The sequence below is a fragment of the Paenibacillus rubinfantis genome (assembly GCF_001486505.1).
In the GTDB taxonomy this organism is placed as follows: Bacteria; Bacillota; Bacilli; order Paenibacillales; family Paenibacillaceae; genus Fontibacillus; species Fontibacillus rubinfantis.
In genome coordinates, this window is the sequence record NZ_LN909066.1 from 247,895 (window position 1) to 304,392 (window position 56,498).

62 protein-coding genes and 1 tRNA gene (2 of these 63 running past the window's edge) are annotated in these 56,498 nt (G+C 52.3%); 4 read left to right on the top strand and 59 right to left on the bottom strand.

The features are described 5' to 3' along the window. The 31 genes from flhA to sucC form a co-directional block, all read right to left on the bottom strand. Window positions 1-488, bottom strand: partial view of a flagellar biosynthesis protein FlhA gene (gene flhA, locus BN3277_RS18670; protein WP_082691524.1) — the 5' portion only. Its footprint begins 1,549 nt before the window's first position; the window shows 488 of its 2,037 coding nt (coding positions 1-488); it begins with the start codon at window positions 486-488; its stop codon lies off the left edge, out of view. A 21-nt stretch (window positions 489-509) separates the two neighbouring features. Further along, window positions 510-1,601: a flagellar biosynthesis protein FlhB gene (flhB, locus tag BN3277_RS18675; RefSeq protein ID WP_059045327.1), complete on the bottom strand. Its 1,092-nt coding sequence runs from the start codon at window positions 1,599-1,601 to the stop codon at window positions 510-512. 14 nt (window positions 1,602-1,615) lie between these two features. Then, the gene (gene fliR, locus BN3277_RS18680) at window positions 1,616-2,404 is read right to left on the bottom strand and encodes a flagellar biosynthetic protein FliR (RefSeq protein ID WP_059045329.1); all 789 of its coding nucleotides are present in this window, start codon (window positions 2,402-2,404) and stop codon (window positions 1,616-1,618) included. A 12-nt stretch (window positions 2,405-2,416) separates the two neighbouring features. Further along, on the bottom strand, window positions 2,417-2,686 hold the full coding sequence (fliQ, locus tag BN3277_RS18685; RefSeq protein WP_059045330.1) for a flagellar biosynthesis protein FliQ: 270 nt from the start codon (window positions 2,684-2,686) through the stop codon (window positions 2,417-2,419). Window positions 2,687-2,730: 44 nt separating this feature from the next. After that, window positions 2,731-3,498 (bottom strand): flagellar type III secretion system pore protein FliP, encoded by a 768-nt coding sequence (gene fliP, locus BN3277_RS18690; RefSeq protein WP_059045332.1) that lies wholly within the window; start codon window positions 3,496-3,498, stop codon window positions 2,731-2,733. After that, the gene (locus BN3277_RS18695; protein WP_059045333.1) at window positions 3,495-4,034 is read right to left on the bottom strand and encodes a flagellar biosynthetic protein FliO; all 540 of its coding nucleotides are present in this window, start codon (window positions 4,032-4,034) and stop codon (window positions 3,495-3,497) included. Before BN3277_RS18695 ends, fliP begins: the two co-directional genes overlap by 4 nt. An 8-nt stretch (window positions 4,035-4,042) precedes the next feature. After that, window positions 4,043-4,408, bottom strand: a complete 366-nt coding sequence (locus BN3277_RS18700; protein WP_059045335.1) for a response regulator — start codon at window positions 4,406-4,408, stop codon at window positions 4,043-4,045. Between the two features lie 27 nt (window positions 4,409-4,435). Continuing rightward, complete coding sequence (gene fliY / locus BN3277_RS18705; protein ID WP_059045337.1) at window positions 4,436-5,674, bottom strand: flagellar motor switch phosphatase FliY; 1,239 nt, start codon at window positions 5,672-5,674, stop codon at window positions 4,436-4,438. Beyond that, window positions 5,661-6,662, bottom strand: a complete 1,002-nt coding sequence (gene fliM / locus BN3277_RS18710) for a flagellar motor switch protein FliM (protein ID WP_059045338.1) — start codon at window positions 6,660-6,662, stop codon at window positions 5,661-5,663. Before fliM ends, fliY begins: the two co-directional genes overlap by 14 nt. A gap of 45 nt (window positions 6,663-6,707) precedes the next feature. Continuing rightward, window positions 6,708-7,181: a flagellar basal body-associated FliL family protein gene (locus tag BN3277_RS18715; protein ID WP_059045340.1), complete on the bottom strand. Its 474-nt coding sequence runs from the start codon at window positions 7,179-7,181 to the stop codon at window positions 6,708-6,710. Continuing rightward, window positions 7,178-7,402, bottom strand: coding sequence for a flagellar FlbD family protein (locus BN3277_RS18720; RefSeq protein WP_059045342.1), 225 nt, complete (start codon window positions 7,400-7,402; stop codon window positions 7,178-7,180). The genes BN3277_RS18715 and BN3277_RS18720 overlap by 4 nt, the downstream gene beginning before the upstream one ends. A gap of 77 nt (window positions 7,403-7,479) precedes the next feature. Next, window positions 7,480-8,310 carry a flagellar basal body rod protein FlgG gene (gene flgG / locus BN3277_RS18725; protein ID WP_059045344.1) on the bottom strand — a complete coding sequence of 277 codons (831 nt, stop codon included), beginning with the start codon at window positions 8,308-8,310 and terminating at the stop codon, window positions 7,480-7,482. A 93-nt stretch (window positions 8,311-8,403) separates the two neighbouring features. Beyond that, window positions 8,404-8,787 carry a TIGR02530 family flagellar biosynthesis protein gene (locus tag BN3277_RS18730; RefSeq protein ID WP_059045346.1) on the bottom strand — a complete coding sequence of 128 codons (384 nt, stop codon included), beginning with the start codon at window positions 8,785-8,787 and terminating at the stop codon, window positions 8,404-8,406. Continuing rightward, window positions 8,784-9,284, bottom strand: coding sequence for a flagellar hook assembly protein FlgD (locus BN3277_RS18735; protein WP_059045348.1), 501 nt, complete (start codon window positions 9,282-9,284; stop codon window positions 8,784-8,786). Before BN3277_RS18735 ends, BN3277_RS18730 begins: the two co-directional genes overlap by 4 nt. Window positions 9,285-9,307: 23 nt before the next feature. After that, window positions 9,308-10,738 (bottom strand): flagellar hook-length control protein FliK, encoded by a 1,431-nt coding sequence (locus BN3277_RS18740; protein ID WP_059045350.1) that lies wholly within the window; start codon window positions 10,736-10,738, stop codon window positions 9,308-9,310. Between the two features lie 40 nt (window positions 10,739-10,778). After that, window positions 10,779-11,717 (bottom strand): MotE family protein, encoded by a 939-nt coding sequence (locus BN3277_RS18745; protein WP_059045352.1) that lies wholly within the window; start codon window positions 11,715-11,717, stop codon window positions 10,779-10,781. Window positions 11,718-11,759: 42 nt separating this feature from the next. Continuing rightward, window positions 11,760-12,203 (bottom strand): flagellar export protein FliJ, encoded by a 444-nt coding sequence (gene fliJ, locus BN3277_RS18750; protein WP_059045354.1) that lies wholly within the window; start codon window positions 12,201-12,203, stop codon window positions 11,760-11,762. A 10-nt stretch (window positions 12,204-12,213) separates the two neighbouring features. Then, window positions 12,214-13,533, bottom strand: a complete 1,320-nt coding sequence (fliI, locus tag BN3277_RS18755; RefSeq protein ID WP_059045355.1) for a flagellar protein export ATPase FliI — start codon at window positions 13,531-13,533, stop codon at window positions 12,214-12,216. Then, entirely contained in the window at window positions 13,514-14,368 is an 855-nt protein-coding gene (locus tag BN3277_RS18760) for a FliH/SctL family protein (RefSeq protein ID WP_059045357.1), read from the bottom strand. Before BN3277_RS18760 ends, fliI begins: the two co-directional genes overlap by 20 nt. Beyond that, the gene (fliG, locus tag BN3277_RS18765) at window positions 14,361-15,377 is read right to left on the bottom strand and encodes a flagellar motor switch protein FliG (RefSeq protein ID WP_059045358.1); all 1,017 of its coding nucleotides are present in this window, start codon (window positions 15,375-15,377) and stop codon (window positions 14,361-14,363) included. The genes BN3277_RS18760 and fliG overlap by 8 nt, the downstream gene beginning before the upstream one ends. 11 nt (window positions 15,378-15,388) lie before the next feature. Beyond that, window positions 15,389-16,972, bottom strand: coding sequence for a flagellar basal-body MS-ring/collar protein FliF (gene fliF / locus BN3277_RS18770; RefSeq protein WP_059045361.1), 1,584 nt, complete (start codon window positions 16,970-16,972; stop codon window positions 15,389-15,391). Window positions 16,973-17,002: 30 nt separating this feature from the next. Next, a complete protein-coding gene (gene fliE, locus BN3277_RS18775; RefSeq protein WP_059045363.1) occupies window positions 17,003-17,311 on the bottom strand; it encodes a flagellar hook-basal body complex protein FliE in 309 nt (102 codons plus the stop codon). 33 nt (window positions 17,312-17,344) lie between these two features. Beyond that, complete coding sequence (gene flgC / locus BN3277_RS18780) at window positions 17,345-17,794, bottom strand: flagellar basal body rod protein FlgC (RefSeq protein WP_059045365.1); 450 nt, start codon at window positions 17,792-17,794, stop codon at window positions 17,345-17,347. Between the two features lie 6 nt (window positions 17,795-17,800). Continuing rightward, entirely contained in the window at window positions 17,801-18,208 is a 408-nt protein-coding gene (gene flgB, locus BN3277_RS18785) for a flagellar basal body rod protein FlgB (RefSeq protein ID WP_059045367.1), read from the bottom strand. Window positions 18,209-18,634: 426 nt separating this feature from the next. Beyond that, window positions 18,635-20,038, bottom strand: coding sequence for an ATP-dependent protease ATPase subunit HslU (hslU, locus tag BN3277_RS18790; protein WP_059045368.1), 1,404 nt, complete (start codon window positions 20,036-20,038; stop codon window positions 18,635-18,637). Window positions 20,039-20,076: 38 nt separating this feature from the next. Next, window positions 20,077-20,619 (bottom strand): ATP-dependent protease subunit HslV, encoded by a 543-nt coding sequence (gene hslV, locus BN3277_RS18795; protein WP_059045370.1) that lies wholly within the window; start codon window positions 20,617-20,619, stop codon window positions 20,077-20,079. A 397-nt stretch (window positions 20,620-21,016) separates the two neighbouring features. After that, window positions 21,017-22,333 carry a methylenetetrahydrofolate--tRNA-(uracil(54)-C(5))-methyltransferase (FADH(2)-oxidizing) TrmFO gene (trmFO, locus tag BN3277_RS18800; protein ID WP_059045373.1) on the bottom strand — a complete coding sequence of 439 codons (1,317 nt, stop codon included), beginning with the start codon at window positions 22,331-22,333 and terminating at the stop codon, window positions 21,017-21,019. 71 nt (window positions 22,334-22,404) lie between these two features. Further along, complete coding sequence (gene topA / locus BN3277_RS18805) at window positions 22,405-24,507, bottom strand: type I DNA topoisomerase (RefSeq protein ID WP_059045375.1); 2,103 nt, start codon at window positions 24,505-24,507, stop codon at window positions 22,405-22,407. A gap of 165 nt (window positions 24,508-24,672) precedes the next feature. Further along, window positions 24,673-25,761, bottom strand: a complete 1,089-nt coding sequence (gene dprA / locus BN3277_RS18810) for a DNA-processing protein DprA (RefSeq protein ID WP_059045376.1) — start codon at window positions 25,759-25,761, stop codon at window positions 24,673-24,675. A gap of 97 nt (window positions 25,762-25,858) precedes the next feature. Then, complete coding sequence (sucD, locus tag BN3277_RS18815) at window positions 25,859-26,788, bottom strand: succinate--CoA ligase subunit alpha (RefSeq protein WP_059045379.1); 930 nt, start codon at window positions 26,786-26,788, stop codon at window positions 25,859-25,861. Window positions 26,789-26,836: 48 nt separating this feature from the next. After that, window positions 26,837-27,997, bottom strand: coding sequence for an ADP-forming succinate--CoA ligase subunit beta (gene sucC, locus BN3277_RS18820; protein ID WP_059045381.1), 1,161 nt, complete (start codon window positions 27,995-27,997; stop codon window positions 26,837-26,839). Window positions 27,998-28,575: 578 nt separating this feature from the next. Between sucC and BN3277_RS18825 the strand changes: the two genes are divergently transcribed. Next, complete coding sequence (locus BN3277_RS18825; RefSeq protein ID WP_059045382.1) at window positions 28,576-30,195, top strand: YifB family Mg chelatase-like AAA ATPase; 1,620 nt, start codon at window positions 28,576-28,578, stop codon at window positions 30,193-30,195. Window positions 30,196-30,213: 18 nt separating this feature from the next. On the opposite strand, the gene BN3277_RS18830 is transcribed toward BN3277_RS18825, so the two are convergent. The 12 genes from BN3277_RS18830 to BN3277_RS18880 all read right to left on the bottom strand — a co-directional run bounded on the left by BN3277_RS18830 (window position 30,214) and on the right by BN3277_RS18880 (window position 37,049). After that, on the bottom strand, window positions 30,214-30,606 hold the full coding sequence (locus BN3277_RS18830; protein WP_059045384.1) for a YraN family protein: 393 nt from the start codon (window positions 30,604-30,606) through the stop codon (window positions 30,214-30,216). Then, window positions 30,599-30,904 carry an EscU/YscU/HrcU family type III secretion system export apparatus switch protein gene (locus tag BN3277_RS18835; RefSeq protein WP_059045386.1) on the bottom strand — a complete coding sequence of 102 codons (306 nt, stop codon included), beginning with the start codon at window positions 30,902-30,904 and terminating at the stop codon, window positions 30,599-30,601. Before BN3277_RS18835 ends, BN3277_RS18830 begins: the two co-directional genes overlap by 8 nt. Beyond that, on the bottom strand, window positions 30,901-31,413 hold the full coding sequence (locus tag BN3277_RS26120; RefSeq protein ID WP_059045388.1) for a flagellar hook-length control protein FliK: 513 nt from the start codon (window positions 31,411-31,413) through the stop codon (window positions 30,901-30,903). The genes BN3277_RS18835 and BN3277_RS26120 overlap by 4 nt, the downstream gene beginning before the upstream one ends. 20 nt (window positions 31,414-31,433) lie before the next feature. Next, the gene (locus tag BN3277_RS18845) at window positions 31,434-32,426 is read right to left on the bottom strand and encodes a hypothetical protein (RefSeq protein ID WP_059045390.1); all 993 of its coding nucleotides are present in this window, start codon (window positions 32,424-32,426) and stop codon (window positions 31,434-31,436) included. Window positions 32,427-32,496: 70 nt separating this feature from the next. Further along, window positions 32,497-33,117, bottom strand: a complete 621-nt coding sequence (locus BN3277_RS18850) for a ribonuclease HII (protein WP_059045392.1) — start codon at window positions 33,115-33,117, stop codon at window positions 32,497-32,499. 230 nt (window positions 33,118-33,347) lie between these two features. Continuing rightward, window positions 33,348-34,211 (bottom strand): ribosome biogenesis GTPase YlqF, encoded by an 864-nt coding sequence (gene ylqF / locus BN3277_RS18855; RefSeq protein WP_059045394.1) that lies wholly within the window; start codon window positions 34,209-34,211, stop codon window positions 33,348-33,350. A gap of 70 nt (window positions 34,212-34,281) precedes the next feature. Further along, the gene (gene lepB / locus BN3277_RS18860; protein ID WP_059045396.1) at window positions 34,282-34,950 is read right to left on the bottom strand and encodes a signal peptidase I; all 669 of its coding nucleotides are present in this window, start codon (window positions 34,948-34,950) and stop codon (window positions 34,282-34,284) included. A gap of 90 nt (window positions 34,951-35,040) precedes the next feature. Continuing rightward, the gene (gene rplS / locus BN3277_RS18865; RefSeq protein ID WP_059045398.1) at window positions 35,041-35,385 is read right to left on the bottom strand and encodes a 50S ribosomal protein L19; all 345 of its coding nucleotides are present in this window, start codon (window positions 35,383-35,385) and stop codon (window positions 35,041-35,043) included. 240 nt (window positions 35,386-35,625) lie between these two features. Next, complete coding sequence (locus tag BN3277_RS18870) at window positions 35,626-35,880, bottom strand: hypothetical protein (protein WP_059045400.1); 255 nt, start codon at window positions 35,878-35,880, stop codon at window positions 35,626-35,628. A gap of 266 nt (window positions 35,881-36,146) precedes the next feature. Then, a complete protein-coding gene (locus BN3277_RS25590) occupies window positions 36,147-36,509 on the bottom strand; it encodes a hypothetical protein (protein WP_148501077.1) in 363 nt (120 codons plus the stop codon). Beyond that, complete coding sequence (locus BN3277_RS18875) at window positions 36,478-36,705, bottom strand: hypothetical protein (RefSeq protein WP_148501079.1); 228 nt, start codon at window positions 36,703-36,705, stop codon at window positions 36,478-36,480. The genes BN3277_RS25590 and BN3277_RS18875 overlap by 32 nt, the downstream gene beginning before the upstream one ends. Before the next feature lie 270 nt (window positions 36,706-36,975). Further along, window positions 36,976-37,049, bottom strand: a tRNA-Pro gene (locus tag BN3277_RS18880). 291 nt (window positions 37,050-37,340) lie between these two features. Here BN3277_RS18880 and BN3277_RS18885 point away from each other — a divergent pair. Both BN3277_RS18885 and BN3277_RS18890 read left to right on the top strand, forming a co-directional pair. After that, window positions 37,341-37,856 carry a stalk domain-containing protein gene (locus tag BN3277_RS18885; protein WP_059045404.1) on the top strand — a complete coding sequence of 172 codons (516 nt, stop codon included), beginning with the start codon at window positions 37,341-37,343 and terminating at the stop codon, window positions 37,854-37,856. 150 nt (window positions 37,857-38,006) lie between these two features. Next, entirely contained in the window at window positions 38,007-38,933 is a 927-nt protein-coding gene (locus BN3277_RS18890; protein WP_059045405.1) for a polysaccharide deacetylase family protein, read from the top strand. Here the strand turns inward: BN3277_RS18890 and trmD are convergent. The 9 genes from trmD to smc all read right to left on the bottom strand — a co-directional run bounded on the left by trmD (window position 38,914) and on the right by smc (window position 48,388). Beyond that, complete coding sequence (gene trmD / locus BN3277_RS18895; RefSeq protein ID WP_059045407.1) at window positions 38,914-39,732, bottom strand: tRNA (guanosine(37)-N1)-methyltransferase TrmD; 819 nt, start codon at window positions 39,730-39,732, stop codon at window positions 38,914-38,916. The two genes, BN3277_RS18890 and trmD, sit on opposite strands and share 20 nt — an antisense overlap. A 1-nt stretch (window position 39,733) precedes the next feature. Continuing rightward, window positions 39,734-40,252 (bottom strand): ribosome maturation factor RimM, encoded by a 519-nt coding sequence (gene rimM / locus BN3277_RS18900; protein ID WP_059045409.1) that lies wholly within the window; start codon window positions 40,250-40,252, stop codon window positions 39,734-39,736. 140 nt (window positions 40,253-40,392) lie between these two features. Further along, window positions 40,393-40,623 (bottom strand): KH domain-containing protein, encoded by a 231-nt coding sequence (locus BN3277_RS18905; RefSeq protein WP_059045410.1) that lies wholly within the window; start codon window positions 40,621-40,623, stop codon window positions 40,393-40,395. Window positions 40,624-40,645: 22 nt separating this feature from the next. After that, window positions 40,646-40,918, bottom strand: coding sequence for a 30S ribosomal protein S16 (gene rpsP, locus BN3277_RS18910; protein ID WP_059045412.1), 273 nt, complete (start codon window positions 40,916-40,918; stop codon window positions 40,646-40,648). A gap of 42 nt (window positions 40,919-40,960) precedes the next feature. Beyond that, a complete protein-coding gene (gene ffh, locus BN3277_RS18915; RefSeq protein WP_059045414.1) occupies window positions 40,961-42,337 on the bottom strand; it encodes a signal recognition particle protein in 1,377 nt (458 codons plus the stop codon). 51 nt (window positions 42,338-42,388) lie between these two features. Continuing rightward, on the bottom strand, window positions 42,389-42,742 hold the full coding sequence (locus BN3277_RS18920; protein ID WP_059045416.1) for a putative DNA-binding protein: 354 nt from the start codon (window positions 42,740-42,742) through the stop codon (window positions 42,389-42,391). Between the two features lie 185 nt (window positions 42,743-42,927). Beyond that, window positions 42,928-43,575: a PAQR family membrane homeostasis protein TrhA gene (gene trhA, locus BN3277_RS18925; RefSeq protein WP_059045418.1), complete on the bottom strand. Its 648-nt coding sequence runs from the start codon at window positions 43,573-43,575 to the stop codon at window positions 42,928-42,930. A gap of 103 nt (window positions 43,576-43,678) precedes the next feature. Next, window positions 43,679-44,674 carry a signal recognition particle-docking protein FtsY gene (ftsY, locus tag BN3277_RS18930; protein WP_059045419.1) on the bottom strand — a complete coding sequence of 332 codons (996 nt, stop codon included), beginning with the start codon at window positions 44,672-44,674 and terminating at the stop codon, window positions 43,679-43,681. 141 nt (window positions 44,675-44,815) lie between these two features. Then, window positions 44,816-48,388 carry a chromosome segregation protein SMC gene (gene smc / locus BN3277_RS18935; protein ID WP_059045421.1) on the bottom strand — a complete coding sequence of 1,191 codons (3,573 nt, stop codon included), beginning with the start codon at window positions 48,386-48,388 and terminating at the stop codon, window positions 44,816-44,818. Window positions 48,389-48,564: 176 nt separating this feature from the next. Between smc and BN3277_RS18940 the strand changes: the two genes are divergently transcribed. Further along, window positions 48,565-49,977 (top strand): serine hydrolase domain-containing protein, encoded by a 1,413-nt coding sequence (locus BN3277_RS18940; RefSeq protein WP_059045423.1) that lies wholly within the window; start codon window positions 48,565-48,567, stop codon window positions 49,975-49,977. Window positions 49,978-50,299: 322 nt separating this feature from the next. On the opposite strand, the gene rnc is transcribed toward BN3277_RS18940, so the two are convergent. From rnc to plsX, 7 genes are all read right to left on the bottom strand, one after another. Then, window positions 50,300-51,007: a ribonuclease III gene (gene rnc / locus BN3277_RS18945; protein WP_059045425.1), complete on the bottom strand. Its 708-nt coding sequence runs from the start codon at window positions 51,005-51,007 to the stop codon at window positions 50,300-50,302. 13 nt (window positions 51,008-51,020) lie between these two features. After that, window positions 51,021-52,259 carry a beta-ketoacyl-ACP synthase II gene (gene fabF, locus BN3277_RS18950; protein ID WP_082691525.1) on the bottom strand — a complete coding sequence of 413 codons (1,239 nt, stop codon included), beginning with the start codon at window positions 52,257-52,259 and terminating at the stop codon, window positions 51,021-51,023. A gap of 128 nt (window positions 52,260-52,387) precedes the next feature. Beyond that, on the bottom strand, window positions 52,388-52,621 hold the full coding sequence (gene acpP / locus BN3277_RS18955; protein WP_018750834.1) for an acyl carrier protein: 234 nt from the start codon (window positions 52,619-52,621) through the stop codon (window positions 52,388-52,390). Between the two features lie 69 nt (window positions 52,622-52,690). After that, entirely contained in the window at window positions 52,691-53,440 is a 750-nt protein-coding gene (gene fabG, locus BN3277_RS18960; protein WP_059045429.1) for a 3-oxoacyl-ACP reductase FabG, read from the bottom strand. 126 nt (window positions 53,441-53,566) lie between these two features. Next, window positions 53,567-54,502 (bottom strand): ACP S-malonyltransferase, encoded by a 936-nt coding sequence (gene fabD / locus BN3277_RS18965; RefSeq protein WP_059045431.1) that lies wholly within the window; start codon window positions 54,500-54,502, stop codon window positions 53,567-53,569. Window positions 54,503-54,552: 50 nt separating this feature from the next. Continuing rightward, entirely contained in the window at window positions 54,553-55,542 is a 990-nt protein-coding gene (locus BN3277_RS18970; protein ID WP_187380106.1) for a beta-ketoacyl-ACP synthase III, read from the bottom strand. Window positions 55,543-55,551: 9 nt separating this feature from the next. Further along, window positions 55,552-56,498: the 3' portion of a phosphate acyltransferase PlsX gene (gene plsX, locus BN3277_RS18975; RefSeq protein WP_059045434.1), read on the bottom strand. 40 nt of this gene lie beyond the right edge of the window; 947 of the gene's 987 nt are visible here — the last part of the coding sequence; its start codon lies off the right edge, out of view; it ends in the stop codon at window positions 55,552-55,554.

The following is a 56,498-nucleotide window of genomic DNA, read 5'->3' on the forward strand; positions in this document are numbered from 1 at the left end:
TCACGCGCTTGCTGCTCGTTAATCAACCCGGCATTGAGGTCCGCATCGATACTCATTTGTTTCCCCGGCATCGCATCGAGCGTAAACCGGGCAGCAACCTCAGCCACACGTTCCGATCCCTTGGTAATCACGATAAACTGAACGACTACGAGAATCAGGAAGACGACAAAACCGACAACGGGTTCCCCGTGAGAAACCCATGAACCGAAGGTGGCCACCACGTGGCCGGCTTTGGCCTGTCCCAGAATCAACTTGGTGGTCGACACGTTTAGCGCCAAACGGAATAGTGTCGTGATCAGCAGCATCGCTGGAAAGATGGAAAACTGCAACGCTTCTTTCGTGTTCATTGCAACGAGCAAAATGATTAACGCTAGCGAGATATTAATGATCAGCAAAACATCTAGCAGTCCAGTCGGGATCGGAACGATCATCAGCAAGACGATGCCAATTATGCCAACAAGAATAAATAAGTCCTTAAATTTCTTCACGTTTGTTCCCCTCCGATCCCATTAGGATTTGGCTCTGCCTTTGATTCGGTATACGTAAGCCAGCACTTCAGCAACCGCTTGGAACAAATCCGCGGGAATGGTATCCCCGATTTCGGTTCGTTGAAACAGCGCCCGTGCCAGCGGCTTATTTTCCATCGTAATTACGCCATGTTCTTTGGCAATTTCTTTAATGCGGAGGGCCACGTAGTCTTGCCCTTTGGCAATGACTTGCGGGGCATCCATCTCAGATCCGTCATACTTCAGAGCGACCGCGAAGTGGGTAGGGTTGGTAATGATGACGTCGGCTTTTGGCACTTCCTGCATCATCCGTTGCAGAGCCATCCGCCGTTGACGCTCCCGAATCTTCCCTTTGATAATCGGATCGCCTTCCATTTTCTTGTACTCGTCTTTGATGTCTTGTTTGGACATTTTCAAGCTCTTCTCATGTTCATATCGCTGATACATGTAATCCAGGACCGCGAGCACAATCAAGGCAGCTGCAATTTTGATCCCTAAATTCATCGTTAGCTGGGCTGTGAAATGAAAAGTATCATCCACAGGTAAATGACCCAGTGCAGAGAGACTTCCTCGATACCCCCAAATCGTCGAGTAAACGAGATAACCTATAATCAGCAACTTAAAGAGGGTCTTAAGAAACTGCACCAGCGACCGCATAGAAACAATGTTCTTAAATCCTTTGATCGGATCCAGCTTGCTTAACTTCATTTTGAGCGGTTCTCCGATGAACAGAAATCCGATTTGCATATAATTAGCAACGATAGCCACCACCACGACAACCAAGAAGATCGGAGCCAGCAGTAAAAGCACCTGAACTGCGTAATCTCCCATCATTGTCATCACGTTCGTTTGCGTGACATCCATCATTAACCGATGATAAAACACATCAACAAACAGGCTGACCAACCGCTCCTTGATATAACCGCCAAATGCGATCAGACATAAAAATCCAGCCATCAATAACAAGGCCCCGGTCAGTTCCTGACTCTTGGCCACTTGGCCTTTCTTACGGGCCTCCTGACGTTTCTTCGGAGTCGCTTTTTCCGTCTTTTCACCGGCGAACAGCTGCAGATCAAGCGAATACCGATATGACATAGCGATCCCCCATCCTACTTCGGCCTTTGCCCGATCGTACCAAGCAGGTCATGCAGCGCTCGGAACAACACCTCGAACAAAGCTTGAAACGCAACGATAAAGCCAGGCACAAGCACCAACAGTACAAGTAAACCCACGATGATCTTAACCGGAATCCCAATAACAAAAATATTAAATTGGGGAGCCGTACGAGCCAAAAAACCCAGCGCCACATCGGTGACGAATAAGGCCACCACAAGCGGGGCCGACATCTGGAACGCCAGTAAAAACGCTTGGCTGAAGGTCTGAACCAAAAACTCAGCCAAATCCCCGTTGTAGATTTGTTGGAATAAATCATTCGATAATGGGATCCAGTTATAGCTTCGAATCACAGCGTCCAGTAAATAATGATGACCGTTCATGCTGAGGAACATCAACGTCGCGATGATATACTTCAGGTTGCCTAATACCGGCGCCGCTGCCCCGGTCATGGGGTCGATCACATTCGCGATCCCAAAACCGATTTGAATGTCGATAAACGAGCCGGCCATCTGGATGACCGAAAAGATCAGATTGGCGACATAACCCATTAACAGACCAACCAATACTTCACGAATAATAAATATCACATATCCCAAATCGTTGGGTACCGCTTGATTGGGACCGATCGTCAGCAGAATGACAACCGCGACCATACCGGAGAAACCTACCTTAAACGTAGTCGGCACCGTTCGAGATGAAAATATTGGTGAAACTACAAAAAAGGCTGTCATTCGACAAAAAATAAGCATAAAAGTTGAAATTCCGTACAATAAAGTATCCATAATTTCGGCAACCTAACCGATATAACTAGATAGGTTATTTAGAATTCCATAGGTGAAGTCCACCAGCGTCGTCAAAATCCATGGACCAAACAACAGCAAGGCGACTAGCACCGCAACGATTTTGGGAACGAAGGCAAGCGTCTGCTCCTGAATTTGGGTTGTCGCTTGAAAAATACTCACCAAGAGCCCCACCACGAGACCGATCAACAGCATCGGAGCGCTGACCTTCAACACGGTATAAACGGCTTGTCCGGCCAAACCGATAATAAATTCCGAACTCATGAACCGCTTTCTCCTTCCCTGAACCTGAACCTATTCCTTGATTCCTAGGTATTAAAGCTGACTAACAGTGACTTGACGATTAAATACCATCCATCTACTAGCACGAACAGCAAGATTTTAAACGGCAGTGAAATCATGACCGGCGGCAGCATCATCATCCCCATCGCCATGAGTACACTAGAGACGACAATATCGATAATCAGAAACGGGATAAATATCATAAAGCCCATTTGAAACGCCGTCTTTAGCTCGCTGATGGCAAAAGCGGGAACCATGACCGAAAGCGGAATGTCCTCGTAACTCTTGGGCTTCTCCATTTTGGTATAGCCCATAAACAGCTGAAGATCCTTCGTTCTCGTATGCGAGTACATAAACTTCTTCATAGGAACCGACGCTTTATCCAATGCCTCCGTTTGGGTGATTTCCCCTTTGATGTAAGGCTGCACCGCTACCTCATTGATGGTGGTGAGCGTTGGGCTCATAACGAATAACGTTAAGAACAAAGCAAGTCCGATTAACACCTGGTTGGGGGGCATTTGCTGCGTTCCTAAGGAACTTCGGACAAACCCCAGCACTACAACGATTCGGGTAAAGCTTGTCATCAGCACCAAAATCGCCGGTGCGATACTAAGTACCGTGATCAATAAGATGATTGACAACGAACTGGTACCTGACGCCCCGCCTGAGTCCGAATTCCCAATTTGAATACCGATGTTTGGAATCGGATCAACAGGTTCAGCCGATGCTACGGAAACCGCGAGTATACTCGATATCGTCAGCAGCAAGCCGACAATTAACAATTTTCTCTTCATGAATCCCTCGACCGATCTGTAGATTGTTCTTCCGGATCCTGCAAAAGTTCCTCCATTTGCCGTTTCCGGTCCGGCATCTTCCGCAACTGCGACTGAAACACCTCATGAAAAGCGACTTCGTCCAGCTCTTCTTCCTCTCGGGGTGGTTCTTTGCGCAAGCGCGAGATCCAGCCGGACAAGGTTGACGACAATCCGGCAAGTTCCGTTCCTTCTTCTTCGAAAGCTTGCAACAGCAAGGCTACCTCATCCGGGCCGGTTATTTTGTCCACCAGGGAAATATCCTCACCGACTCCCACAAGATAGATGCTCCCCCCGAGTTCAATCACTTGAAGGGATTTGTTTGGTCCGAGGCCAAGGGCTCCCAAAGTACGAATCGCACGACTCTGGGATAAATACCGGTTCCTTTTGCCAAGAAATCGGATCAGCAAGACAATTAAAGCAAGAATCAGGCCAAGAACTACGATGACGGTAAACAAGTTCCCCCAAAGGTTGACATCCCCAGTATCAAACGGGGGAGACTCCTGCGGATTATTCATCGCTTAGCTTACACCCCAAGCGTTTTGTTGATCGCTTCGATTACCCGGTCGGATTGGAAAGGCTTCACGATAAAGTCCTTCGCTCCGGCTTGAATCGCATCGATAACCATCGCCTGTTGACCCATCGCAGAACACATAATCACTCTCGCGTTCGGGTCCAGCTTCTTAATCTCTTTTAATGCGGCGATACCGTCCATTTCCGGCATCGTAATATCCATCGTGATCAGATCCGGATGCAGCTCTTTGAATTTCTCGATGGCTTGCGCGCCGTCCTGCGCTTCACCCACGACTTCAAACCCGTTTTTCGTCAAAATATCACGGATCATCATTCTCATAAATGCTGCATCGTCTACGATAAGAATTCGGTTAGCCATTGATATAAAATCCTCCCTAAACTTCTACTATTGTAATTTTTGAATGCGGTCCCACTGACTGACGATATCCGTGACCCGTACGCCGAAGTTTTCGTCAATGACGACAACCTCGCCTTTCGCGATCAGTTTGTTGTTGACCAGAATATCCACGGGTTCACCGGCGAGCTTGTCCAACTCGATGATGGAGCCCTGGGACAGTTCCAGGATATCTTTAATTTGCCGTTGGGTCCTTCCTAATTCTACGGTGACTTTAAGGGGTATGTCCATCAATAAGTTTAAATTATTTTCATCCACCTGACCAAAGGATGGATTCCCCAGATTAGCGAACTGCACAGGCTGTACATTCAAGTTACGCCCTGGCATCGTTCCATAATGGTGTGGTTCACCGAAAGGCTGACCTTGAGGCGGATATCCGTAAGGAGCAGGCTGCCCGTATCCATATCCGTCTTGCATCGGCGGCTGCTGCATCGGTTGAGACGTTGCGGGAGGCTGCTGATAGACAGGAGCCTGTGGAGCAGGTGCTGCAGGCTGAGGCGCCGGTGGCGCGGCTGCTGCGGCGCTTTCCTTGGCCCCTGTATTCGGTTCTGCCGCAGAACCACTGATCAGGCTGTCCACCATTTCCTTCGCAAACTTCACCGTTAACAGCTGCATAATCGTGGAGTCGATCAAATCCCCAATCGTCAAACGGAAGGAAATCTTAATCAGCGGATCCGCTTCCGGCAAGCTGTTGAGACCATGCCCGTCAGACATATTTAGAATATCAATGCCAGGTGGCGAGATATTCACGAACCGGTTAAAAATCGTAGACATCGAAGTCGCCGATGAACCCATCATTTGGTTCATCGCTTCCTGAACGGCACTAATGTGAATCTCGTTCAACTCTTCTTCTGCTGGATTTCCTTCCCCGCCAAGCATGAGGTCTGCAATCACCTGAGCATCTCTCGTCTTAATGACCAAAGAGTTCATTCCTTCGAACCCGTCGACATACTCGACGTGGATGGCCACATGCGGTTTTGGAAACTCGGCTTCAAATTGGGACCGCGTAATAACGGAAACCTTTGGCGTCGTAATGTCTACCTTTTTATTAAGCAGCGTGGATAGCGCCGTAGCCGCACTGCCAAACGTAATGTTCCCGATTTCCCCCAGAGCGTCCTGCTCCAAAGGTGTCAGTACATCGTTAATGGTCGGCTCTTGAGCCGTATCCTGATTGGCTTGTTTCAACAGAGCGTCTATCTCTTCCTGGGACAAGTAATCATTGCTCGTCAAGTTCTTCAACTCCTTCGCTGACAATTTCATCGATTTGGACCGCGATTCGGTCCTTCACCGTTCCGGGACTACCGATATATTTCAACCTATCGCCGATTCGGATTTGCAGTCCATCCTGAACGGGTTTGTTTAATGAGATTACGTCACCGACGGACAATCCCAGGAATTCGCGGATGGTGATCTGCGATTCTCCCAACTCCGCAATAATCGGCAGCTTGGCTTTGTTCACCCGGTTGCGAAGCGCATCGACCTCTTCCGGCGCGCGCGATTTCTTCTGAGAGACAAACCAATGGTGAACCGAAAGCTTCGGCATGATCGGTTCGATAACGACATGCGGAATACATAAGTTAATCATTCCCGACGTATCTCCGATTTTCGTGCTTAGCGAGATCAGCGCGATCGTTTCGTTTGGCGATACGATTTGCATAAACTGGGGATTGGTTTCCAATCCCTCCATACGCGGATTAATATCCACAATGGTCTTCCAGGCTTCCTGCAAGCTTTCAAAGGCGCGGCTGAAAATCCGCTCCATGATAATCGTCTCGATCTCCGTTAGCGCTCCGATTTTCGAAGGTGCTGCTCCGAGGCCGCCCAATAGCCGGTCCAGCATGGCAAAAGCGACGTTGGGATGCACCTCCAGCACCATTCTTCCTTCCAGCGGTTCCGCCTCAAAAATGTTCAGAATCGTCATTTTCGGAATGGAGCGAATAAATTCGTCATACGGAAGCTGCTCGACCTGAACGACATTGATTTGCACGAACGTACGCAGCTGTGCTGAAAAGTAGGTGGTGAGATAACGGGCAAAGTTTTCATGAATCCGGGTCAAGCTCCGAATATGATCTTTGGAAAATCTCACGGCTCTTTTAAAATCATAAGCGCGGATTTTCTTCTGTGTCTCTTCCTTTTTCAGTTCCTCGGCGTCCATTTCGCCCGAAGACAATGCAGCAAGCAGCGCGTCGATCTCGTTCTGCGACAATACATCAACCAAACCTCTCACCCCCTTAGAAAAATCCGTATTCGATCGATATTGATCTTAGATTCTCTGCATGATGAAATCGGTAATATCGATTTGAATCAATTTCCCTTCCGGCAGTGATTTGTTGATCAGGTTGAGCAATTTGGAGCTTAGATTGTCTTTTCCCAATGCACCTGTCAATTCCTCCGGCTTGGTATCCGCCAACGTTTTGATGATAATTGGCTTGATTTTGTAGTCCTTGATCTTGTCGAAGGCTTCCTTGGAAGTTGCATTATCCAGTTGGAACGCAAAATCCATGACCACAACGTAATCCGGCTCGGACAAATTCGTCTTGATATCGTCGATCGTTGAAGTCACTTTAACGATTTCGTCCACGGACAGCCTTGCTGGCTGGGCTACGCTATTCACCGCAGCGTTCATCTCGGTGCCAGGCGCGGGCTTGTTCATTTGATTTACCAGCAGGAAGGCGGCCAATACGATCAAAGTAATGGCAAGCAATATCGTAATTAGCCAAGGCAGCATTTTTTTCATGACCATTCCTCCGTTTGTTGCACTTTAATAGTTGCTGCGTGGATGCCGATTTCCCGATAATACGCTTGGATCATCGATATAACATCGGCCGCCTTCTCCAGCACGATAATACGTTTCCCCGTAATTAGGGTGACGTAGGTATCCGGTGTTTCTTCTACGGTCTCAATCATAATGGCGTTCAGCCACATCGGAGAACCGTTCAAGCGTGTTACTGAAATCATGATTTCCCTCCTAAGCGATCAAGGAAGCGGAGGAAGCAGTCCGGGGACGGGGGACCCCGCCCCGGCTACCCCTTCGCTTAACGTTTCAGATTAACGACTTCTTGAAGCACTTCGTCAGAGGTGGTGATGATCCGCGAGTTGGCTTGGAAGCCACGCTGCGCAACGATCATCTCGGTGAATTCGCCCGTCAGATCGACGTTGGACATCTCCAACTGGCCGGATACGAGAGCGCCCGTCCCGGCTTCTGCATTGTTCGGATTCGTATAGAATGCTTCGATATCTCCATCTGGCACTGCGTTTAAAGACACTCTGTACAGGTTACCACCGATTTTCTCCAGGCCTTCAGGGTTTACGACTCTTGCTATACCGATCTGGTCGCCTGGTACCGTATCTCCTGCAGCCTGCTTGAGCATAATCGTACCATCAGCGGCAATAGTAAATGCCGTTACAGCCTCAAAATCGATCGCTTCCATTGGATCCCCACCGATGTTACAAACGAGCAAACCATCAGAGGTTACCAACTGACCTGCAGCATCCAAGTGAAAATCACCGGCACGTGTCAAGAAAGGCACCTCTTGATCCGCCGTCAGCTTCACGAGGAAAAATCCGTCACCATCAATCCTCAAATCGAGCGGATTGTTTGTCGTCATCGCACTGCCGCCGGTATGTAACGTGTCTATCGAGCCGATGGAAGTACCAAGTCCGATTTGTTTGGCATTAATCCCTCCAGATTCGCCGTCAGCCGGCGCAGTAACCCCGGATACCGTCTGACTCATGATGTCCTTAAACATCACGCGTCCGGATTTGAAGCCTACCGTATTTACGTTCGCAATGTTATTGCCGATGACGTCCAGTTTGGTTTGAAAACCGCGCATCCCGGAAACGCCAGAATACATTGATCTTAACATGTGTCCTCATTCCTTCCAGTGATAAAGTAACTTGCTTCGGCCGCTTCAGTCGATCCGCAGCCGCTTGGCTCCCGTTCCCGGTCCAGCCATTTTTTAAGAGATGATAACGGCGCTGTCGATTTGAGTGAACACGTTGTCCTTCATGCTGCTGCCGTCCATCGCAGTAACGACGGTACGATTATTTACGTTCACGATGAGGGCCATGTCTTTCAATAGAATCAACGAGTCCTTTGCCCCTTTCGCCGCAGCGCTGTCAATTGCGGACTCAATCTTGTTCAACTGCTCTGGCTTCAGTTCAATTCCACGTTGCTCCAATCGCTTCACCGCATGATTGCTGAAATGGACGAGTCGATCCTCCAGCAAATCCTTGAAATTGGACCCTGCGACATTCGTCGAGTTATTAAGTTTGCTCGGCGTCAGCGCACTTGGCCCGATTCTTCCCGTATACAGTTGCCCTACTCGGATCGGCTCGTTCATGACGGATCCGCTCCTTGACCGGCTCCTTCAGCTTCTTCGGCAGGCTCGGCTACTTGTTCGATATCGGAAATATTAATTTCCTTGTCCCCTACTTTAACGTAGTGAACGCCGTCGCGAATAACAATCGAATTAACGATCCCGCTTTCCTTCTCAACAATGACTTCGGATTGTCCTGTAGTCACATCGTAATTACCTGTTTTCGTGCTGCTGACCCAGGACACCTCTTTCCCGATTAGTCCCGAATCATTGCCTAATGAACGACCTAAAGCGGAAAGCTGTTCAGAGATATTAGTCAACTGCTCCACCGAAGAAAACTGGGCCATTTGAGCAACCATTTGCGTATTGTCCATCGGAGACAAGGGATCCTGATTTTGCATTTGGGCCATCATCAGCTTAAGGAAAGCATCTTTCCCAAGTTCGTTGCTTTTCGTGCTGGCCTTCTGGACATTGCTCTGTGAATAGTTCGGCCACATCACAGATGAATACGTATCAGCCACGGAGGTACCTCCTTTCTGCTAAATTAAGCCCGGGCGACAAAGGAACTACCGTAATTTTGCTCTTTAGCTCGAACCTCGGCGATCCACTCGTTCCATTCCTCATTAATGTCTTGAATGGCGAGCGTATCCTCCTCGATCAATGTACGGCGTTTTTCGCTTTGTTGCTGTCCTGCTCCTCCACCAGATTGCCGGCCGTCATGATACATATGGGACGACAATGACGTGTTTTGTGTCACTTCCAGTTTGTTCACCTGAAGCCCTTGGGATTGAAGCGCTGATCTCAGCTGTGCCATCTGCTGTTCCAGGGATTCCTTAGCAAATGCATGCTCCGTCATAAATTGGGCGGTCAATTGTCCATTTTGCATCGTAATTCGGACATCCACTTGACCCAGATGCTCCGGATAAAGCGAAATACTGGCCTCGGATACGCCTTTCAGGTTCACAATATCCAGCTTGTTAACCAGAAAACCGCTCATTTCTTTAGCAAAATGCTCCACCGGAACCGGTTTGGCTGCATGTTTTACGGTTATAACGCCGCTGTCACGGATCGCAAGTTGTCCTGCGGTCACGATTTGCCCCGTAGGAACAGAGTCCTCCAGATCTTTGGGTTCAACCGTTAAGCCGTCGTTGGCCGTTTCGGTTGCCTGTACCTGGCTACTGAAGCGAACTTCAACCGCATTGCTTCCCGTCTTGGTGTTGTGTTGAGCGTTCTGGGCCCCTCCACGATGTAACGTATCCCCGTTTTGGCTTGAGTTCCCCTGTGGGTTCGCTCCTGCTCCTTGATCCGCCACGGGTATTCGTGATTGCACGCCTCCAGCGGATTCGTTTCCTTTTCCGCCCATCATTTTCAGATCGGACGTCTCAGGGAGAGTATCCAGCATTCCTTGCAGCGTATCCAACAGGACCCCGGCTTGCCCATGCGAGCTCGTGGACAACTTCGCAGCATCGGTGTTTGATCCCGTAGCCGCCAACAATTGCATCAACGCGTCCTGAACGGCAAAGCGTAACGTTTCCGGTTGTTGTGCCAGTGCCGGAAGTACCGCGGCTTCCTCGGCAACCGTTCCCGCAGTTTGAGGCGTGTTCGTTTGCTGCAGTAAAGTTTGGACATTTTGCAACCAGCCTTGAAGAGCCGCCATCAATGAAGCGTCCGCTTGAAGGGCATCATCCAATTTGGGCAGCTGCTGCAGCAAGCCTTCGATCATGGCCGCTAATGCGCTGTCCATTTCATCAGAAGGTACGGCTTCAGCGTTCTTCTGCAATCCGGCCAACGTCAAAAGCTGGGAAGAGGCTTGTCCTTCCTGCGGCTGAGCATTACCGAGCAACATCGCTAGGAGTTTCTGGTCAAAAGACAAAGCTGCATTTTGCCCCGCTTCCGTCTTACCTGTCGATCCATACCATAACGAATTGGCGGATCCGGATTTACTAACATTCACTTGAGTTACGGTTTGACTCATCTTGTTCTCACCTCCTTTCAAGCTAAAATCCTACAGGAATTCACTTGCTTACGAGTTGATTTAAGATCTTCACCGAGGTCTTCTCGTCGGCCTTCGCCATTTCCGCCAAAATCTTCGAACGTGTGGTACCATTCACGGATTTCAGGATCTTAAGTCCCTTTTCCGGACTTAGCTTATACGTTTGAAGCACGAGCTTAGCGGCATCTTCCGCTGCCATCGACGAAAAGGTCTGACTGAGCTCGGTATCACTTAGCCCTGTCCCGGTAGTCGTTGTTGAACTATCTGCAGCGGCTTCCATTTTAAGTCTAGACTGGAGAGCAGCGATCGCCAGATCCTCGGATGTGTTTACATCCTTCAGCTTAATCGAAATATCCGCCGCTTTTTGCGGATTCATCTTTTCCAAAATCGCCACTTTACTCTCGTTGCTCATGACACTTAACATCTGCAGCGTCTCTTCCGTCGTCAACTTATCGAAAATTGCTGCAGCCTTACTGGGGCTCATTTCCGCATACAAATTTGCCAGCTTCTTAACTTCCTTCTGGTAAGCTTCCGCCTCCGCCGATTGCTGTTGAACGCTCGCTTCCTGTTGAACTGTGGCGAGCTGATCCTGCAGTTCTTTAACCTTCTCCTGCTGTTCTGCCGCTTGCTGGTTCGCCGTTTGGAGCTCGACCTGCTGCTGAGCCAATTGATCCTTGAGTTCCTTTACGGTAGCTTCGGTACTCTCTTTTTGCTTCTGCTCTTCCTCCGCTGCTTGCTCCACTTCATCCTCAGGAACTTTTGGATCCGGGACCAGGTTCTTCACAACAGGAATCCGGTTCCCCAAATCAATTAGCGTATTGCGAAAGTCGATATTAAATAATGTAAGTAGTACGCCCAACAATACGACCGTAAAAAGAATCGGGGTCATAAAGAACAAAAAACGAGAAAATCCGCCCCCAGACTCTTCTTCCAACTCTTCATCCAGCGCTGTTTTTGCCATCTCTTTCCCTCCTTCGAACAACCGTATGGGCGCCCGCCTTCTTTATCGGGCTCTCATGGCGAACCGGACCGTAGCCATTTCATCCAGCTCGTTTTGTTCCCGAAGAAGCATTTCGTGCTGAAATTTGTTCATGGCTTTCTCTTTCGCTTTAAGCCATACCTTTTCGTCCAGCATTTTCCCTTTTAAAATCGCCTTCTTGTGTTCCACATTCCGTTCGGCGGCGCGAATATCGGCTAACTTCCGTTCGATCGCCTGGTCGATAAAATCCATGTATCGTTGAAGTTCCTGCAGTTTGATCATGGAGGCGGTATTCTCCGCTTCAACCGCGATTGCCGCCGCGGTATTGGCCTTATCCTCCAATAGCTGCTCCAGCGAACGTTGTTCCGATTGCAGTTGACCAACGGCAGCGGACAACATCCACTCGGCCTGCGTCTTTTCGTTGGATTTCAAATCTACTACTTTTTGATAGACGTAACGGAACTTCATACTTTACGTTTCAACTCCTTGCGAATTCGGAAATGAGCCGTTCCTGAACTTCGGCGAGCGTAACTTTCTCATTCACCTTCTGCTTTGTAAAGCTCCATATCCCTTGGATCGCATCGATCGCTTCATCGATGTCCGCGTTGGAGCCCGGTTGATACGCGCCGATATTAATCAAATCCTCGGAATCTTTATAAACGGCCATCAGTCGCTTTAGATTCTCGGCCGCTTCGTTTTGCTCATCCGACACGATATCTTTCATTACCCGGCTGATGCTGGCCAAAATATCAATCGCCGGAAAATGTCCTTTGTTTGCAATTCCTCGGTTCAAAACGATATGCCCGTCCAAGATGCCTCGAACGGCGTCGGCGATCGGTTCATTCATATCATCGCCGTCCACCAGCACCGTGTAAAAAGCGGTGATCGAACCCGCAGGCCCGGTCCCTGCCCGCTCCATCAGCTTCGGTAAAGCAGCAAACACGGATGGGGTATACCCGCGCATGGCAGGCGGTTCACCAACGGCCAATCCAACCTCGCGAAGCGCCATCGCATAACGCGTAACGGAATCCATCATCAGCATGACGTTCAGGCCGCGGTCGCGGAAGTACTCGGCGATGGTTGTTGCAATTAAAGCCCCCTTCATCCGAATCAAAGCCGGTTGATCGGAGGTTGCTACTATAACTACAGAACGTTCCAAACCTTCAGGGCCGAGGTCCCGTTCAATAAAGTCGAGCACCTCACGCCCCCGTTCTCCAACGAGTGCAATCACGTTAACGTCCGCCGAGGTATTGCGAGCGATCATCCCCATCAAGGTACTCTTCCCGACCCCAGAGCCGGCGAAGATGCCTACCCGTTGCCCTTTGCCGATCGTCAGCAGTCCATCGATGGCCCTTACGCCAATGCCGATGGGTTCAGCAACTCTCGGACGGTTTAGCGGATTCATCGGCTTATTGTAAGTCGAGTAGTGACCCATCCGCGATGGAAGCAACGACCCGTCCAACGGTTGACCCAACCCATCCAGCACCTTGCCGAGCAGCTCAGATCCTACCTGAACGGTCAGCGGCTTGCCGGTTCCGACAACATCGCAGCCTGGCCCAATCGCTTGCAGCTCACCTAATGGCATCAGTAGCACCTTGTTATCGCGAAACCCCACAACTTCCGCTTGCAGCGGTTGAGCCGCTTTGCTGGGGTAGATATAACACAAATCACCAATGCTGGCGTCCGGGCCTTCGGATTCGACCATCAGGCCGATGACCTGGGTCACCTTCCCGTTGATTCGAACCGGATCAAGCTGCCTGAGATGATCGATATAACGTTCAGCCTTCAAAATCGTCATTCGCTTGACCCCGCTCCTCCGTTTGCAGAGAAACCCGCAACAATTCTTTCTTGATTTCCGATAACTGGGTATCAATTCTGGCGTCAACGCTGCCGAAGGAGGAGCGAATGACGCAGCCTCGATCCTTCACGCTTGGATCAGGTAAAATCTGAAGTTCGGCCTGGGAATCGATGGCTAGGCTAAGCTCTTCCCGCGCAGCCTGCACGAAAGCAAAATCTCTTGGCGAGACGCACAACGTCAGGATTCCTTGCTCGCGTTTACGAGCCAAGCTCTTCTTGATCAGATCCACAGCGTAGTCCGGCTCAAGCTCCAGCTGCTTGTCGATAACTTTCTCGGCAATCGCGCAGCTTAATTCGACCAGAAACGGTTCAGCTTCTTGAATGATGCGCTCTTTCTCAACATAAGCCAGCTGCAGGACTGAGCCAGCTTCATTCATCATCTCGTCGATTTGAGCGCGCATCGCGGCCTCGGCCTGAGCTTTTCCTTCCTCATAGCCCTGACTAAAGCCCTCGGCTTTAAGGGCCTCAATCATGTGCTCATCCTGCTCACGACGCTCTTGCCACCACGCTTCGATTCGCTCTTGTGCTTCGGTTAACAGGCGTTCGGCTTGCTCCGCCGCTTCTCTAACCTGACGTTCGGCGAACTCTTTGGCATCAGCCAGCATCTGTCGTCTGGTTTCTTCCGCCGCGAGATCTTCAGCCGACGGGCCTTGAACCACCGGATTCTCCGTCTGAGGGGAGGATAAGTCGTCGATAGACGTATGGACTTTGGCTAAATTCAGCTGTTTTAAGATTTCAACCGGTACGTATTGAGACACCTTGATCAAATTAGACAATGATGTCATCTCCTCCGCCGCGGGCGATAATAATCTCACCAGCTTCTTCCAGTCTGCGGATCGTCGCTACGATACGAGTTTGTGCCTCTTCCACATCACGCAGCCGAACCGGTCCCATGTATTCCATCTCTTCCTTGAAGGTCTCGGACATCCGCTTCGACATGTTGCGGAAGACGGCCTCGCGGACCTCTTCGCTGGCCACCTTGAGGGCAAGCTGCAAATCGGCATTCTCGATATCGCGGATAATCCGTTGAATGGAACGATTGTCGATATTGACGATATCCTCGAACACGAACATCCGCTTTTTGATTTCTTCGGCCAGCTCGGGATCCTGAATTTCCAGCGAGTCGAGAATCGTTCTTTCTGTCCCCCGGTCGACCCCATTCAGAATCTGTACGATGGACTCGATACCGCCCGCGCTGGTGTAATCCTGCGTAACCGTTGCGGAAAGCTTCTGCTCCAGCACGCGTTCGACTTGAGAGATAACCTCCGGCGAAGTGCTGTCCATAACCGCAATTCTTCTTGCAACCTCCGCTTGTTTCTCCTGCGGAAGCGAAGACAGGATTGCTGCCGCTTGCTCGAATTGCAAATAGGACAACACCAAAGCGATTGTTTGTGCGTTTTCGTTTTGAATAAAGTTGAGAATTTGATTTGGATCCGCTTTGCGGGCAAAATCGAAAGGCCGGACCTGCAAAGTTGCGGTCAAACGGTTGATAATATCCACAGCTTTCGATTGACCCAGCGCCTTCTCCAGAATTTCCTTGGCGTAATTAATGCCGCCCTGGGTGATATATTCCTGCGCCAGACAGATCTGGTGAAATTCCGCCATAATCATTTCTTTTTCCACGCTGTCGACTTTGCGTACGTTGGCGATCTCCAGGGTGAGCTGCTCGATTTCATCATCCCGCAAGTGCTTGAAGATTTGTGCAGACACTTCGGGTCCTAACGTAATCAACAATATGGCAGCCTTCTGTTTCCCGCTTAAAACCGGGCTCGATGTTTTTGTCAATGCGTTCACCCCTATTCATCAGCCAGCCAGGTGCGAAGCAAGTTAACGAATTCGTCAGGCTTCTTCTTGGCCAACGTTTCCAGTTGTTTGCGCACTTGGTTTTCATTCGTGACCGTATCCAAGTTAATGGACGGGAACTCCGGCGTAAGCGGCAAAGCGATTTCTTCATCCTCTTCTGTCGCTTGCTTGCGGCGGCGGAACAAAACGATTCCGAGGCCTGCCAATGCAAGCAGTGCCGCGCCTCCTACTCCCCATACCAACGGGCTTGACAAACTCAAACCACCAGTTTGGATCGCGTCCGAATGGAATGGCTGGGACAACACTGAAACTTTTCTCTGCAAATCTTCGTCTGTATAAGTAGTACCGGAATCAGCCAAGTAGGACCCGACGATATTTTTTAAAATATTTTCAATCGCAGACCGGGTATTCTCATCCAAAGTTTCCTGGCCTTCTGGTGGTTCAACGGCAACATTAATGGTTAAATCCTTAATGACGTAAGGACTAGCGATAATATCCTTCGTAATTCGGTTAACCTCGTAGTTGATCGTTGAAGAACTTTCTTCCGAGGACGATCCCCCGTCATTTTCCGCTGATGGATAATTCACGACATCTTCCTCACCGGTACCGGGAACTCCGCTAGAGGGACTCGCCGCGCCTGTATAGCTTTTCTGCACCTTTTGCGCGCTGATTTCGATGCCCTTCATATTTTCGGTATCGACTGGAGTAACGAGATTATCCTTCTGGCTGACTTGGTCGAAGTTGAGCTTAGAAGCTACTAACACTTCGATTTTGTCTGGGCCGGTCAATCGGGACAGAAATTGCTTCACGCTTTGGCGTACGTCGCTTTCGAACTTCTTTTGCAACGCCATGTTCTCTTGAACCGCCGAAGTCAACGAGCCCGTAGTACCACCTTGTCCGCTTGCAAGCAATATTGTGTCGTCACTCGATGAGAGCGAGATGTTTTCCACCGGCAAGTTCGGAACCGAAGTCTTTACGAGATTAAAATATCCGTCGATTGCTTCTTGACTTGGACGGTATCCCGGTTTAAACGAAAGGACGATCGATGCAGTTGCTTTCTCCTGTTCATCCGGGCTGGCGAACACGTTCTCCGCAGGTAGATTGATGAGCACTTTCGCGTCATTAATTCCCTGCATTCGCTTCAGCAACTGTTCAACTTCACCGTTTATGGCGCTTTTATACTTCACGTTAAATTCATTATCGGTCATCCCGATCAAGGAGGAACTTTCATTAAAGGCCTCTAAACCAATTGACCCGTTCTTCACGATACCTTGGGATCCAACATTCACCTTGACTCGTGCCGCTTCCTTGCTGGGAACCGAGATCGTTGTGCCGTCAGGTCCTAGCTTATATGAAATTCCGCTAGAATCCAGGTAATTGATTATTCCAGCTGCATCGGTTGAATCCAAACCTGTAAACGCTACGTCATATTCCGTCTTGGAAAATTGGATCGTCAGCAGGATGATCGCGAGCAGGATAAAAGCCACCGTTGAGATCAATAAAGTTTTCTGTTTTTTGCTAAATTGGTTCCAGTACCCTTGTAATCGGTCGCGGTACTGTGTAATTCTCTCATTCACAATGTCACCTCATCCGAGCATGTTCGATCCTTAAATTTGCGTACGCATAATCTCTTGATAAGCTTCGATCACTTTATTCCGGACTTGCGTAGTCAACTGCAAACTTAACAAAGCTTGCTCCGAGGCGATCATCATCTCGTCGGCATTTACTTTCCCTAACAGGAATTGATTGTTCACTTGTTGTGCGTTGGCTTCTTGTGCAGCGACTCCGTCCAGTGCATCGCTCAGAAATGAACTGAATTGCTTTATCGATTCCGCAGGCGTGAGATTCTGCGCATTGCTGGACGTCTGCATCCCTGTCAACGGCTTTAAGGATTCAAAACTCATTCTCTCGATCAACGTGCAACACTCCTAACTACATTTTTGTCTGGTCTATTTACCGATTTGCAAGGCTTTGGTAAACATCGCCTTACTGGCGTTAAGTGCCGTTACGTTAGCTTCATAAGAGCGGGTTGCCGAAATCATGTCTACCATTTCTTTTAAGATATCGATGTTCGGCATATAGACATACCCTTCACTGTCTGCATCGGGGTGTGTCGGATTGTAAACCGGTTTAAATGGCGAGGGGTCTTCTTGGATTTTCGTGATTTTCACACCTTGACTGCTTGCATCCTTCCCCATAGCCGAATTCAAAGCACTGTCGAAATCCATTTCTTTCGGTGCCATAACCACCGTTTTGCGCCGGTAAGGAACGGCCTTGCCGTCCTCAATCTTGGCCCGGGTCGTTTCGGCATTGGCGATATTCGAGGAAATCACGTCCATGCGCAGACGTTGTGCGGTTAATGCGGAAGAACTAATTCCAAAACTATCATTGATCTTCAATGCCGATTATCTCCCTTCCACAGCGGTGCGTTTCATTTTAATTAAATAGTTCATTTGTTCGATATAAGCGTTATATCTCAGTTGATTTTCGGCAAGTTTTGTCATTTCGCTATCAATATCGACGTTATTCTGATTGTTGTTCATTGCCGTGCTCTGATCCGTGTTGACAATCGGTTCAGGGACATCGTTCGTTGGTCCTATAACGAAATGCCTTGCGTCTGTTCTCTTTCCTTGAAGCGCCGGCATTCCATCGTTCATTTCAGCCTGCAGCATACTCTCGAAAGACACGCTGGATTTCTTAAAATAAGGGGTGTCTACGTTCGCAATATTATTGGAGATAACCCCCTGCCGAAGATTTGCGGCTTGGATTGCGGTATCCAGCCTCTCAAATCCCACCCCGTTCAACAACTGCACTTTAGTTCCCCCCTTAGGCTCATTCGATCTTAATCATTAATAATTCTACAAACAAAAGTTAAATCCTCTTTTTTCGACATTTTTTTGCTAATTATTGTCTTTCTTCTTGTCTTTCTTACGTCCTAGACAAAAAACATGTTTTATAATGTCATATATCCTAAGTTTCAAGGAGATTCGACATTATTACAATAAGAAAAAAGCCCTATCTTTCATTTCTTCGACATTAATTTTGGTTTATTATGTAAAAATTACAAAACATTCGTCAAAATCCAGCATAATCCAAAATACTTAAAATCAATTCCTTTTCTTGGAATTAAGAAAGGCCACCCGCCTGCACGGCGGAGTGGCCTGAATTTTTACATTATTGTGAAAATGGGATAAAGTCCTATCGAATGAGAGAACTATCCCGTTTTATCCTAGCGAATCCTACAAAATGAACTGACTAAGGTCACGATCTTGGGCAATATTTCCTAGTTTCTCCTTCACATATTCCGGAGTAATCACCATTTTCTCGAGCGTCAGTTCCGGAGCTTCAAAGGACAGATCCTCCAGCAGCTTCTCGAGAATGGTATGCAGGCGTCTGGCTCCGATGTTTTCGGTATTCGTGTTGACTGTAGCTGCGATACGGGCGATTTCGTGGATCGCCGCATCCGAAAACTCGATTTCCAGATTTTCCGTACGCAGCAGCTCAACATACTGTTTGGTCAGCGCATTTTCCGGCTCTGTTAAGATCGAAACAAAGTCCTCCAACGTTAAGCTGCTCAATTCGACCCGTATCGGAAAACGCCCTTGTAACTCGGGGATCAAATCGGACGGCTTGGCGATATGGAAGGCTCCCGCAGCGATAAACAAAATATAGTCGGTTTTGATCGGACCGTATTTGGTCATGACCGTCGAACCTTCCACGATCGGCAGAATGTCGCGTTGCACGCCTTCGCGGGAAACGTCGGGACCTGAACCCTGCCCTCGACTGGCGACTTTATCGATTTCGTCGATGAAGATAATCCCGGTTTGCTCCGCCCGCATGACGGCTTCCTGAATCAAATCATCCTGATCGATCAGCTTAGCCGCTTCCTCCTGCGTCAACACCTTGCGCGCTTCCTTTACGGTCAGCTTTCTCTTCTTCGTCCGTTTCGGCAGAAGGTTGCCGAACATTTCTTGCATGTTCATGCCAAGCTGGTCGTTGCCCTGACCGGCGAACATATCCATCATCGTTGGCGCATTGTCCTCTACTTCGACTTCCACGATATCGTTCTCCATTTGACCGGCCAGCAGTTTGAAGCGTACTTGGCGGCGGCGTTCCGTCAGTGTACCGTCTTCCTCCGGCTGCTCCTGGGCAGGGGTGCTGTTTCCGTTACCGCCACCGAATAACATCTCAAAGGGATTACGAACCCCTTTGGATTTGCTCTCCGAAGGGACCAGGATGTGAACTAAACGTTCATTGGCGAGCTCTTCCGCCTTGTCTTTCACCTTCTCGGTACGCTCCAGCTTCACCGTACGGATCGCCGTTTCAATCAGATCGCGAACCATCGACTCAACGTCCCTGCCTACATACCCGACCTCGGTAAATTTTGTGGCTTCCACTTTAATGAAGGGGGCACCCACAAGCTTGGCGAGTCGACGGGCAATTTCCGTTTTCCCTACCCCGGTTGGCCCGATCATCAGGATGTTCTTCGGCACGATCTCATCCTGCACCTCTTCCCGGAGAAGACTACGCCGGTACCGATTCCGCAATGCGACGGCAACCGACTTCTTTGCTTGCTTTTGCCCTACGATGTACTTATCCAGTTCGGCCACGATTTGTCTTGGCGTTAAATTTTTATCGGTCATGATTCGTCCCCCCTGAAAACGTTAGTTTCAACGGAACCTCAAAGCTCCTCAACGATAATGTTGTTGTTGGTATACACGCAAATTTCTGAGGCGATCTGGAGGGATTCACGGGCGATATCCTTCGCTTCCAGGCCCTGCCCATGGCGTTTGAGTGCCCGAGCAGCCGATAGAGCAAAATTACCGCCTGATCCAATAGCCAGTACATCGTCATCCGGCTCAATAATTTCGCCGCCGCCGGAAATAAGCAGCATGCCGGATTTATCCATGACGATCATCAAGGCCTCGAGCTTGCGAAGCACGCGGTCCTGCCGCCAATCCTTGGCGAGCTCAACAGCAGCTCGCTGCAGGTTGCCCTGGTGCTCCTCCAGTTTCCCTTCGAACTTCTCGAATAACGTGATAGCATCGGCAACCGAACCGGCAAAACCGGCCACAACTTGCCCTCGGTACAACCGGCGGACTTTCTTTGCCGTTTGCTTCATCACAACGTTTTGCCCAAACGTAACTTGCCCGTCTCCGGCAATGGCGCCTTTGCCGTTATGGCGTACGGCGCAAATCGTTGTCGCGTGAAAAGATAGATCCATGGGTATTCGCCCTTCCTTTCTTGAGTCTCAACCCTCCCCATCCCTCCCTTACCGTAAGGGAGGGCGCCCGAGGGCCTGCTGCCCTCTGGACTCCCGCAAGAGGAGGAACGTAGGATCGACTGAGGCGCTCCTGCCCGCTGTCCCCTTTGGGGATGCGCTCTACTTTGGTGCATGGAACGCTTTTCCCCCTTCGGGTACGTCTTACTTTGGCTGCTCCTGGGTTACCTGATGAAACACCTAGAAGAACGTGGGATCCACTGGAGGCGCTCCTGAGCCGCTGTCCCCTTCGGGGATGCGCTTTACTGCGAGTGTGAATCAACTAACTAATTCTATGTTTATGAGCTTCCTTGTTTTCAGCATAACTCGTTTGCCCCCTAGATTGCAAAAAAACGGTGGTTTAACCCAACCGTTCTTCTGCCATAAAGGTGCGTAAGCTATTTAGCGCGCGCTGAGCGAGCGCTTCGTTTTTCTCCGCCTTTTTGCGGTAGCGGGTGTCCAGTTTCGGGAACAGGCCAAAGTTGGCGTTCATCGGCTGGAAGTGTTCGAAATCCGCGGTGGTGATATACCGCGCCATACTGCCGAGCGTCGTGTCTTCGGGGAAGACGATCCCTTCCTGCTCGGCGGCGGCACGCGCCGCGTTGATCCCGGCGATCAGGCCGGAGGCAGCGGACTCGACGTAACCTTCAACACCGGTCATCTGGCCGGCGAAGAACAAAGTAGGCCGCGCTTTCAGTTGATATGTCGGCATCATCAGCTTCGGCGAGTTGATAAATGTGTTGCGGTGCATCACGCCATAACGCACGAATTCGGCGTTCTCTAGACCCGGGATCATGGAGAACACGCGCTTTTGCTCGCCCCATTTCAAATGGGTCTGGAAGCCTACCAGGTTGTACAACGTGCCGGCAGCGTTATCTTGACGCAGCTGTACGACAGCGTGAGGGAGCTTGCCGGTATGCGGGTTTACGAGGCCAACCGGCTTCATCGGTCCAAACAACGCGGTCTGCTTACCGCGGCGCATCATGATTTCGATCGGCATGCAGCCTTCGAAATACACTTCCTTCTCGAAGTCTTTCAGTTGCGCTACTTCCGCATGAATTAACGCGTCATAGAAGGCGTCGAATTCCTCTTCGGTCATCGGGCAATTCAGGTACGCTGCTTCGCCTTTGTCATACCTCGAGGCTAGGTACACTTTATTCATATCGATCGATTCCTTCTCCACAATCGGAGCGGCGGCATCGTAGAAGTAGAAATAATCCTCGCCGGTCAACTGCCGTATCTGCTCCGATAGGGCAGGAGACGTTAATGGACCCGTCGCAATCACGACGATCCCTTCCTGCGGAATCTCTTGGATTTCCTCATTGACGACTTCGATCAACGGGTGTTCCCGCAACGTGCGAGTGATCTCCCCGGAGAAGCCGTCCCGGTCCACCGCCAGCGCCCCGCCGGCCGGTACCGCGTTGCGGTCCGCCGCGCCAAGCACCAGCGAATTCAGCATCCGCATCTCTTCCTTCAGAACGCCAACCGCGTTCGTCAAACCGTTCGCCCGCAGCGAATTGCTGCAGACCAACTCCGCGAATTTATCGGTATGATGCGCCGGGGTTTTGACCACCGGACGCATCTCGTATAAGACCACGGGGATCCCTCGGCTCGCGATCTGCCAAGCCGCTTCACTGCCGGCCAGTCCCGCGCCAATGACCGTTACTTTGTTCGTCATGCTCTAATCCCCCTATTAATCCCTTGCTGTGTATCTATGTTGTGAATGGCCTGCAATATCCAGCAGCACCATTAATCATCCATCGCGTCGTCGTTCTCCTCGATCGCTTCCACGTAATCGCAAGCGGTACATTGCAGCTTCCCGCCTTGCTTGTTTCGTTTCTCCACAAGTAGAGAGCCACATTTCGGACAAGGCTTCGGTGACGGCTTATCCCACGATACGAAATCGCACTCCGGATAACGGTCGCAGCCATAGAAGACCCGTCCCTTTTTGCTTCGGCGTTCCACCACATGACCCTCTTTACATTTCGGGCAGGTGACGCCGATATCCTTGACGATCGGTTTCGTATTCCGGCAATCCGGGAATCCCGAGCAAGCCAGGAACTTCCCAAAGCGTCCCAATTTATAGACCATCGGTTTCCCGCATTTTTCGCAGATTTCATCGGAGACTTCGTCTTCGATTTCGACTTCCTTCATTTCTTCCTCAGCAACACGAAGCCGTTTCTCGAAGGATTCATAAAACTCGCCAAGCACTCGAACCCAATCCTCGGAGCCTTCCTCGACGTGGTCAAGGTCCTCCTCCATGTGCGCCGTAAACTCAACGTCCAGGATTTCCGGGAAAAACTGCTCCGTCTGTTCAATGAGGAGCTCGCCCAACTCGGTAGGTACAAACTTCTTCTCTTCAATGGCAACATACCCGCGTTTTTGAATCGTCTCCAACGTTGGCGCATACGTACTTGGGCGTCCAATCCCAAGCTCCTCCAACGTTTTGACCAAACGAGCCTCCGTATAACGAGGCGGCGGCTGAGTGAAATGCTGCTTCGGCTCGATTGACTCTTTCGCCAGCTCATCCCCTTTTTGCAGCGGCGGCAAGAACTTATCGTCCTCATTGGCGTTTCCGTCATCGTTGCCTTCCACGTACACCTTCATGAAGCCCGGAAAACGGATCTTCGAACCAACGGCACGGAACGTCGTTTCGCCGGCGGCAATGTCAACCGACATCGTGTCCAGCACGGCCGACGTCATCTGGCTGGCCATAAAGCGGTCCCAAATCAATTTATACAACCGATATTGGTCCCGACTGGTGAATTCCTTCACCGATTCCGGGTCGCGCATCGCGGATGTCGGGCGAATCGCTTCGTGGGCATCCTGCGCGCTGGCTGCTTTTTTGGAATATTGACGAGGTGTTTCGGGTGCAAATGCCTCTCCGAATTTCCCCAAGATATATTCCTTCGCTTCCTCTTGCGCCGAGGCGGCGATACGTGTCGAGTCCGTACGCATGTAGGTGATCAGACCCACGGTCCCCTCTTTGCCGAGGTCAACCCCCTCATACAGCTGCTGAGCGACCGACATCGTCTTCGCTGCACGGAAGTTCAGCTTGCGAGCCGCCTCCTGCTGCAGGGAGCTAGTCGTAAACGGAGCCGCCGGATGGCGAAGGCGTTCCTTTTCCTTCACTTCAGCTACGCTAAACTTGGCCTTCTCAATCGATTTCAAAATCTCTTGAACCTGCTGTTCGCTTTGCAGCTCCAGCTTCTGGCCTTGGAACTGATGAAACTTCGCTTCGAAAGCCGTATCTCCGGTTTTGAGCTTCGCCGTAATGCTCCAATATTCTTCCGGTACAAATTCGGAGATTTCATTCTCCCGGTCCAGAATAATTTTGACCGCTACCGATTGGACGCGACCAAACGACAAGCCTTTTTTGATCTTCTTCCAGAGCAGCGGGCTGACCTTGTAACCAACCAGTCGGTCCAGAATCCGTCTGGCCTGCTGCGCGTTCACCAGATCCATGTTGATGGGGCGCGGGTTTTTGAATGCATCCTTAACCGCTTGCTTTGTAATTTCATTGAAGACGACGCGGCAGGTTTCCGTTTCGTTCACGTCCAGGACGTGGGCCAAATGCCAAGCAATCGCTTCTCCTTCGCGATCGGGGTCAGCTGCCAGATAGATTTTTTTCACTTTTTTGCTGGCATCCTTTAATTCTTTTAATACGGAACCCTTCCCACGGATCGTAATATACTTCGGACTGAAGTCGTTCTCTACTTCAACCCCAATTTGGCTCTTGGGCAAATCGCGAACATGACCCATTGAGGCTTTCACGATGAATTTGCTGCCTAAGTATTTGCCAATCGTTTTCGCCTTGGCAGGCGATTCCACGATGACGAGTGAATCCGCCACAGGTTCGTCCTCCTCTCAAACAATACGAAACTTCATTTAATTTAAAATCGAGTTCAAAAAGTCAGCTTTTCAGCACCGAGTAGGTTGGATGAATCAAGGGACTGAGTAGCTTTGAACTCCCTCTCATATAGTCATATATTCGGGCCACTCTCGGTTAGGAATGGACTATATTAACTGGTACACGGAGCCGGGGAGTTGAACCGCCGTTTTTTTCATGATTAAAGATAACAGAACTGAATGTAAAAGTCCAAAATCCCACCCGGTCTGCACAAGCAGATCATCAAAACGCGTGATGCCCTGCTCCAACATATGGTATATGCGGCACTCCTCATCTGTCAACTTGTTTCCTGTTACCGCTTCCTTTTTGGATACATTCATGGCAGGTAAAATGGCCTCATACTCCTCCCAAATATCCTTGGCTTCGGTGACAATTTTGGCCCCCTGCTTGAGCAGTGACAACGTCCCCCGGCTTTTCGGCGAGGTAACCGGACCGGGGACGGCAAACAAGTCACGGTTGGCATCCAGCGCCCGATCCGCCGTAATCAGCGAACCGCTGCGGGCATCGGCTTCAACAACCACGGTGCCGCGGCTGATCCCCGCGATGATCCGGTTCCGCTGCGGGAACATCCCGGGATGGCCCGGCGTGCCCATCGGATATTCTGAAACGACGAGCCCCTGCTCGGCGATCCGGCGATACAGTGAGAGATGCTCTGGAGGATAGGCGATTTCGATGGCCGTGCCTAATACAGCCAAGGTGGGCCCTCCCGCCTGCAAAGCCGCTTCATGGCACACCCCGTCGATCCCGCGGGCCATCCCGCTAACGATGGTGATTCCACGAGAGGCAAGCTCCCCTGCCAAATCTGTAGCGACCTTCCGACCATAGGCGGTTGGCAGCCGCGTACCTACCATCGCAATGGAGAGGCTGTTCAGCAGTCGAACGTTCCCCAGGGCATACAGGACCCATGGCGGTTGAGCGGTCTCCTTCATTAAAGTAGGATACTCTGAATCCCATCTTGTAATCATATGGATGCCTTTATTGCAAAGTTGTTCCATGCGTGCTTCGATCCAGTCGGCGGTATAGCGTTCTGCTAATTGCAGCGCAAGCTCCGAATTCAATCCCCGTTTCATCCAATCAGCTGCGGAAAATTCCAAAGCGTGCTTCCAGTCCTTATCGTATTCAACGATCTGTTGCAACGTTTTCCACCCGATCCCGGGAAATTCATGTAATCCCGCCAAAACCCATTTTATCTCCACCCAAATCCCTCCCCTGAAAATAAAAAAAGCAACCTTCCTAGCCGCGATTGGCTTAAGAAGGTTGCTTACCTTTGCGAATGATTATATCAAAAAAAGATCAATGTGTCGTGCACAAATTCAAAATGCCGCGCTCCTCCAAAACACTCACCAGCGTAGCGCCCATCTCGGACGGCGTTGGCGCCACTTTGATGCCGCAGGATTCCAGCATGGCGATTTTTTCCTTGGCGGTGCCTTTTCCTCCGGAAATAATTGCGCCGGCATGCCCCATCCGTTTGCCCGGAGGCGCTGTCACGCCGCCGATAAACCCAACGACAGGTTTCGTCATGTTCTTCTGGATCCACTCCGCAGCTTCTTCTTCAGCCGTACCGCCGATTTCCCCGATCATAATCACGGCATGCGTGTTGTCGTCATCATTAAACCGGCGCAAAATATCGATGAACTCCGAGCCCTTCACCGGGTCCCCGCCGATCCCAACCGCAGACGATTGACCGATGCCGCGCGTGGTCAACTGATGCACCGCTTCATACGTCAACGTGCCGCTGCGAGATACGACGCCGACATGACCTGGCAAATGGATATACCCCGGCATAATGCCGATTTTACATTCGCCCGGCGTAATGACGCCCGGACAGTTTGGCCCGATCAAGACGGTTTTTTTTCCTTCCATATAACGTTTCACCTTCACCATGTCGAGAACCGGAATCCCCTCGGTGATACAGATGACCAGATCGAGCTCCGCTTCTACGGCTTCCAGGATCGAATCGGCGGCAAATGCCGGCGGGACATAAATAACGCTGGCAGTCGCCCCTGTTGCTTCCTTAGCTTCGAGAACCGTATTGAACACCGGAAGGCTTACGGTTTCGCCGCTTTCCAAAGTAATATCGACCTTTGTGCCGCCTTTGCCCGGTGACGTTCCCCCAACCATTTGCGTGCCGTAGTCGAGCGCCCCTTTGGCGTGGAACAACGCGGTTTTCCCGGTGATCCCCTGGGTGATGACCTTCGTATTCTTATCGACCAAAATACTCATATTTCGAGCCTCCCCTTATGGATAGGATTGCGTTTTGAGATGCAAATGTTAGGATACGAGCGCCACGATTTTCTGGGCTCCGTCCGCCATCGAGTCCGCGGATACGATCGCAAGGCCTGATTCGGCCAGAATTTGCTTGCCCAGATCAACATTCGTCCCTTCGAGACGCACCACGAGCGGGCGGTCCAATCCAACCTGCTTTGCAGCTTCCACGATCCCCGAAGCGATGACGTCGCATTTCATAATCCCGCCAAAAATATTGACGAAGATCCCCTTCACCTTGGCGTCCGACAAAATGATTTTAAACGCCTCCGTAACCTTCTCGGCCGTTGCGCCGCCCCCAACGTCCAGGAAGTTCGCCGGGTCGCCGCCGTAATATTTGATGATGTCCATCGTCGCCATAGCTAGACCTGCCCCGTTGACCATACAGCCGATGTTGCCATCCAGTGCAATGTAGCTAAGATCAAACTTCGAGGCTTCGATTTCCTTCTCGTCTTCTTCCTCCAAGTCGCGCAAAGCCAAAATATCCTTATGGCGGAACAGCGCATTGGAATCGAAGTTGAGCTTCGCGTCAAGCGCCAGCACATTGCCGTCTCCTGTGACAACCAACGGATTAATCTCCGCGATGGAGCAATCTTTGTCCACAAAAGCTTCATATAAAGCCAGCATAAACTGCGAGGCTTTACCTACCAATTCATTTGGGATGTTAATAGCGTAAGCCAACCGGCGCGCCTGGAACGGCGTCAAACCGACCGCTGGATCAATCGCCTCTTTAAAAATTTTCTCCGGAGTTGCGGCCGCAACCTCTTCGATTTCCGTACCGCCTTCCTCGGAAGCCATCATCGTTACGCGCCCGGTTCCCCGGTCCACAACAACGCCGACGTAATACTCCTTCTTGATGTCGCAGCCTTGCTCGATCAAGAGGCGTTTGACCTCTTTGCCTTCCGGTCCCGTTTGATGGGTGACCAGGACCTTGCCGAGGATTTCCTGGGCGTAGGATCTGACCTCATCCAAATTTTTCGCCACTTTGACGCCGCCGGCTTTACCGCGGCCTCCGGCATGAATTTGCGCCTTGACCACGACAACCGGGGTCCCAAGCGCTACCGCCGCTTCCACAGCTTCCTCGACCGTAAACGCCACTCGTCCTTCAGGAACGGCCACACCGTACTGCTTCAGGACTTCTTTTCCTTGATATTCATGGATATTCATGCGTAAAAATCCTCCTATCAACAGGCGGTATTTAGAGGGTCCAAAAACCAGCGGCTTGTGGTCCCCCTTCTCGAATTACATCAGCTGAAACCCAGAATATTGTACCACTAATTTGAAACGCTTTCCTTAAAAAGTTCATCATTTATACACAACTTTTTTATATCGTTTTCATCTCAAGTTGAGATGAATAATTGACGTAGTAAGGGAGGAAAGAGAGATTTGAGTGAACCGCTTTCAAAGTTTCAAAGATTTGAACGCACAAGGAACAACCACGTTTCATTGACTCGCCGTCAAAAAAACCTCCCACTCGCACGTATCTCGCCATGAGATGAATTCCGACGATATTCGGCAGTATTGGACATAATCCATGTTGTGAGTAATATGCTTGCCATTTTCCTTAGGGAAGTTAAAATTACCTCCCCCAGCCAGCTTCAGCTTAAAAGCTTGACAATCCTTAGGGTTCGTCCTAGAATACGTGTAGTTTCAAATGAATAGGGAAAATAAGGAAGCACCTTTTTCCAACTCGGGCCTTGCATACGCAATGGTTCGCATCAATGTGGAAAGAGGTGTTGTTTGTTATGTACGGAAAATTATACAGCGCTTGTTTGTACGGCATCGACGGCGTGATGATCGAGGTTGAAGTTGATCTCTCCAGCGGAATTCCGCAAACGAGCATTGTGGGCTTGCCGGATTCTGCGGTTCGCGAAGCGGTGGACCGGGTACGGGCCGCGATTAAGAATTGCGGCTATCGATTTCCGCTGCAGCGCGTAACGATCAATCTGGCGCCAGCCGACCTGCGCAAGGAGGGCTCCGCCTTCGACTTGGCCATCGCCCTCGCATTGCTGGCGGCCAGCGATCAAGTGAGGCTGCCGCCGGAGGAGCGCCTGCTTATCATCGGCGAGCTGTCACTCGATGGAACGCTGCGACCGGTTCCCGGCGTCTTATCTATGGTTGACCGGGCAAGGCGCGATGGGTTTACCGCCGTATTACTACCTCAGGGCAATGCCGAGGAAGCGTTATTGCTTGGCGGGATTCGGGTGTACGGGCTCAGTCATCTTAGGGAGCTGACTCCTCCTTCCCACGAAAACGGTCACCAAGTTGAACATGCTCTATTCCCGAAGCAATCACCGCGGGACCAAGCGGAGCCTGCTCCGCTGGTTCTAGAAACGCTGCATCACCTCGAGCAGAAGCCGGAAGCCGTTGCTGCAAACGCCGAGCTCCCTCCGTTGCTCGACTACAGCGATGTCCTGGGTCAACGGCAAATCAAACGGGCGCTCACGATCGCCGCCGCCGGTTTTCATAATATCGTGTTGATTGGTCCGCCAGGCACAGGCAAGACGATGCTGGTACAACGGCTTCCTTCAATTCTCCCGCCTTTGACGCCGGAAGAATCGCTGGAAGTCACGAAAATCTACAGCTCTGCCGGCAAGTTCAGCGATTCTGGGCAAGGGCTGATCCAGCGCCGTCCCTTCCGCTCGCCGCACCATACGATTTCCGCCGGCGGCCTGATCGGAGGCGGCGGCATCCCCAAGCCGGGTGAAGTCAGCCTGGCCCACCACGGCGTGTTATTTCTTGACGAGCTGCCGGAGTTCTCCAGAGGCGTGCTGGAGGTGCTGCGCCAGCCGTTGGAGGATCGCGTTGTCACCATCAGCCGCTCCCGGGCGTCGTTTACGTTTCCCGCTCATTTTTTGCTGGCGGGTTCTTTAAATCCGTGTCCGTGCGGCTACCTGGGGGCAGAGCCCCCGCTTCCGCAGTGTACCTGCACGCCTTGGCGTATTGCCCAGTACCGCGAAAAAATATCCGGTCCCTTGTTGGACCGGATCGATATGCAGGTGGAGGTGCCTCGCCCGCAGCGTTGGCAAGAGGATGCTCAGCCGCTGGACTCTGCGACGATGCGTACCCAGGTGATGGCGGCCGAGCGCATCCAGCAGGAGCGATACCGCGGCAGCCGGATTACCCGAAACAGCGAATTATACGGCAGCATCCTGCGCCGATTTGCTCCGCTGGAGCCCGATGCGGCCAAGCTGCTGCAGGCTTCCTTTACTACGCTGGGGCTCAGCATGCGGGCCTACGACCGGATCATTAAGCTGTCTCGAACGATTGCCGATCTGGACGGGGAACCGCACATTCGAGCCGAGCATGTGGCGGAAGCGATTCAATACCGGCAGTTGGACCGTCGGCAAGAGGCCACGGGATAATCAAGCTCAACCCCCATACTAAAAAGCGGCTGGAATATGCTCCAGCGTCAATTCTTCGCCTCTGCCAAACGTAACGGCCACCACGTCAAAACGAATGTTAGCGGCAAACTGGCCCGTTCGATGCAGATAAACGGCGGCCGTATCGCGAACCTGCTTGATTTTGCGGGGCGTAATCGATTCAGCCGGAGAACCGAAAGCCGCAGCTTGCTGGCTGCGGCTTCGTACTTCTACGATGATGAGCAAGTTCGCTTTGTTGGCAATGATGTCGATTTCCCCGGTACGGCAGCGCCAATTCCGTTCTACAATCGTAAATCCTTGCGACAGCAGGTGCTCGCAAGCGAGCTGTTCCGCTTTTCGGCCGAGGTCTTTGCGACCGTCCCCTCTTCGCCCATTTCCGCTAAGGTTACTCAAGGAACAACCCTCTTTCCGCCATTTTATCGGATCTATAAATAAAGGTCAGAATTTCGGCAACCAGGTCATATAATTCGGTTGGAATCTGCTGATCCAAATCCAGTTTGGACAACACCTCGACCAAGGCAGCATCCTCCTGGACGGGGATCCCATGCTCGATTGCCGCGTCCAGGATTTGATTGGCAATCAGTCCTTTGCCTTTGGCCACAACGACCGGAGCCTCTCCCTGACCCGGATCGTATTTGAGCGCGACCGCTTTTTTGAAAGCCAGGTCGGAGGCCGGCGGTTTCTCCTTCATACGCGGTAATCCACTCCTTTGTATACGCTGGGTGCGTAAGACATCGGCAGGCTAAAGTCCGCCTCGGCGCTATCCGTACCCTCAGGCGGGATCAAAAGCTCGGCCTTCAATGACAAAAGTCGATATCCCGCCTTCTCCAACGCCTCGCTCACTTCCTCCTGGCGAGATTCCAGAAACGCTCCGGTTGCTTCTTTTTCGCTGTAGATTTTGAGCAGCACCTTTTTGTCGGCAACCTGCACGTCGACCATGATCTGGCCCAGCGCCTTCATCTGCAGATCAAACCAAAGCCGGCAGTTGGCCGGATCCAGCTCCCCTTTGCGTCCGCGCCGCGACTCGATGTGCACGGCGGCGGTTTGTTGGCCGTCCGGACCGATAAAGGGCAGGAACATCGTGACCTGCGCAAACGGGGCGGTCCGGTCCGTGTTCAGCAGCAGCTGCTGTCCGGTGAGCTGCTGCACAAGCTGGCGCGCCGCCTCTTGGAGCGGCGCGGGCAGATCGTCTGAGGCCATCGCCTGCAGGAGAAGGCCCTTCAGCGTCTCGTGCGCCGCCGGGCCTGCCGCCGTCGGGCCTCCGCCAGCACGGCTTGCAGCTTCGCGACCAGCGCTCCGCCCGATCCGCCTGCGGCTTGCTGTCCCTGCAGGCCCGGCTGCGTCGCCTGCGAACCGCCCGAAGCGTCCGCATAGGCCCCCTGCCGGGCCAACTGCACCAGCCCCGCCGCCTGGTTCGGCTGAGCCGCTCCACCGGCGGGGGCTGTCCCTGTCTGAGCCGCGGCCCCACCTACCGTCCCGGCGGTCGTCTCTGATGCTTGCGGGGCTGTGCTGCCTCCAGACAAAACCGACGGCGAGGTTTGCCCCAACGGACCAGGCTGGCTAGCGGCGGCACCACCAGCAGCACGCCCTCCATTCCCGGCGGCCTCCTGTCCCGCTTGGCGCAGGAAGCTGGCGACCTGCTTCTCAAGCGAGGAGAGCAAAACATGCAGCGGCGGTCCAAACACCGCTTGATGCAGCCCCGCTACGGTTTCCCCCGTAATTGGTAAGCCCCGTCCGAAGGCGATCCCTGCCGCCTGAATCCATTCCGACAGTGGCACACCGGCCGGCTTTTGACCGGAAACCTGCTGCAGCAATGCTAAATTGTCTTTTGTTAACGGGATTCCGCTTTTTTGCATGAGCTGCAACAAATCCCGGTTAGTTGGCGTATTCTCAAGCCCCAGCGATTCGAGTGCCTTGGCTAGGGAAGCGGCGGACAAAACCGCCCCCGGAGCCGACTGGACCGGCTTCAAGACCGCCAGACCGTCCTTGGATTCCGGCTGTACCTGCAACAGCGTGGTTTCCCCTGGACGCAGCGGCGTTTCCAATGCCGCGTGGAGTTTGACGCCTTGGACCTGGATGACGGCCTCCTGTCCGTCCTCGGAGACGGACAACACCGTCCCGCGGACCACCTGCCCGGTCTTGAGTTCCAGCGTTTTTGGCTCACCGGAACGAACGTCTCCCATCATGCTGCGCAGCAGCGGTCCGATATTCATAAGCTCCCCCCTTTGCTTCCTTGACGATATGGAAAACCCGCCTCTCTCGAGAGCGGGTAAGGACTACCGGTTAAAACAACGTTTGTTCCTCTACGAACAAATTCCGCATAAAGCTTTTTCGATGCATCGGTGTGGGTCCAAGCGCTTGAATTTGCTCGCGGTGCAGCTTCGTCGCATAACCTTTATGTACGGCAATTCCGTATTCGGGATAACGCGCCTCCCATTCGCCTTGACATAAGCGGTCCCGCGTCACCTTGGCGATGATCGACGCAGCGGCGATAGACTGGCTGTTGGCGTCCCCTTTGATCACCGAGAGCTGAGGGATCGAAACCTCCACCTTCTCCGCATCGATCAACAGGAAGTCCGGTTGTACCGACAGCTTGTCGATCGCCTGCTTCATCGCTCGCCGCGTCGCCTGCTTGATATTAATCTGGTCGATCGTCGCAGCGTCCACAAAGCCAATTCCTACGGCAATCGCCTGCTCCATGATGATATCGTACAGCACCTCGCGTTTTTTAGCGCTGAGTTTCTTGGAATCATCGACACCCTCCAGCACAAGCTCCTGCGGTAAAATCACCGCAGCGGCTACCACGTCTCCAAAGAGGCAACCTCTTCCGACCTCGTCGATCCCCGCGATATGCGAATATCCCGATTGCCAGTACTCGCGCTCATATTTTAATAAATCGTCCATAGTGCCTCCTTGTTCTTCGCGAACCTATCCCCTTGATGTTAGCTGTTCTATGATGATCTCATTCCCTGTCCTGGAAATGAGGGGTTCCACGTCTGGAGCGCATTCTTCATTTGATTATCCAGCTCAATGAAAACTCTTCTTCCCCTATAATATCGGCTTTCCTCCCTCGATTCTACAGCCTTTCCTCAAAAAAACAAGCCGCCGGCACGCCGCCGACGGCTTTTTATTCTCTAATATGGCGCTTCAAGCGAATATCGCCCCAGCTTACCGGCTCGCAGCTCGCGAAGCAGAATACTCGAAGCCTTCTCCAAATCCACCCGGCCGCCGCTCATGAGACAACCGCGCTTACGCCCCACGGCCTCCATGACGGCGACAATTTCGTCCGCATCCTCGAAATCACGTGGCGCCTGATCCAGCTCGAACCGCTCTTGAAACGGTTCCCAGTAATACCGAACCAAATATTTAACCGCAAAAAAAGCGATGTCTTCGACGTTTAAGATCTCCTCGCGGATCGCCCCTGTAACAGCCAGGCGATAACCGACGTTTTGATCCTCAAACTTCGGCCACAAAATGCCCGGCGTATCTAGCAGCTCCATCTCCGTACCAACCTTGATCCATTGCTGCCCTTTGGTGACGCCGGGACGGTCGCCGGTTGCCGCGATTTTGCGTCCGGCCAAGCCGTTGATCAGCGTCGATTTGCCAACATTCGGGATACCTACGATTAAGGCCCGAACCGCCCGGGGATTAATCCCTTTGGCGATTTGCTTCTCGATTTTCTCTTTCAGCAGCTCCTTGGCGAGCAGTGGAATCTCCTTCAAGCCTTGCCCGCTTGCAGCATCCGCTTCGACGGCCAAATGCCCTTCTTCTTTAAAATAGGCAATCCATTGCCGCGTGACCGAAGGGTCGGCCAAATCGGATTTATTCAGCACGATAAGCCGGGGCTTTCCCTGCAAAATCTCATCGATCATCGGATTTCGGCTGGACAAGGGCAACCTCGCGTCAAGCAGCTCAATCACCACGTCGATCAGCTTAAGCTTCTCCTGAATCTGCCGGCGTGCCTTGGTCATATGGCCGGGAAACCATTGAATTGTCATCTTTCTTCACCTCATCTATCCCAAGAACGCGCGCCTGCACCCTCCTGTTACACCCCATACGATGCGATCTCTAGTGCTTGATAAACTGGAGATCCGAGAGTGGCCAGAATACCAGATCTGCTCTGCCTACGATGTCCCCGTAAGGCACGTAGCCGATCCGCCGGCTGTCTGTACTGTTGGAACGGTTATCACCAAGCACAAACACGTACCCTTCCGGAACGGTTCCATCCGGAACCAGCTCGTTCGGGAAATTGGCTTCATGATTATAAAGCTCATTATTGTTATGTTTCTCAATCACAACATCTTTAATGTATGTTTCGTCCACGACCTGCCCATTCACAGTAACCGTATCCCCTTCGACTTGAACCGTATCGCCGGGAACGCCAATGACGCGTTTGATGAAATCGCGGCCTTCCGACGGAACGTGAAAGACGATCACTTCGCCATGCTTGGGAGCACGCATATCGTAAATGATTTTGTTCACGATAATCCGTTCTCCGGTATGGAAGTTCGGCTGCATCGACGGGCCGTCTACGATAAACGGAGCAAAGAAAAGCCAACGAATCAGGAGAACTAGCACAACGGCGATAGCAATGGCTTTCAGCCATTCCAGCGCCTCGCTTTTTTCCTTCTTGCCCGCAGGCGGCACCTGCACCGTTTCCGGCCCGCCGAGTTGGTGTTCTACCGTTCCGGAGGGCTGCGAAACTTCCAGATGATCACGTTGTTCTTGTTTCTCCATGGATCGTGACCTCTCCTTATCTCTTAAAAGTTGTCTATAATAAGTAAAGGGGCTTGATTGGATCCAAGCCCCCTGTTCGTTAATGGAAAATTAACGACGTACTTCTTTAATTCTCGCTGCTTTACCGCGAAGTTCGCGAAGATAATACAACTTCGCACGACGCACTTTACCACGGCGAGCCACTTCGATTTTATCGATTTTCGGGGAATGAAGCGGGAAAGTTCTTTCCACGCCTACACCGTTGGAAATTTTACGAACTGTAAAAGTTTCGCTGATTCCGCCGCCACGACGCTTAATTACAACACCTTCGAACAATTGGACACGTTCACGAGATCCCTCGATAACCTTTACGAACACTTTCAAAGTGTCCCCAGGACGAAAGCTCGGAATATCCTTGCGAAGCTGTTCTTGCGTAATCGCTTGTACGATATTCATCTAGGACTCCCTCCTTCCACTCAGGTGTTCATGCCTCTTCCGGAGAATCCTCTGTTCTCCTTCATCATCCGCAGCGGACCACCGAATTCACAACAAATTGAATTTTATCATAATTCCATAGGCATAGCAAGAAAAATGTGCAAAGCAACAGGCCATTTGCCCACAAGTACCACCTTTTTTATCCTATCCTGACGAATGCAAAAAAATGCCTCCAATCCCTTGGAGGCTCACGTTCGTTCTTTAAATTAATGCGATGGCCAGCAGCGTAAACAAACTAAGCGTTAAGATCTCCTCGTTAGCGCCATAAGGTCCGTAGCCGTACCCATAAGGCGGAAGAAACGCCGAGGTATAAGCACGGCCTTTCGCTGACCTTTTCAAGTAGACGTTCTCTCGATCCACCTTCACGATCGTACCTTCATAGACGCCGCCATCCCGGGTTAAAATGCGAACCTTCTTATTCATGCATTGCAGACAATTATAATAGGCCTCTGCCATTCCCCTTGTTCCCCTTCCTTTTGCAAGCTACTGCATAGTATGAGGACGATGGACGAACGGTATGGGCGACTAACGGTTAACTATGGCAACGAACTCGCTTGGTTTCGCCGTCATCTCGATCCAAGCCGGCCGAAACCCACTTTTAAAGGCATTCCGCACGGACTTAGCGTTGATGAAGGGTTGCTGCATAGCCATATCCCATCTTTCTAAATTAGTCATAGACATAAACTCTCGATTTAACAGACAAGATGGAGTGACTTTTCGAATTACATATGTAGAAATTTAGATAATTGCTGCATTATGTTTTTATATTCCTCTGGAGAGGGGCCTTGAGGTATTTTAAACAATAACTGCTCTCGATTTATTGTGTAAAGTTTACTTGTCCGAACACTAGTAGGAAGTTTCAATCTCACTTGAATATCATATGGATTGCGAGGTGGCGACTTAGTGCAGCTACAAACAACAACATCCTCGTTGTCCTCATCTCCAACAATAAAAACTGGAGCTTCTCTTACAGGTTGTCCTATGGTTGAATACCTCGCAAAGAAAAAGTCGCCATGCTTAGCTTTTCTTCTTGCTTCAGCTAATTGGGCGACCTTATTGCTGCTTGAGGATTTTTCTGAGTTCATCTTCATACCAACCTTTAAAATACTCCATGTCATTTTCCATATCTTTTGCGTCAGACATTGTCACTTTCATGGGTTCAATTTTATCTAGACCTAATAATTTTTCTATTTCAGCGATACTTCTTTTTGATTTACTTCGAAGTTTTTTTGTTAATGCAACTGAGCGAAGCGCAGAAGACTTTCTTAATACCACACTCATTTTTTTCAACTCCTTGTTGCTCAATGCACTCATCTCCAAGTAAATTTTCACTTGGTAAAAGCGTTGGCATTTGAGCAAATTTACATACAAAGCAGGTATAAAGGATAAAAGTACAACTACATTGTACCATGTTCCACATAACACATACAACGACAGGTGGGAAAATTATACAGCAAAAAAGACCACTCCCTAAAGCAGATGTTAATCTGTCAGGTGTAGTCTTATATAGCAACATTATTTCTGACTTTGATCACATTAATAAAGGAAAAATCGGAGTAGCGGGATTCGAACCCACGGCCTCACCCACCCCAAGGGTGCGCGCTACCTGACTGCGCCATACCCCGATATGAAAACATGGAGGTTAACGTTTTGCCGTTCCTCGTTAACCGTTTATCAATCGCATGTTTCCATTATAAGCCATAGGCGCGCACCCTCGCAAGAGTTTAGACGTCCACCGCCTAAGTCCCTATTTCGCTTCGCTGCCCGCTTGCCCCCTTCTCTTTGTCCAATATTCCCTATCCACTAGTCCTATCGTCCCGTCGTCTCTTCTCCAAAATAACCCATAAATCCTATGTCATTGGATGAACTTGTGGGTAATATTCTTAGAAGATGACTAAGCGATTGGAGGAATTGGTATGAAAAAATTTGTACTCGCGGTAGTGGCTTGTGCCTTGCTAGGCTCGGCTACTGTGGTGGGGGCTGCCCCCGCAGCAAAAGCGGTTAGAGCCAGCATTAAGTATTTCAATTATGTGGTGAACGGGCAAACCAAGCTGACTGCGGATGCACTGGTCTTTAACGGAACCACGTATGTCCCGATTCGGGAAGCTGCAAGCCTGTTTAACTATGACACGACCTATGATGGTGCAACCAAAACCATTTCATTCACTACAAAGAAGGATTGGATCACCTTGTCTGAACTGGTCGCAGCGAACACGCGCCTTTCCGCTTCGCAATCCGATGATACTCCCAACGTGTACGTCATCCGATCGGGAGGCGAAATCGCCTTTAGCCTCAACGCCTCGAACCTGAAGGACGGGGAGACAACTTCCGTCGTGACAAATCGTTCTCACTTGATTGCCGTGAAGAAAGAGTTGGGATCGGTGGTTTTAAGCAAAAAAGACGTCATCGCCGCCGGCTATATCGTCGAATAATACCAATTGAGCAAAACCCTCGGGTAGTTACCCGGGGGTTTTGTTGTTTGGATCTATAAAAAAAGTACCTATTGCAATCAAATCGTAACCACTTCGTTTTTGTATACCAATAAAATAGATTTATTAGAGAAAATAGGAGACTTTGGAGAGATGAGAAAAAGATTATCGAATTATGTACTATTTTGCTTAGCTATTTTGATTCTTGTATATTCGGCTGCAGTGACCCATCCGAATACGGTATTGGCACGTAAAGCATGTACTTCATGGAGTATGGTTAAAAATATGGTTTTTACGACAAGCCATCCTCATCATGAGTCTTCTCCAACGCTGCCTAAGGGCTTTTCCATCGCCCCGGGCACCGCAGCAGAAGTGCCCGTGCTGATGTATCATTACCTTACCCCCAAACAATACAATAAAGAACCTGGCAACAACTCGATGATTAATCTCGAGGCTTTTGAACAAGAGATGGCTTATCTCCATGAACAGGGGTATTATACAGCCTCTTTAAGCGAGCTTGAACAATACGTTAGGGGACAAATGACCTTGCCCGCCAAGAGCGTCGTGATTACCTTTGATGACGGATACCAAAATAACTATATCTATGCCTATCCGATTCTCAAAAGTTATGGATTCAAAGCCGCCATATTTGTCATTGGCAGCAAAATAGAAGAAGAAACGCAGGTCTTTGATCCCGCAAAGAAAACGTATCTCTCGAAGGAAGAAATCAAAGCGGCGGGCGATGTGTTCGAGTTTCACAGCCATACTTACGATCTGCATTACAAAGGCTTCGAAAAATGCGGAGTTGCTGCATCCGCAGGACTAGACTCCTCGTTGATCCAAGAGGATATCACCAAGATGAAGGAAACCGTGGTAGACTCCCCTTATTTTGCTTACCCTTTTGGTGAGAAATCCAAGCAAATGATTTATGAACTGCAGGAGAATGGGTATCGCATGGCTTTCACGGTTCGCCAAGGCTTTGTGAAGCCCGGTGACCGGTTAATGACCTTAAACCGATTAACGGTCACATCTAATACCGACATGAAGACCTTACTTAATCCTACTCTTTCTGAGGATTAGCTTTCATTTGCTCCAGCCAACGTTGTTCTTGAGCTGATAATTCCACCTTTTCCAGCAAGTCTGGACGTCGCTCCAACGTTCGGCGGAGCGCTTCCTTACGCCGCCATTCATCGACATTGGCATGATGTCCGCTCAGCAGAATGTCCGGCACCTTCCAACCGCGAAATTCGACCGGGCGCGTGTAATGCGGATACTCCAGCAACCCGGTGCTGAACGAATCGGTTACGGCGCTTGTTTCATTGCCCAATACACCGGGCAGCAGGCGCGTGACGCTGTCGATTACAATCATCGCTGGCAGCTCCCCGCCAGTCAGCACATAATCGCCGATCGACAGCTCATCGGTGACCAGATGCTCACGAATCCGTTCGTCATAACCCTCGTAGTGGCCGCAAATAAACACCAGATGGTCCTCCTGGGCCAATTCCTCCGCTTTCTTCTGCGTAAACGTCTCGCCTTGCGGGCACATCAGGATAATCCGCGGGGGACGGCTGGAAGCGTTAGGGGTCAAGCCGGGGTCCGCGGCTACGGCCTTCTCGTCTGACGACCCTCCCGCTTCCTCGCCGGCAGTTCGCCCGAGCAAGTCCTCCACTGCGCGGAAGATCGGCTCCGGCTTGAGGACCATCCCGCCCCCACCGCCATATGGCGTATCATCTACGCTGCCATGCTTATTCCCCGAATAATCCCGGAAATTGATCGCATTTAACGATACGATCCCTTTATCTTGAGCTTTCCCGAGAATGCTGCTGCCGAACACGCCGGCGAACATTTCCGGAAACAAGGTCAACACATCCACTCGCATGTTACAACAGCCCTTCCATGACATGCACTTTGACGATTTTCTCCTTTACGTCTACGTCAAGGACAACATCATCGATGACTGGAAGCAGCAACTGCTTGCCGTTCGGCAGCTTAGCCACCCATACATCGTTTGCTCCAGGCCGTAAAATCTCGATGATTTCGCCAAGATCCTCCCCCTCATCGCTAACGACCTTGCAGCCGATGATTTCATGGAAGTAATATTCGTTTGCCGGCAACTCCACGGTTTCCGCTTTGCTCACCTTCAGATCCCGGCCTTTAAAAGGCTCCACCTCGTTGATATTGGAAAACTCGGCGAATTTGACGATATACATCTGTTTGTACGGACGGGCTGTCTGCACGGTGACCTCTTGCCGTTCTCCCGTTTCTGGATGAATGATCAGAAGCCGTTTTTTCGGGGCAAAGCGCACCTCCGGAAAATCCGTCTGCAGCAGTACCCGAAGCTCCCCGCGAATCCCGTGCGTATTCACGATTTTGCCCACCGACAATAATGAATCCGACATAATAACCTCCCGATTGATATCTCCTCGTCGTTCTCGCAGCTGACCCCTTCCGTCCCAGGATCCTTCTGCTTCAGCATGTACGAAAAAGGGCTAGGACAAACATCCTAACCCGCTTTCGTCTACCATTATGAAGTTGCCGATCAAGACATGATATCCACGGTGACCCGCTTATCCATCTTGACCGCTGCCGATGCTACGACCGTGCGGAGTGCCTTGGCGATTCTCCCCTGTTTGCCGATGACCTTCCCTACATCGTCAGGATGTACGGAAAGCTCATAGACGATCAGGTGATCCTTCTCCACGACCTCCACGCGCACGTCGTCCGGATGATCAACAAGAGCCTTCGCGATAACGCCGACTAATTGTTCCATATACGACCCTCCGAATCAGCAATTATTTCTGCTGTCTAAGCTCATGGAATTTCTTCATAACGCCTGCTTTGCTCAGCAGATTGCGAACGGTATCAGATGCTTGCGCACCATCTTGGAGCCATTTCAATGCTTTCTCTTCATCGATGTTGACTACTGCCGGTTGTGCAACCGGGTTATAGTAACCAATCTCCTCGATAAAACGGCCGTCACGCGGGGAACGAGAATTCGAAACCACGATACGGTAGAAAGGAGCTTTATGAGCACCAATACGTTTCAAACGGATACGAACTGCCACGAAATTCACCTCCTTCAAAGAATGAACTTTAGTTTATTAAGATTAACGGAAAGGGAAACGCATCCCTTTGCCGGCTTTGCTTAATTGCTTCATCATCTTGTTGCCTTTGCCTTTCGGCCCCATCATGTCGGAGAACTGCTTCATCACGCGGCGCATTTCGTCAAATTGCTTGATCAAGCGATTGACATCGGCGAGCGTGGTCCCGCTGCCTGCGGCAATCCGCTTGCGCCGGCTATGATTGATCATGTCGGGATGTTGCTTCTCCTCTTTGGTCATCGAATGCACGATGGCTTCCACCCGGCCCATTTGCTTCTCGTCCACCTGGACGTTCTGCATCTGTTTCATCTTGCCCATGCCGGGGATCATGTCCATCAGCTGATCCAGCGGACCCAGCTTCTTCACCTGATCCATCTGCTCCAGGAAATCCTCGAACGTAAACTCCGCATTGCGCATTTTCCGTTCCATTTCCTTGGCTTTCTCCGCATCGATGTTGGACTGCGCCTTCTCGATCAGCGACAGCATGTCGCCCATCCCGAGAATCCGCGAGGCCATCCGCTCCGGATGGAACGGCTCCAGCGCATCGATCTTCTCGCCAAGTGCGGCGAACTTAATCGGGCAACCGGTCACCGCTTTAACCGACAACGCCGCACCGCCTCGGGTATCGCCATCCAGCTTGGTCAGCACAACCCCGGTTAGCGTCAACTGCTGATTGAAGCTCTCCGCTACGTTTACCGCGTCTTGACCGGTCATGGCGTCCACGACCAGCAACACTTCATCCGGATTCGTCACTTCATGGATTTGCCGCAGCTCCTCCATCAACTCTTCATCCACATGCAGCCGGCCTGCGGTATCAATCAGCAGGTAATCGTTGCCGTTATCTTTGGCATGCTGCAGCGCCTGACGGGCGATTTCAACCGGGCTGTTCCCCTCCGGCAGCGTAAAGACCGGCACTTTGATCTGCTCGCCGAGCACCTGGAGCTGCTTGATCGCTGCGGGACGATAGATATCCCCCGCCACGAGCAGCGGCCGGTGATTCTCTTTCAAGAGAAGCTTGGCCAGCTTCGCCGAGGTGGTGGTCTTCCCGGCGCCTTGCAGGCCCGCCATCATAACGACGGTAGGCGGCCGGTTGCTGCGAGACAGCTTGGCTTGGCTTCCGCCCATCAGCTCGGTCAGTTCTTTGTTGACGATATCGATGATGACCATCCCCGGCGTAAAGCTGTCCATGACCTCTTTGCCGACGGCCTTCTCCTTCACCTTGGCGATGAATTCCTTGACGACTTTAAAGTTGACGTCCGCTTCCAGCAAAGCGAGCCTTACCTCGCGCATCGCTTCGTTGACATCATCCTCCGAGACCTTGCCTTTCCCGCGTAGCTTGCTGAACACGTTCTGCAGGCGGCTTGTCAAACCTTCAAATGCCATATCACCGTCACCCCCATTCACAAAATGGTTGATTTAATCTATATCGTCATCTTACAATTGCTCCGCCTCGCGAAGCAAATTTCTTGCCGTTTCTTTATGTAACGGGGACATCGCGCTGTCGTCAACCAACTGCTCCAGCCGAGATAACACGCCGCTCCTTGCTTCGTGCTTCTTCAGCAGGCCCAGCTTCTCCTCGTACGTTTCCAGCATGCCTTCGGCCCGTTTGATATGCTCATATACCGCCTGACGGCTGATCTCGAATTCGGCGGCGATTTCCCCCAGCGAAAAGTCATCGAGAAAATAATATTTTAAGAAGGTCTGCTGTTTCTCCGTAAGCAGCGCTTCATAGAAGTCAAACAAAAGGTTGATCCGGTTCGTCTTCTCAAGCCTATTCTCCTGACTCATCTGGGCACCCCCTCCGTCAAGGAAAAACACTTTACAGCGCATCAACTTTTCCTATGATACCGAATGCCAGGATGGATGTCAAGCATTTTTCCTTAACATCAAATTAAACGCCGCTAACCGATGTTTATCCGGCAAAAAAGCCGCCTTCCGATGCTTCGGAAAGCGGCTTGCTCCTCATCAGCGACTTAACGACCGGGCAGCAGATACAGCAGTATCGCAAAGAAATGCGTGACGCTGCCGCCAAGTACGAACAGATGCCAGATCGCATGGTGGTAAGGGAACCCCCGCCATACATAAAAGATCGTTCCCAACGTGTAGGCCAATCCGCCCGCAACCAGCAGGACGATCCCCTGATGCGGCATTGCCGCGGTTAGCGGTCCCCAAACGATCACGATCAGCCAGCCCATGATCAGGTAGAAAAACGTCGACATGAACAGAAACCTTTTGACGAAAAAGGCTTTGAAGACGACGCCAAGCAGCGCAATCCCCCAAATGGTACCGAACAAGCTCCAGCCAAGTGCTCCTCGTACTGCCACCAGTAGAAATGGAGTATACGTCCCCGCGATATAAATATAGATGGAGGAATGATCGAAAAACTCGAACAAATCCTTCAACTTGCCTTCCCTAAAGCTGTGCACAAGGGTGGAGCACAGGTATAGCAGCAGCATGCTCGCCCCGTAAATCGTAAAGCTGACGACATGCCAAGCTGTACCCTTCATACTGGAAAAAACGATCAGCAATACTAATCCCGCTACACTGAGCAAGGCGCCGATTCCGTGAGTGATCGCATTGGCGATTTCCTCGCGGCGGTCGTAAGTATGCGTATTGGCCATCCTGTCACCTCCTATAAATCTCTTGATTAGTATGTCTTACCGGGCGTCCGCCTATGATCATCATACGGCGGAGCCCCGCTGAATGTTACAACAGACTGTTGAATTAAGCCTCTTCGGCTTCTTCCTCCTCCGCAATTAAGCCGGCAAACAAGCCGTGTACAAATTGCTCGGAATCAAATTTTTGCAGGTCGTCCATTTTCTCGCCAAGGCCAACGAATTTCACCGGAAGGCTAAGCTCCTGACGGATGGCGATGACAATCCCGCCCTTGGCGGTCCCATCCAGCTTGGTGAGCACGAGACCGGTTACGCCGCTTTTCTCGCCAAACAGCTTCGCTTGGCTCAACGCGTTTTGTCCAGTGGTGGCGTCCAGCACCATTAACACCTCATGCGGAGCGCCCGGAATTTCCCGCTGGATAACGCGGTAGATTTTGTTCAGCTCCTCCATGAGGTTGGATTTATTCTGCAGACGCCCTGCTGTATCGCACAGCAGGATATCCGCCCCGCGCTGCTTGGCGGCCTGAACTGCATCGAACATCACCGCCGCCGGATCGGAACCGGCTTGTTGCTTGATCACGTCTACCTCGGCCCGTTTACCCCACACCTCCAGCTGCTCGATCGCACCAGCGCGGAACGTGTCACCGGCGGCCAGGATCACCTTCTTGCCCTGCTGTTTATAATAATGGGCCAGCTTGCCGATCGTTGTCGTTTTGCCGACGCCGTTGACGCCAACGAACAAAATCACGCTGATCCCATCCGGATTCAAATGCATTTCGCTGTCTTCATCCCCGCGCAGCAGCTCGGTCAGCTTCTCCGACAGCAGCGGCTGCAGCTCGGCTGCATCCTCGATGCGGCGCTGCTTCACTTCCGCCCGCAGATCGTCGATCAGCTTCAGCACGGTGTTTACGCCAACATCGGCGCCAATCAGGATTTCCTCCAGCTCTTCGAAAAATTCCTCATCGATTTTTTTGCGCCGGGTCACGAGCTCCGTTACTTTTTCAACAAAGCCTTTGCGGCTCTTCTCCAGCCCGTCCCTGAATTGTTTCGTTACGGATTCCGTTTTGGATGCAATGCTTTCTTTCAGTTTCTTAAAGAAACTCATAGGGAAAATTTCCTCCTTCATCACTTCAACTCATTATCGCATACCGCGAGGATGCAAGCAATTTTCTCACCTGCGGGGTCGAAATAAAAACGTGGCAGGAGAGCCAAGCCATCGTCTTGACTCCCGTGCCACCGTAAGTGCTTAAGCGATTTCGACCGTCTCTTCGTCCTCCAGCTTCACGGAGACCAGCTTGGATACGCCGCCCTCCTCCATCGTCACGCCGTACAGCACGTCGGCTTCTTCCATTGTACCTTTGCGGTGAGTGACGACGATAAACTGGGTCTGCTCGGAGAACTCGCGTAAATATTGAGCGAACCGAGCCACGTTAGCCTCGTCCAGCGCCGCCTCAACTTCGTCGAGCACGCAGAACGGCACCGGCTTCACCTGCAGGATCGCAAACAGCAGCGCCATCGCGGTTAACGCCCGCTCTCCCCCGGAGAGCAGTTGCAGATTTTGCAGCTTCTTGCCCGGCGGCTGGGCAACCACGTCGATCCCTGTATCCAGCAGATTGTCCGGATCAACCAGAATCAGATCCGCCCGTCCGCCGCCAAACAGCTTCGAGAAGACGATGACGAATTCGCGGCGAATTGCGTCAAATGTCGTCTTGAAGCGTTTGGACATCTCCTCGTCCATCTCGCGGATCACCTGGTACAACGTCGTTTTCGCTTCGACGAGATCATCCTTCTGCTCGCTAAGGAACTGGTACCGCTCGGACACGCGGTTATATTCCTCAATCGCGCCGAGGTTCACCTCGCCAAGCAGCGTGATTTGCCGTTTCAACTCCTTGACATCCGCCTGGGTTTGCGGCACATCCTCCGGCACGGCGTAACGCTGCTTCGCCAGCTCATAGCTAAGCTCGTAATCCTCGGACAGCTTGCGCAGGATATTGTCCAGCTCCACGTCGAGGCGGTTGGCCTGAATTTCCGTCTGGCGCAGCTGCTCCTCGACGGCCTTCAGCCCCAGCCGCTGCTCCTTCGTTTCGCTTTCGCCTTCCTCCAGCTTCTTCACAAGCACGGCGCGCGAAGCGCGCTCCAGTTCCAGTTGCTCGCTGGCCCGCTCCTTCTTCAGCTTGAAGTCGTTGAGTTCTTCCCGCTGTTTGACGGTCTGCTCTTCATTTTGCTTGAGGTCCGCTTCGATGGATTGCAGAATCGTACGGTTTTGCCCCAGCTCACGCTCCTGCACCTTGAATTCGTCCTCCGCACGGCGCAACTGCTCGCGCAGCGACTGGCATTCCTGATCCAGCTTACCTTCTCGGACCTTCAAGCCGGTCAGCAAATCCTGCAGTTCCTCCTTAGCCGATTCGCTCGCTTTGCGCGCGAACTCGGCGGCCCGGATCGATTGCTGAACGCTTTGCTCCTCTTTCTCCAGCTCGACCAGGCGTTCTTCCGCCGCTTTCTTCGTCGCTTCGAGATCCTCGAGCTCCTTCAAGTAGTGGCCCTTCTCCTGGCCGTACAGCTCAAATTGCTCGGAGACGTGGCGCCACTCGTGGTCGACCTGCTTCAGGTCGCCCGCGCAGGCCTGCTCCTCGACCCGCTTGGCATCGCCGGCTTCGCGCAGACGCGTTAGCTCGCTTTCCGCTTTAGCCAGCTGGCTGCGAACATCCACCAAGCCTTTGCGCAGCTTGTCCAACATTTCCTCGCACTCGCGAATGTCGCTTGCGAGCTGGTCGAGCTGCCGCTTGCGTCCCAGCAGGTTGCTGTTTTTACGATGCTGGCTGCCCCCGGTCATCGAGCCGCCGGCATTCACGACGTCGCCTTCCAGCGTCACGATACGGAAGCGGTATTGCAGGCGTGCCGCCATCTTGTTGGCCCGTTCCAGGTCGCTTGCAAAAACAACGTTGCCCAGCAGGCTGCCGACGATGTCCTTGTACCGTGGCTCATAGCCGACCAGCTCGGCACCGATTCCCACGAATCCGTCCGCTTCCTCCAGCAGACGTTTGTCCGCTGCGGAAATCTGACGCGGACGAATGACGTCCAGCGGCAGGAACGTTGCCCGGCCCAGCTGACGCTGCTTCAGAAAGGCGATCGCTTGGCGCGATACGGCCTCGTTCTCCATGACGATATGCTGCATGGCGGCGCCCAGCGCCGTCTCAACGGCAAGCTCCAGCTTCTCGGGAACCCGAATCAGTTCGGCCACCGCGCCGTGGACCCCGGATAACGCTGATTTTTTCGAAGCCTTCAGGACTTCCTTCACGCCCAGGACAAACCCGTCGTAATCGTCCTCCATCTCCTTCATCGTGTCGCGCCGGGCAACCAACGCTTCGCGCTTCTGCTCCCATTTGCGGAGGTTGCTCTGGCTCTCTTCCAGGAGCTTCTGCAGCGAATTCACGCGCTCGCTTTCCTGAATGTATTGTCCGCGTAAATCGGCAATCTCCTTGCCCAGCTTTTCCAGCGTCTTCTCGAGCTCGGCTTTGCTCCCCTTGAGCCGCTCCAGCTCATCCGTCCATTTCACGCCTTCTTCTTCGGCGCGTTCCATGCGGCGTTTGACGCTTTCCTTCTGCTGATCGGCATAATGGATCTCATTGCGCGATTGCGCCATCCGGTTCATGATGTCCAGCAATTGGCCTTTCAGGCCTTCTTCTTGCGCTTGGCTGATGCCGCCAGTCACGCCGATCAGCTTCGCTTCCTCCGCCGCCAACTCATTGCGCAGCTCGTTTAACTGCTGCTCCGCTGCAGTGAATTTGGACGCCAGCTGTTCCTTTTCCTGCTGCCGCTGAGCAAACCGCTCCTCGCTGACCTCCAGCGATTGACGCAGCTGCTCGCGGTTTTGGGTCAGGTTTTTGGCGCGCTCCTTTAGGACCTCACCATAACCTTCCGTTTTCTCATAGCTTTCGCTGTATTCGAGCAATTGTCCTTGCAGCAGTTCAATTTGGTCCTCGACCTGACGGAGGGCCAGCCGGTCGCTCTCCAGTTTGGCATCATGCGCGGAGACGACAGTCGACAACGCCAGTTGCTCCTCCTGCAGCTTGGCCAGCTTGGCATTAGCCTCGCTCCACGATTCATGGATCTGCTCAATCTGATGTACGTATAACGAGATTTCTTTATTTTTTAATTGCTCGCGCAATTCCTTGTATCTGAGCGCTTTCTCCGATTGCTCCTTCAGCGGTTCGATCTGGTCTTCCAACTCGGTCACCAGGTCGTTAATACGCAGCAGGTTCTGCTCGGTCTCATCCAGCTTGCGACGAGCATCGCGCTTGCGGCTCTTGTATTTCACGATCCCCGAAGCCTCTTCAAAAATACCGCGGCGATCCTCCGAACGGGTACTTAAAATCTCCTCGATCCGGCCTTGCCCGATGATAGAGTATGCTTCCTTCCCGATCCCCGTGTCCATAAACAGCTCGGTGATATCCTTCAGCCTGCAGGCCTGTTTGTTGATAAAATATTCGCTGTCTCCGCTGCGATGGACCCGCCGGGTGACCGTCACTTCGCTGAAATCCAGCGGCAGCGCCTGATCGGTGTTATCCAGCGTCAATGAAACCTCGCTGAAATTCACCGCCTTGCGCGCATCGCTGCCGGCAAAAATGATATCTTCCATTTTCCCGCCGCGCAGCGATTTGGCGCTTTGTTCCCCGAGCACCCAGCGGATGCCGTCGGAGATGTTGCTCTTGCCGCTGCCGTTAGGTCCAACCACGGCGGTAATCCCGCGGACGAATTCCATCTCCGTCTTATCGGCGAACGATTTGAAGCCCGCTAACTCTATCCGTTTCAAAAACATACGTTCACTATCACCTCTACCGACTATTGTAACATACCGCAGGCCCCGGAGGACAGGCAATCCGTCCCGTATGGGAACGGGGCACGACGCTTCCCTCATACGCTTGAAATCCCATGATCTTTTTGCTAGTGTGATAGAAAATCCAATCTCTTATATCGGTAAAAGGAGCTTCTTAGATGAGCACTAGAAAACATTCTTACCTCACCGGCCTGTTGCTGGCGGTAGGCCTTGGAGCCAGTTCCCTGTTAGCACCTGCGCTCCCGGTGGTAGCTGCCCAGCAGACGCAGGCGGTAACCTCCGCGAAAGTGACGATCCAAGGACAAGCGGTCGCTTGGACAACTTCACCGCTGATCTACCGCGGAGTGACTTATGTGCCGCTGCGCGAGGCAGCCGAGCGCCTGGGTGCGGAAGTGAAATGGAACACCGCCAAGCGCGCTTCGGAGCTTCGGTGGCACGGCGATACAATCCTGTACCGCGCCGGCACAGGTCTGTTCAGCGTAAACGGCAATACAATCCGGACGAGCGGCGGCTCGCTTGTTCGCGGCGGTGTCACGATGGTGCCGCTGCGGGGGTTGGCGGAGGTGTTGAAAACCGACTTCCGTACCGTGACGGTGGGCAAAACGGTGCAAGTTGACTTAACGCCGGACTCGGCGACGATTCGCTTCCCCGAAACCGAGGCAGCCGACCGCTATTTGATCGCCCAGCGATATTCCGGCATCGCTTTGATCGCCAAAGGGGATCAGGTGCTGCTGCGCAAAGGCTACGGTTATGACGGAGAAAATCATCTCGTCCGCGCCGATCGCAAATCGCGTATCGGGTCGCTGACCAAATCATTTACGGCATCGGCCGTGATGAAGCTGGCCGAGGAAGGGAAGCTGAAGCTGGACGATTCGCTGGAATCGTATTTTCCCGGTTTCCCTGGCGGGGACCGGATTACCATTCGCCTGCTATTGTCCCACCTATCGGGCATTAACCCGAACTTTCCGCGCGAAGCTGGCATGACCTTGCAGGAGACGATCGAGGCCATCCGAGCCAAACCGCTGCTTGTTGAACCAAACACTAAGTTTATTTACAGCAATAGCGGTTATGTTATCTTGGCGGGAATCATCGAGAAAGCCTCGGGGATGCGTTACGGTGATTATTTGAAGCAGAACTTCTTTGAACCATTGGGCTTAAACGCGACCGGAGAAGCGAAGCCCTCCATCCCGGTGATCCAAGGTTACGTTAGCGTCGGAGATCAATTGTGGGCACCGGCAGGTCCTTACATCTCCCAATCTGGTACCGGCACGTTGTATTCCAGCGTCGACGACATGCTGACCTGGGTCCGCTCCTTCGAGACGGAATGGGTGCTTCACCAATCGTCGATCTCCCAAATGTTCACCCCGTATTCCGCAAAAAACTACGGCTACGGCTGGATGATCGGAGAGGCAAACGGTGTCACGCGCGTCTTTCACAACGGCAGCGGCACCGGTTATGCTACCGGCATGTCCCGGGAGCTCGGCGGCGGGTATACCCTGATCCTGCTTGGCAACCATGCTGGCATGGATACGCTGACGTTGATGACGGAGCTTCGCAAACGGCTGCCTTAGCTTTAATCTAAAGAACAACCTGGTGTCCAGGGTTGGAAGGCTGATTGACGGCGATGCTTCGCTAACGCTTGCCAGGAAGCTTATTAAGTCAAAAAACACGGAGTTTCGAAGCTAACGCTGACCAGCAAGCTTATGAACACCAAATAACCCCTTTTGGGGTGAAAAACCGCAGAATAAGCTTCCTCACAAGCGTTACATTTCAGAATCCCAAATCAATGCCTCGATAGGAACGCTGATCAGCGTTAGAGCTCCACCGAAACACACGGCTCAAAAAAAGGTCGTCCCCCACTGGTCCATAAGACCTGGGGGACGACCTTTTGATTTATTTTTCGTCAAGCTGAGTTTGATTCAGCATCTCCAACGCCACAGCCGCCGCCTGCTGTTCGGCTTCCTTCTTGGATCTGCCGGTTCCCTGGCCGAGCGGACGCCCTTCCATGCAAACTTCCGCGACGAATTCGCGTTCATGAGCCGGCCCGCGTTCTTCCACGATCCGGTATTCCAATGCGCCCATACCGTGGTGTTGCGTTAGCTCTTGCAGCTCCGTCTTGAAGTCACTGGTCGCCAGCTTGCCATCCAGGGTCAATTTAGGGAAGACGTGGCGGTGAAGGAACGCAGTGACGGCTTCCAGGCCCTGGTCCAGATATAAAGCGCCGATAAAGGATTCGAAGACATCCGCAAGCAGTGCCGGACGGGTACGTCCACCCGTTAGCTCCTCGCCTTTGCCCAGCAGGACGTAATGTCCAAATTCCAGGCTTTCGGCAAACTTCACAAGCGACGGCTCGCAGACGATGGCGGCACGAAGCTTGGTCAACTCACCTTCGGGACGATCCGGAAATAAGCGATATAAATGCTCCGAGACGGTCAATTCGAGAACGGCGTCACCCAGAAATTCCAGGCGTTCGTTATCCTCGTATTGGCTGAAGCGATGCTCGTTCACGTAGGACGCGTGGGTGAAGGCTTGTTTCAGAAGCTGCCGATTTTGGAATGCCAGTTCAAGTTTTTGCTGTAACTGCTTCAGATCTCCATTCACCAGACTTAACCCCTTATGCTTCGAATTTCTTCATAATGATCGTGGCGTTATGTCCGCCGAATCCGAACGAATTGGACATCGTGACGCGGACGTCCGCACGTCTGGCTTCATTGGGTACGTAATCCAGATCGCACTCCGGATCCGGATGCTCTAGGTTGATCGTTGGCGGAATGACCCCGTGTTGCAAGGTAAGTCCGCAAATGACGCCCTCCACACCGCCGGCAGCCCCAAGCAGGTGACCGGTCATCGATTTAGTCGAGCTGACGGCCAATTTGTAGGCATGGTCGCCAAACGCACGCTTGATCGCAATCGTCTCCGAGCGGTCACCAACCGGCGTTGACGTCCCATGGGCGTTGATGTAATCCACTTCCTCCGGCGCGATGCCGGCATCGCGGATCGCCATCTTCATGCAGCGCTCCGGACCGTTCGGATCCGGCTCGGTCATATGGTGTGCGTCTCCGCTCAACCCGTAGCCGATCACTTCGCCATAGATTTTGGCGCCGCGCTTCTGCGCATGCTCCAACGATTCCAAGATCAGAATACCGGCGCCTTCGCCCATAACGAAACCGTCGCGCTCCATGTCAAACGGCCGGCTGGCTTTCTCCGGTTCGTCGTTTCGGGTCGACATCGCCCGCATCGAACAAAATCCCGCCATCCCGGTCGGACGGATCGTTGCTTCCGCGCCTCCGCAAATCATCACATCGGCATCACCCCGTTGGATGAGCTTGTACGAATCGCCGATGGAATGAGTTCCGGTCGCGCACGCAGTCACCGCCGTCGTGTTGGGTCCCTTTGCGCCAAACAGGATCGAAACATGGCCCGAAGCCATATTGGCAATCATCATCGGAATAAAAAATGGGCTGACACGTTTCGGACCTTTCTCCAGCAAAATATTATGCTGATCTTCCCAAGTTCCGAGACCGCCGATCCCCGAACCGATCATCACACCAACCCGCTCCGGATCGGCCTGCTCGGCGATGTTCAGCCCGCTGTCTTTCATCGCGTTCACCGCAGCCGCCGTCGCGAACTGCACGAAGCGGTCCATTTTCCGCGCTTCCTTCCGATCGACATAATCCTCAGGGTTAAAATCTTTCACGGAAGCCGCAATTTGTGTTGGGTATTCGCTGACGTCAAACGCCTCAACCCTCGAAACGCCGGATTTCCCCTGAACCAGGTTGCTCCACAGCGTGTCCAGTTCATGGCCCAGTGCCGTCACGACCCCCATTCCTGTAACTACTACTCTATGCTTCAAACACACTCACCTCGTATGGACTTCATGTGTACTTATCGTTCTTGGTCTTAAGCACGAATGCGTGCAGAGGGTAAAGATGAGGAGAAGTCCCGCCTGCTATGTAGGAGGTACGGGACTTTGGGATGACATTAGGTATGAGATTGTATGTAGTTTACAACTTCACCTACAGTCGTAATCTTCTCTGCATCTTCGTCGGAAATTTCCAGATCGAATTCATCTTCCAATTCCATGACCAATTCAACTACGTCGAGCGAATCCGCACCTAAGTCGTCTTTGAAAGACGCTTCCAGCGTCACTTCGGCTTCATCAGCGCCGAGGCGATCAACAACAATGCGTTTTACGCGATCCAATACATCGGACATCCGGTTCACCTCCTCTTTGGTATTATAAGAGATTTGAAGTTAAAATGCCATAGAAGCGAAAGGCGCGATTTACATATACATTCCGCCGTCCACGTGCAGCGTCTGTCCGGTCATATAGGCCGCGCTGTCCGAAGCGAGGAACTGAACCACGCTAGCGATCTCCTCCGGCTGTCCCAAACGGGCTAACGGGATATCTCCAAGCAGCTTCTGGCGATATTCCTCCGGAAGCTCACCCGTCATATCGGTATCGATAAACCCGGGAGCGACGCAGTTGACAGTAATTCCGCGCGAAGCCAGTTCGCGGGCCGATGATTTCGTCAGACCGATGACCCCGGCTTTGGCAGCGACATAATTCGCTTGACCTGCATTGCCAAGCACGCCAACTACCGAAGAGATATTGATAATCCGTCCCGAGCGCTGCTTCATCATCGGGCGGGTCACGGCTTTGATCCCGTTAAAAACGCCCTTCAGATTCGTCTCGATGACTTGATCAAACTCCTCTTCCTTCATACGCATAATTAAATTATCTCTTGTAATTCCTGCGTTATTCACCAGAATATCGATCCGACCCCACGCATCAAGCATGGATTTCACCATTTGCTCGAATTGTTCGCTGTTGCCTACATGCGCTTTCGCGGCATAGGCTTTCACGCCAAGTGCCTCGATTTCGGAAACGACGCGGGCGGCTGCCTCTTCATTCCCCGCATAGTTGACAACAATATCGGCACCAGCTTCAGCCAAAGTCAGCGCAATGCTGCGGCCGATGCCGCGGGAGGCTCCCGTTACCAAAGCGGTTTTGCCTTGAAGCGGTTTGCTCATCGGTTCATCTCCTTTCGCATCCAAATCAAAATCAAAACTCCGTCTTGCCTAACATAAACTAACTCACATCGCCATTCCTTGAGCCGAAGCGGCACCTTTGCGGCGATGGTAGAACCTCAGGGCGGATTAACTCAAAGCGGCAGCCGTTTGCTCCAGGCTGTCCAGCCCGCTGACGTTAAAGAGCCGCACTGATTTATCGATTTTCTTGATTAATCCGGTCAAGACGCTGCCGGGGCCGATCTCCACGAAAGTATCCACTCCCTGCGAGATCAGCCAGCCTACGCTGTCTTCCCATAGCACGGGAGAATACACTTGACGCACCAGCAGCTCCGCGATTTCCGCCCCATTCTGGACGGGACCCGCCGTGACATTGGCAACGAGCGGGATTTCCGCGTCACGGAACGATGCGGTGGACAACCGTTCTCCCAGCCGCTCGGCCGCCGCCTTCATTAAAGAGGAATGGAACGGCCCGCTCACTTCAAGCGGAATCGCCCGCTTGGCGCCGATCTCCTTCACTCGTTCCACAACGAGTTGAACCCCTTCTTGGCTTCCCGAAACGACAATTTGCCCTGGGCAGTTCACGTTCGCCAGTTCCACCAGCGCACCGCCGGCCGTAATCTCCGCGCACAGCTGTGCCAGCGCTTCGCGTTCGCCGCCAAGCACCGCCGCCATCGCGCCTTGTCCGCCCGGTACCACTTGCTCCATATATTCGCCGCGGGCCCGCACGAGCTTCACGGCATCCTCGAAGTCCAGCACCCCAGCGGCTGTCAGCGCGCTGTATTCACCTAAACTGTGCCCGGCAACGTAATCCGGCTTGAAGCCTTTGGCTGCAAACGCCTCATACAACGCCACGCTTGTCGTTAGCAGCGCCGGCTGCGTATTGGCCGTTTGCTTCAGCTCCGTGTCCGGCCCGCCGAAAATCAACTCGCTCAGTGAGAAGCCAAGCTGTGCATCGGCCGTCTCGAAGCGCGCCCGCGCCGCCGGCAACGCATCATATATATCCTTGCCCATTCCTACGCTTTGGGAACCCTGTCCCGGAAAAACAAAAGCGATTTTGCCCATCCTGTGCACTCCCTATCGTAAAAGTCCGGTTTGAAAGCTCGAAAGTGAAATTACCACACCAGCACGGACGCCCCCCAGGTCAATCCGCCCCCGAAGCCCACCAGCAGGATCGTGTCGCCTGCCTTCATCCGTCCCTCTTCCGCAGCCTCTACCAGCGCCAGCGGAATGGAAGCGGCCGACGTGTTCGCGTATTTATCCACGTTGATGACGCATTTCTCCTCCGGCAGGTCCAAGCGCTGCATCGCGGATTGGATAATCCGAATGTTCGCCTGGTGCGGCACAAACAGGTCGATATCCTCTTTGCTCTTCCCGGCTTTGCGAAGCACCTCTTCGGTTGCCGTCCCCATCACGCGAACGGCAAACTTGAAGACTTCGCGCCCGTTCATGTAGATATAGTGCTTGCGATCCGCAATCGTCGCCTCCGAAGCCGGCAACCGGGAACCGCCCGCCTCCAGTTTCAGCAATTCGCCGCCAGCGCCTTCCGCGCCGAGATCAAAGGAAAGGAACCCTCGGCCCTCCGGCACCTCGCCGAGAATTACGGCCCCGGCACCGTCCCCAAACAACACGCAGGTGTTCCGGTCCGAATAATCCGTGATCCGGGACAACGTGTCCGCGCCGATCACCAGCGCGTTCTTGTACATCCCCGTCTGGATAAAGCCGTTTGCCGTCGCCATACCATACACGAACCCCGAGCAAGCTGCGGACAAATCGAAGGCCGCCGCTTTCTTGGCTCCGAGCTTATCCTGCAAAATGCAGGCCGTCGACGGAAATGCCGTGTCCGGCGTAATCGTGGCTACGATAATTAGGTCCAGTTCCTCCGCCTTCAAGTTCGCAGACTCCAAGGCACGAACGGCCGCCTCATAAGCTAGGTCGGAGGTCGCCTGATCCGGCGCCGCGATATGGCGCTCCTTGATCCCCGTCCGCGAGACGATCCACTCGTCGTTCGTGTCCACCATTTTCTCTAGATCCGCATTCGTCAACACTTTCTCCGGTACGTATTTTCCAGTTCCGATAATTCCTACCGATCGTAAATTGATCACTCTCGTCACTCACTTCCCGCTGATTTCCCGTGCTATGCTCTCCGTCAAATGGCTTTGCAACGCCGTCCGGGCCTGGCGTACGGCGTTTTTGATCGCGCCGCCGTCCGAGGACCCGTGGCCCTTCACGACCAGACCGCTTAGACCAAGAAGCGGTGCTCCCCCATGCTCCTTATAGTCCATCATCGTCTTCAAGCTGCGCAGCGAGGGCATTAGCACGGCTGCAGCCAGCTTATTTTTCAGAGATTTCGTAAATTCCTGCTTTAAGATCGAGAACATTGCGCCCGCTGTACCTTCCAGCGATTTCAACAAAATATTACCGGCAAAGCCGTCGCAGACGAGCACATCGCAAGCTCCGGTTAACACGTCCCGGGCTTCGACATTGCCGACGAATTGGATCGGCATCGCCTCCAGCAGCGGAAACGCCGCTTTGGTTAACTCGTTGCCCTTCATGGCCTCCGTGCCGACATTTAGCAGCCCTACCCTAGGTTTGGCGATGCCATGCACCTTTTCCCGATAAACGCTGCCCATCAGCGCGTACTGCGCCAGGTGCTCCGGCTTCGCGTCCATGTTCGCGCCCAGATCGAGCGCCAAGACCCCGCGTCCATCCAGGGTCGGAATCATCGGCGCCAGCGCCGGCCGCTCGATCCCTTCCATCCGCCCAACCACCAGCAGCCCCGTCGTCATCAGCGCGCCGGTATTGCCTGCGGAAATCATTGCCGCCGCTTCGCCCTCGCGAACGAGTCGTCCGGCGACGACCATCGACGCGTCCTTTTTGCGGCGAACCGCCTTCACCGGTTCATCCTCCGCTTCGATCACTTCCGACGCGTGGTGAATCCGTAAATTCGCCGGGGCGCCTTGCACCATCGGCTTCAGCACCTGCTCGTCGCCGACTAGAATGATCTCGATGTCGCCCCATTCCTTGGCTGCGGTCAGCGCGCCTTCGACCGTGCTTTGCG

What these genes read in the sequence shown, in the direction of transcription:
- flhB (WP_059045327.1), bottom strand. Translation starts at nt 1,601, where the DNA reads ATGTCATATCGGTATTCGCTTGATCTGCAGCTGTTCGCCGGTGAAAAG.
- BN3277_RS18870 (WP_059045400.1), bottom strand. Translation starts at nt 35,880, where the DNA reads ATGGCAGAGGCCTATTATAATTGTCTGCAATGCATGAATAAGAAGGTT.
- fabG (WP_059045429.1), bottom strand. Translation starts at nt 53,440, where the DNA reads ATGAGCAAACCGCTTCAAGGCAAAACCGCTTTGGTAACGGGAGCCTCC.
- sucC (WP_059045381.1), bottom strand. Translation starts at nt 27,997, where the DNA reads ATGAATATCCATGAATATCAAGGAAAAGAAGTCCTGAAGCAGTACGGT.
- BN3277_RS18920 (WP_059045416.1), bottom strand. Translation starts at nt 42,742, where the DNA reads ATGAGTCAGGAGAATAGGCTTGAGAAGACGAACCGGATCAACCTTTTG.
- BN3277_RS25590 (WP_148501077.1), bottom strand. Translation starts at nt 36,509, where the DNA reads ATGAACTCAGAAAAATCCTCAAGCAGCAATAAGGTCGCCCAATTAGCT.
- rimM (WP_059045409.1), bottom strand. Translation starts at nt 40,252, where the DNA reads ATGTCGGATTCATTATTGTCGGTGGGCAAAATCGTGAATACGCACGGG.
- fabD (WP_059045431.1), bottom strand. Translation starts at nt 54,502, where the DNA reads ATGGGCAAAATCGCTTTTGTTTTTCCGGGACAGGGTTCCCAAAGCGTA.
- BN3277_RS18850 (WP_059045392.1), bottom strand. Translation starts at nt 33,117, where the DNA reads ATGGACGATTTATTAAAATATGAGCGCGAGTACTGGCAATCGGGATAT.
- BN3277_RS18885 (WP_059045404.1), top strand. Translation starts at nt 37,341, where the DNA reads ATGAAAAAATTTGTACTCGCGGTAGTGGCTTGTGCCTTGCTAGGCTCG.
- fliQ (WP_059045330.1), bottom strand. Translation starts at nt 2,686, where the DNA reads ATGAGTTCGGAATTTATTATCGGTTTGGCCGGACAAGCCGTTTATACC.
- BN3277_RS18745 (WP_059045352.1), bottom strand. Translation starts at nt 11,717, where the DNA reads ATGGCAAAAACAGCGCTGGATGAAGAGTTGGAAGAAGAGTCTGGGGGC.
- BN3277_RS18835 (WP_059045386.1), bottom strand. Translation starts at nt 30,904, where the DNA reads ATGAAGGAGAAACCGCCGGCCTCCGACCTGGCTTTCAAAAAAGCGGTC.
- acpP (WP_018750834.1), bottom strand. Translation starts at nt 52,621, where the DNA reads ATGTCCGATGTATTGGATCGCGTAAAACGCATTGTTGTTGATCGCCTC.
- rplS (WP_059045398.1), bottom strand. Translation starts at nt 35,385, where the DNA reads ATGAATATCGTACAAGCGATTACGCAAGAACAGCTTCGCAAGGATATT.
- BN3277_RS18845 (WP_059045390.1), bottom strand. Translation starts at nt 32,426, where the DNA reads ATGAATATCGGACCGCTGCTGCGCAGCATGATGGGAGACGTTCGTTCC.
- sucD (WP_059045379.1), bottom strand. Translation starts at nt 26,788, where the DNA reads ATGAGTATTTTGGTCGATAAGAATACGAAGGTCATCACCCAGGGGATC.
- BN3277_RS18715 (WP_059045340.1), bottom strand. Translation starts at nt 7,181, where the DNA reads ATGAAAAAAATGCTGCCTTGGCTAATTACGATATTGCTTGCCATTACT.
- trmD (WP_059045407.1), bottom strand. Translation starts at nt 39,732, where the DNA reads ATGCGAGTGGATGTGTTGACCTTGTTTCCGGAAATGTTCGCCGGCGTG.
- smc (WP_059045421.1), bottom strand. Translation starts at nt 48,388, where the DNA reads ATGTTTTTGAAACGGATAGAGTTAGCGGGCTTCAAATCGTTCGCCGAT.
- fliJ (WP_059045354.1), bottom strand. Translation starts at nt 12,203, where the DNA reads ATGAAGTTCCGTTACGTCTATCAAAAAGTAGTAGATTTGAAATCCAAC.
- ftsY (WP_059045419.1), bottom strand. Translation starts at nt 44,674, where the DNA reads ATGAGTTTCTTTAAGAAACTGAAAGAAAGCATTGCATCCAAAACGGAA.
- ylqF (WP_059045394.1), bottom strand. Translation starts at nt 34,211, where the DNA reads ATGACAATTCAATGGTTTCCCGGCCATATGACCAAGGCACGCCGGCAG.
- BN3277_RS18720 (WP_059045342.1), bottom strand. Translation starts at nt 7,402, where the DNA reads ATGATTTCAGTAACACGCTTGAACGGTTCTCCGATGTGGCTGAACGCC.
- BN3277_RS18700 (WP_059045335.1), bottom strand. Translation starts at nt 4,408, where the DNA reads ATGGCTAACCGAATTCTTATCGTAGACGATGCAGCATTTATGAGAATG.
- BN3277_RS18740 (WP_059045350.1), bottom strand. Translation starts at nt 10,738, where the DNA reads ATGAGTCAAACCGTAACTCAAGTGAATGTTAGTAAATCCGGATCCGCC.
- BN3277_RS18825 (WP_059045382.1), top strand. Translation starts at nt 28,576, where the DNA reads ATGTACGGAAAATTATACAGCGCTTGTTTGTACGGCATCGACGGCGTG.
- fliP (WP_059045332.1), bottom strand. Translation starts at nt 3,498, where the DNA reads ATGAAGAGAAAATTGTTAATTGTCGGCTTGCTGCTGACGATATCGAGT.
- BN3277_RS18730 (WP_059045346.1), bottom strand. Translation starts at nt 8,787, where the DNA reads ATGAACGAGCCGATCCGAGTAGGGCAACTGTATACGGGAAGAATCGGG.
- BN3277_RS18890 (WP_059045405.1), top strand. Translation starts at nt 38,007, where the DNA reads ATGAGAAAAAGATTATCGAATTATGTACTATTTTGCTTAGCTATTTTG.
- BN3277_RS18875 (WP_148501079.1), bottom strand. Translation starts at nt 36,705, where the DNA reads ATGAGTGTGGTATTAAGAAAGTCTTCTGCGCTTCGCTCAGTTGCATTA.
- hslV (WP_059045370.1), bottom strand. Translation starts at nt 20,619, where the DNA reads ATGGATCTATCTTTTCACGCGACAACGATTTGCGCCGTACGCCATAAC.
- ffh (WP_059045414.1), bottom strand. Translation starts at nt 42,337, where the DNA reads ATGGCATTTGAAGGTTTGACAAGCCGCCTGCAGAACGTGTTCAGCAAG.
- flgG (WP_059045344.1), bottom strand. Translation starts at nt 8,310, where the DNA reads ATGTTAAGATCAATGTATTCTGGCGTTTCCGGGATGCGCGGTTTTCAA.
- trmFO (WP_059045373.1), bottom strand. Translation starts at nt 22,333, where the DNA reads ATGACGAACAAAGTAACGGTCATTGGCGCGGGACTGGCCGGCAGTGAA.
- BN3277_RS18940 (WP_059045423.1), top strand. Translation starts at nt 48,565, where the DNA reads ATGAGCACTAGAAAACATTCTTACCTCACCGGCCTGTTGCTGGCGGTA.
- BN3277_RS18695 (WP_059045333.1), bottom strand. Translation starts at nt 4,034, where the DNA reads ATGAATAATCCGCAGGAGTCTCCCCCGTTTGATACTGGGGATGTCAAC.
- trhA (WP_059045418.1), bottom strand. Translation starts at nt 43,575, where the DNA reads ATGGCCAATACGCATACTTACGACCGCCGCGAGGAAATCGCCAATGCG.
- fliI (WP_059045355.1), bottom strand. Translation starts at nt 13,533, where the DNA reads ATGACGATTTTGAAGGCTGAACGTTATATCGATCATCTCAGGCAGCTT.
- hslU (WP_059045368.1), bottom strand. Translation starts at nt 20,038, where the DNA reads ATGACCGATAAAAATTTAACGCCAAGACAAATCGTGGCCGAACTGGAT.
- lepB (WP_059045396.1), bottom strand. Translation starts at nt 34,950, where the DNA reads ATGGAGAAACAAGAACAACGTGATCATCTGGAAGTTTCGCAGCCCTCC.
- BN3277_RS18905 (WP_059045410.1), bottom strand. Translation starts at nt 40,623, where the DNA reads ATGGAACAATTAGTCGGCGTTATCGCGAAGGCTCTTGTTGATCATCCG.
- fliR (WP_059045329.1), bottom strand. Translation starts at nt 2,404, where the DNA reads ATGGATACTTTATTGTACGGAATTTCAACTTTTATGCTTATTTTTTGT.
- BN3277_RS26120 (WP_059045388.1), bottom strand. Translation starts at nt 31,413, where the DNA reads ATGGCCTCAGACGATCTGCCCGCGCCGCTCCAAGAGGCGGCGCGCCAG.